The organism is Bradyrhizobium sp. LCT2 (assembly GCF_009931255.1).
In the GTDB taxonomy this organism is placed as follows: domain Bacteria; phylum Pseudomonadota; class Alphaproteobacteria; order Rhizobiales; family Xanthobacteraceae; genus Bradyrhizobium; species Bradyrhizobium diazoefficiens.
The window spans coordinates 1716010-1769914 of record NZ_CP034432.1; the positions used below are offsets into that span (position 1 = coordinate 1716010).

The 53905-nt window shown below is 64.0% G+C and carries 63 protein-coding genes and 2 pseudogenes (2 of these 65 running past the window's edge); 38 read left to right on the forward strand and 27 right to left on the reverse strand.

The window, feature by feature from the left end; all coding sequences use genetic code 11:
- The 3 genes from EI171_RS08685 to EI171_RS08695 all read right to left on the reverse strand — a co-directional run.
- Positions 1-672, reverse strand: partial view of an ABC transporter permease gene (locus EI171_RS08685; protein ID WP_161533103.1) — the 5' portion only. 168 nt of this gene lie to the left of the window's left edge; only the first 672 of its 840 coding nucleotides appear in the window; its start codon is at positions 670-672; its stop codon lies beyond the left edge, outside the window.
- Positions 669-1640 (reverse strand): ABC transporter permease, encoded by a 972-nt coding sequence (locus tag EI171_RS08690; RefSeq protein ID WP_011084029.1) that lies wholly within the window; start codon positions 1638-1640, stop codon positions 669-671. Before EI171_RS08690 ends, EI171_RS08685 begins: the two co-directional genes overlap by 4 nt.
- 199 nt (positions 1641-1839) lie before the next feature.
- A complete protein-coding gene (locus EI171_RS08695; RefSeq protein ID WP_011084030.1) occupies positions 1840-3390 on the reverse strand; it encodes an ABC transporter substrate-binding protein in 1551 nt (516 codons plus the stop codon).
- Between the two features lie 215 nt (positions 3391-3605).
- On the opposite strand from EI171_RS08695, the gene EI171_RS08700 reads away from it, so the two are divergent.
- The 3 genes from EI171_RS08700 (at position 3606) to EI171_RS08710 (ending at position 5796) form a co-directional block, all read left to right on the forward strand.
- Positions 3606-4277, forward strand: coding sequence for a TetR/AcrR family transcriptional regulator (locus EI171_RS08700; RefSeq protein WP_161533104.1), 672 nt, complete (start codon positions 3606-3608; stop codon positions 4275-4277).
- A 254-nt stretch (positions 4278-4531) separates the two neighbouring features.
- A complete protein-coding gene (locus tag EI171_RS08705; RefSeq protein WP_011084032.1) occupies positions 4532-5194 on the forward strand; it encodes a DUF3313 domain-containing protein in 663 nt (220 codons plus the stop codon).
- A gap of 32 nt (positions 5195-5226) precedes the next feature.
- Positions 5227-5796 (forward strand): DUF2147 domain-containing protein, encoded by a 570-nt coding sequence (locus EI171_RS08710; protein WP_161533105.1) that lies wholly within the window; start codon positions 5227-5229, stop codon positions 5794-5796.
- 3 nt (positions 5797-5799) lie between these two features.
- On the opposite strand, the gene EI171_RS08715 is transcribed toward EI171_RS08710, so the two are convergent.
- The gene (locus EI171_RS08715; protein ID WP_161533106.1) at positions 5800-6111 is read right to left on the reverse strand and encodes a hypothetical protein; all 312 of its coding nucleotides are present in this window, start codon (positions 6109-6111) and stop codon (positions 5800-5802) included.
- Positions 6112-6293: 182 nt separating this feature from the next.
- Between EI171_RS08715 and irr the strand changes: the two genes are divergently transcribed.
- Positions 6294-6773: a Fur family transcriptional regulator Irr gene (gene irr / locus EI171_RS08720; protein ID WP_060912765.1), complete on the forward strand. Its 480-nt coding sequence runs from the start codon at positions 6294-6296 to the stop codon at positions 6771-6773.
- Between the two features lie 235 nt (positions 6774-7008).
- Here the strand turns inward: irr and EI171_RS08725 are convergent, their stop codons facing one another.
- Positions 7009-8559 (reverse strand): winged helix-turn-helix domain-containing tetratricopeptide repeat protein, encoded by a 1551-nt coding sequence (locus EI171_RS08725; protein WP_161533107.1) that lies wholly within the window; start codon positions 8557-8559, stop codon positions 7009-7011.
- Positions 8560-8692: 133 nt separating this feature from the next.
- On the opposite strand from EI171_RS08725, the gene mddA reads away from it, so the two are divergent.
- The gene (gene mddA, locus EI171_RS08730) at positions 8693-9481 is read left to right on the forward strand and encodes a methanethiol S-methyltransferase (RefSeq protein WP_028173676.1); all 789 of its coding nucleotides are present in this window, start codon (positions 8693-8695) and stop codon (positions 9479-9481) included.
- 230 nt (positions 9482-9711) lie between these two features.
- Complete coding sequence (locus EI171_RS08735) at positions 9712-10134, forward strand: GFA family protein (protein WP_028173675.1); 423 nt, start codon at positions 9712-9714, stop codon at positions 10132-10134.
- A gap of 50 nt (positions 10135-10184) precedes the next feature.
- Here EI171_RS08735 and phnF read toward each other — a convergent pair whose 3' ends face one another.
- Positions 10185-10916, reverse strand: coding sequence for a phosphonate metabolism transcriptional regulator PhnF (gene phnF, locus EI171_RS08740; RefSeq protein WP_011084038.1), 732 nt, complete (start codon positions 10914-10916; stop codon positions 10185-10187).
- Between the two features lie 107 nt (positions 10917-11023).
- Between phnF and phnG the strand changes: the two genes are divergently transcribed.
- The 11 genes from phnG (at position 11024) to EI171_RS08795 (ending at position 19834) form a co-directional block, all read left to right on the forward strand.
- The gene (gene phnG / locus EI171_RS08745) at positions 11024-11488 is read left to right on the forward strand and encodes a phosphonate C-P lyase system protein PhnG (protein WP_038965299.1); all 465 of its coding nucleotides are present in this window, start codon (positions 11024-11026) and stop codon (positions 11486-11488) included.
- A gap of 4 nt (positions 11489-11492) precedes the next feature.
- Complete coding sequence (gene phnH, locus EI171_RS08750; RefSeq protein ID WP_161533108.1) at positions 11493-12101, forward strand: phosphonate C-P lyase system protein PhnH; 609 nt, start codon at positions 11493-11495, stop codon at positions 12099-12101.
- Positions 12102-12104: 3 nt separating this feature from the next.
- Complete coding sequence (locus EI171_RS08755) at positions 12105-13208, forward strand: carbon-phosphorus lyase complex subunit PhnI (protein ID WP_161533109.1); 1104 nt, start codon at positions 12105-12107, stop codon at positions 13206-13208.
- The gene (locus EI171_RS08760) at positions 13205-14101 is read left to right on the forward strand and encodes an alpha-D-ribose 1-methylphosphonate 5-phosphate C-P-lyase PhnJ (protein WP_161533110.1); all 897 of its coding nucleotides are present in this window, start codon (positions 13205-13207) and stop codon (positions 14099-14101) included. Before EI171_RS08755 ends, EI171_RS08760 begins: the two co-directional genes overlap by 4 nt.
- Complete coding sequence (gene phnK, locus EI171_RS08765) at positions 14094-14891, forward strand: phosphonate C-P lyase system protein PhnK (protein WP_161533111.1); 798 nt, start codon at positions 14094-14096, stop codon at positions 14889-14891. Before EI171_RS08760 ends, phnK begins: the two co-directional genes overlap by 8 nt.
- Positions 14892-14899: 8 nt before the next feature.
- The gene (gene phnL / locus EI171_RS08770; protein ID WP_161533112.1) at positions 14900-15598 is read left to right on the forward strand and encodes a phosphonate C-P lyase system protein PhnL; all 699 of its coding nucleotides are present in this window, start codon (positions 14900-14902) and stop codon (positions 15596-15598) included.
- Positions 15599-15609: 11 nt separating this feature from the next.
- On the forward strand, positions 15610-16767 hold the full coding sequence (locus EI171_RS08775; protein WP_161533113.1) for an alpha-D-ribose 1-methylphosphonate 5-triphosphate diphosphatase: 1158 nt from the start codon (positions 15610-15612) through the stop codon (positions 16765-16767).
- Entirely contained in the window at positions 16764-17360 is a 597-nt protein-coding gene (phnN, locus tag EI171_RS08780; RefSeq protein ID WP_161533114.1) for a phosphonate metabolism protein/1,5-bisphosphokinase (PRPP-forming) PhnN, read from the forward strand. Before EI171_RS08775 ends, phnN begins: the two co-directional genes overlap by 4 nt.
- 26 nt (positions 17361-17386) lie before the next feature.
- A complete protein-coding gene (locus tag EI171_RS08785; RefSeq protein ID WP_161533115.1) occupies positions 17387-17998 on the forward strand; it encodes a pyridoxamine 5'-phosphate oxidase family protein in 612 nt (203 codons plus the stop codon).
- A 627-nt stretch (positions 17999-18625) separates the two neighbouring features.
- Positions 18626-18859, forward strand: a complete 234-nt coding sequence (locus tag EI171_RS08790; protein ID WP_161533116.1) for a hypothetical protein — start codon at positions 18626-18628, stop codon at positions 18857-18859.
- 21 nt (positions 18860-18880) lie between these two features.
- Complete coding sequence (locus tag EI171_RS08795) at positions 18881-19834, forward strand: aliphatic sulfonate ABC transporter substrate-binding protein (RefSeq protein ID WP_161533117.1); 954 nt, start codon at positions 18881-18883, stop codon at positions 19832-19834.
- 7 nt (positions 19835-19841) lie between these two features.
- On the opposite strand, the gene EI171_RS08800 is transcribed toward EI171_RS08795, so the two are convergent.
- From EI171_RS08800 to EI171_RS08810, 3 genes are all read right to left on the reverse strand, one after another.
- Positions 19842-20624, reverse strand: coding sequence for an alpha/beta fold hydrolase (locus tag EI171_RS08800; RefSeq protein ID WP_161533118.1), 783 nt, complete (start codon positions 20622-20624; stop codon positions 19842-19844).
- A gap of 4 nt (positions 20625-20628) precedes the next feature.
- On the reverse strand, positions 20629-21924 hold the full coding sequence (locus EI171_RS08805) for an O-acetylhomoserine aminocarboxypropyltransferase (protein ID WP_011084053.1): 1296 nt from the start codon (positions 21922-21924) through the stop codon (positions 20629-20631).
- 299 nt (positions 21925-22223) lie between these two features.
- On the reverse strand, positions 22224-23033 hold the full coding sequence (locus EI171_RS08810; protein WP_161533119.1) for an IclR family transcriptional regulator: 810 nt from the start codon (positions 23031-23033) through the stop codon (positions 22224-22226).
- Between the two features lie 128 nt (positions 23034-23161).
- Here EI171_RS08810 and EI171_RS08815 point away from each other — a divergent pair, with 128 nt between their 5' ends.
- From EI171_RS08815 to EI171_RS08840, 6 genes are read left to right on the forward strand one after another with little or no spacing between them, the layout of a single operon-like run.
- Positions 23162-24127 (forward strand): tripartite tricarboxylate transporter substrate binding protein, encoded by a 966-nt coding sequence (locus EI171_RS08815; RefSeq protein ID WP_161533120.1) that lies wholly within the window; start codon positions 23162-23164, stop codon positions 24125-24127.
- 3 nt (positions 24128-24130) lie between these two features.
- Positions 24131-24748 (forward strand): flavin reductase family protein, encoded by a 618-nt coding sequence (locus EI171_RS08820; RefSeq protein ID WP_028173662.1) that lies wholly within the window; start codon positions 24131-24133, stop codon positions 24746-24748.
- Between the two features lie 51 nt (positions 24749-24799).
- Complete coding sequence (locus EI171_RS08825) at positions 24800-25660, forward strand: fumarylacetoacetate hydrolase family protein (protein WP_011084057.1); 861 nt, start codon at positions 24800-24802, stop codon at positions 25658-25660.
- 3 nt (positions 25661-25663) lie between these two features.
- On the forward strand, positions 25664-26467 hold the full coding sequence (gene hpaH, locus EI171_RS08830; RefSeq protein WP_161533121.1) for a 2-oxo-hept-4-ene-1,7-dioate hydratase: 804 nt from the start codon (positions 25664-25666) through the stop codon (positions 26465-26467).
- Between the two features lie 25 nt (positions 26468-26492).
- On the forward strand, positions 26493-26876 hold the full coding sequence (locus EI171_RS08835) for a RidA family protein (protein ID WP_011084059.1): 384 nt from the start codon (positions 26493-26495) through the stop codon (positions 26874-26876).
- Positions 26877-26889: 13 nt separating this feature from the next.
- The gene (locus tag EI171_RS08840) at positions 26890-27765 is read left to right on the forward strand and encodes an amidohydrolase (RefSeq protein ID WP_161533122.1); all 876 of its coding nucleotides are present in this window, start codon (positions 26890-26892) and stop codon (positions 27763-27765) included.
- A gap of 30 nt (positions 27766-27795) precedes the next feature.
- Here the strand turns inward: EI171_RS08840 and EI171_RS08845 are convergent, their stop codons facing one another.
- Together EI171_RS08845 and EI171_RS08850 are read right to left on the reverse strand one after the other, a co-directional pair.
- Positions 27796-28524 (reverse strand): LuxR family transcriptional regulator, encoded by a 729-nt coding sequence (locus tag EI171_RS08845; protein WP_161533123.1) that lies wholly within the window; start codon positions 28522-28524, stop codon positions 27796-27798.
- 171 nt (positions 28525-28695) lie between these two features.
- The gene (locus EI171_RS08850) at positions 28696-29703 is read right to left on the reverse strand and encodes an LLM class flavin-dependent oxidoreductase (RefSeq protein ID WP_161533124.1); all 1008 of its coding nucleotides are present in this window, start codon (positions 29701-29703) and stop codon (positions 28696-28698) included.
- Between the two features lie 262 nt (positions 29704-29965).
- Here EI171_RS08850 and EI171_RS44610 point away from each other — a divergent pair, with 262 nt between their 5' ends.
- The 4 genes from EI171_RS44610 to EI171_RS08865 all read left to right on the forward strand — a co-directional run bounded on the left by EI171_RS44610 (position 29966) and on the right by EI171_RS08865 (position 32109).
- Positions 29966-30142, forward strand: a complete 177-nt coding sequence (locus EI171_RS44610) for a hypothetical protein (RefSeq protein ID WP_166466027.1) — start codon at positions 29966-29968, stop codon at positions 30140-30142.
- A gap of 234 nt (positions 30143-30376) precedes the next feature.
- Positions 30377-30880: a Twin-arginine translocation pathway signal gene (locus tag EI171_RS08855; protein ID WP_161533125.1), complete on the forward strand. Its 504-nt coding sequence runs from the start codon at positions 30377-30379 to the stop codon at positions 30878-30880.
- A gap of 35 nt (positions 30881-30915) precedes the next feature.
- The gene (locus EI171_RS08860; RefSeq protein ID WP_161536944.1) at positions 30916-31530 is read left to right on the forward strand and encodes a ferric reductase-like transmembrane domain-containing protein; all 615 of its coding nucleotides are present in this window, start codon (positions 30916-30918) and stop codon (positions 31528-31530) included.
- A 102-nt stretch (positions 31531-31632) separates the two neighbouring features.
- Entirely contained in the window at positions 31633-32109 is a 477-nt protein-coding gene (locus EI171_RS08865; protein ID WP_161533126.1) for a cyclic nucleotide-binding domain-containing protein, read from the forward strand.
- A gap of 1719 nt (positions 32110-33828) precedes the next feature.
- Here the strand turns inward: EI171_RS08865 and EI171_RS08870 are convergent.
- The 8 genes and pseudogenes from EI171_RS08870 to EI171_RS08905 form a co-directional block, all read right to left on the reverse strand.
- On the reverse strand, positions 33829-34131 hold the full coding sequence (locus tag EI171_RS08870; protein ID WP_161533127.1) for a hypothetical protein: 303 nt from the start codon (positions 34129-34131) through the stop codon (positions 33829-33831).
- Positions 34132-34848: 717 nt separating this feature from the next.
- Entirely contained in the window at positions 34849-35490 is a 642-nt protein-coding gene (locus EI171_RS08875) for an HD domain-containing protein (RefSeq protein ID WP_161533128.1), read from the reverse strand.
- A 174-nt stretch (positions 35491-35664) separates the two neighbouring features.
- Positions 35665-36639, reverse strand: a complete 975-nt coding sequence (locus tag EI171_RS08880) for a GlxA family transcriptional regulator (protein WP_028160452.1) — start codon at positions 36637-36639, stop codon at positions 35665-35667.
- 188 nt (positions 36640-36827) lie between these two features.
- Positions 36828-37241: a cupin domain-containing protein gene (locus EI171_RS08885; protein ID WP_161536945.1), complete on the reverse strand. Its 414-nt coding sequence runs from the start codon at positions 37239-37241 to the stop codon at positions 36828-36830.
- Between the two features lie 190 nt (positions 37242-37431).
- Positions 37432-38661 carry an MFS transporter gene (locus EI171_RS08890; RefSeq protein WP_161533129.1) on the reverse strand — a complete coding sequence of 410 codons (1230 nt, stop codon included), beginning with the start codon at positions 38659-38661 and terminating at the stop codon, positions 37432-37434.
- Positions 38658-39326, reverse strand: coding sequence for an HD domain-containing protein (locus tag EI171_RS08895; protein WP_161533130.1), 669 nt, complete (start codon positions 39324-39326; stop codon positions 38658-38660). The genes EI171_RS08890 and EI171_RS08895 overlap by 4 nt, the downstream gene beginning before the upstream one ends.
- A 75-nt stretch (positions 39327-39401) precedes the next feature.
- Positions 39402-40391 carry an NADP-dependent oxidoreductase gene (locus tag EI171_RS08900; RefSeq protein WP_202633119.1) on the reverse strand — a complete coding sequence of 330 codons (990 nt, stop codon included), beginning with the start codon at positions 40389-40391 and terminating at the stop codon, positions 39402-39404.
- A 204-nt stretch (positions 40392-40595) separates the two neighbouring features.
- A pseudogene (locus EI171_RS08905) lies at positions 40596-40952 on the reverse strand (DNA ligase); the annotation flags it as partial.
- A gap of 117 nt (positions 40953-41069) precedes the next feature.
- On the opposite strand from EI171_RS08905, the gene EI171_RS08910 reads away from it, so the two are divergent.
- Both EI171_RS08910 and EI171_RS08915 read left to right on the forward strand, forming a co-directional pair.
- Entirely contained in the window at positions 41070-41255 is a 186-nt protein-coding gene (locus tag EI171_RS08910) for a DUF3606 domain-containing protein (protein ID WP_028133503.1), read from the forward strand.
- A 52-nt stretch (positions 41256-41307) separates the two neighbouring features.
- Positions 41308-41814: a hypothetical protein gene (locus tag EI171_RS08915; RefSeq protein WP_161533131.1), complete on the forward strand. Its 507-nt coding sequence runs from the start codon at positions 41308-41310 to the stop codon at positions 41812-41814.
- 34 nt (positions 41815-41848) lie between these two features.
- Here the strand turns inward: EI171_RS08915 and EI171_RS45415 are convergent, their stop codons facing one another.
- Positions 41849-42061 carry a hypothetical protein gene (locus tag EI171_RS45415; protein WP_246740470.1) on the reverse strand — a complete coding sequence of 71 codons (213 nt, stop codon included), beginning with the start codon at positions 42059-42061 and terminating at the stop codon, positions 41849-41851.
- A gap of 203 nt (positions 42062-42264) precedes the next feature.
- Between EI171_RS45415 and EI171_RS08920 the strand changes: the two genes are divergently transcribed.
- On the forward strand, positions 42265-42396 hold the full coding sequence (locus EI171_RS08920) for a hypothetical protein (protein WP_309248096.1): 132 nt from the start codon (positions 42265-42267) through the stop codon (positions 42394-42396).
- A gap of 25 nt (positions 42397-42421) precedes the next feature.
- Here the strand turns inward: EI171_RS08920 and EI171_RS08925 are convergent, their stop codons facing one another.
- Complete coding sequence (locus tag EI171_RS08925) at positions 42422-43351, reverse strand: 3'-5' exonuclease (RefSeq protein ID WP_161533133.1); 930 nt, start codon at positions 43349-43351, stop codon at positions 42422-42424.
- A 188-nt stretch (positions 43352-43539) separates the two neighbouring features.
- Here EI171_RS08925 and EI171_RS08930 point away from each other — a divergent pair, with 188 nt between their 5' ends.
- From EI171_RS08930 to EI171_RS08940, 4 genes are all read left to right on the forward strand, one after another.
- Complete coding sequence (locus EI171_RS08930; RefSeq protein WP_161533134.1) at positions 43540-44466, forward strand: Ku protein; 927 nt, start codon at positions 43540-43542, stop codon at positions 44464-44466.
- Between the two features lie 40 nt (positions 44467-44506).
- Positions 44507-45163 (forward strand): phosphoribosylanthranilate isomerase, encoded by a 657-nt coding sequence (locus EI171_RS08935; protein WP_063921564.1) that lies wholly within the window; start codon positions 44507-44509, stop codon positions 45161-45163.
- A 108-nt stretch (positions 45164-45271) separates the two neighbouring features.
- A complete protein-coding gene (locus EI171_RS44615) occupies positions 45272-45478 on the forward strand; it encodes a hypothetical protein (protein ID WP_011090735.1) in 207 nt (68 codons plus the stop codon).
- A gap of 100 nt (positions 45479-45578) precedes the next feature.
- Positions 45579-46916 carry an adenylate/guanylate cyclase domain-containing protein gene (locus EI171_RS08940; RefSeq protein WP_161533135.1) on the forward strand — a complete coding sequence of 446 codons (1338 nt, stop codon included), beginning with the start codon at positions 45579-45581 and terminating at the stop codon, positions 46914-46916.
- Between the two features lie 37 nt (positions 46917-46953).
- Here EI171_RS08940 and EI171_RS08945 read toward each other — a convergent pair whose 3' ends face one another.
- From EI171_RS08945 to EI171_RS08955, 3 genes and pseudogenes are all read right to left on the reverse strand, one after another.
- A complete protein-coding gene (locus EI171_RS08945) occupies positions 46954-47241 on the reverse strand; it encodes a DUF1330 domain-containing protein (protein WP_049831911.1) in 288 nt (95 codons plus the stop codon).
- 181 nt (positions 47242-47422) lie between these two features.
- Positions 47423-47680 (reverse strand): annotated as a pseudogene (locus EI171_RS08950) (hypothetical protein); the annotation flags it as partial.
- Positions 47681-47862: 182 nt separating this feature from the next.
- Complete coding sequence (locus tag EI171_RS08955) at positions 47863-48348, reverse strand: lipocalin-like domain-containing protein (RefSeq protein WP_161533136.1); 486 nt, start codon at positions 48346-48348, stop codon at positions 47863-47865.
- A gap of 332 nt (positions 48349-48680) precedes the next feature.
- On the opposite strand from EI171_RS08955, the gene EI171_RS08960 reads away from it, so the two are divergent.
- Positions 48681-49478, forward strand: coding sequence for an MBL fold metallo-hydrolase (locus EI171_RS08960; protein WP_161533137.1), 798 nt, complete (start codon positions 48681-48683; stop codon positions 49476-49478).
- A gap of 201 nt (positions 49479-49679) precedes the next feature.
- Complete coding sequence (locus EI171_RS08965) at positions 49680-50189, forward strand: lipocalin-like domain-containing protein (RefSeq protein ID WP_161533138.1); 510 nt, start codon at positions 49680-49682, stop codon at positions 50187-50189.
- Positions 50190-50265: 76 nt separating this feature from the next.
- Here EI171_RS08965 and EI171_RS08970 read toward each other — a convergent pair whose 3' ends face one another.
- From EI171_RS08970 to EI171_RS08980, 3 genes are read right to left on the reverse strand one after another with little or no spacing between them, the layout of a single operon-like run.
- Positions 50266-50988: an SOS response-associated peptidase gene (locus tag EI171_RS08970; protein WP_161533139.1), complete on the reverse strand. Its 723-nt coding sequence runs from the start codon at positions 50986-50988 to the stop codon at positions 50266-50268.
- A 4-nt stretch (positions 50989-50992) separates the two neighbouring features.
- Positions 50993-51442: a hypothetical protein gene (locus EI171_RS08975; protein ID WP_161533140.1), complete on the reverse strand. Its 450-nt coding sequence runs from the start codon at positions 51440-51442 to the stop codon at positions 50993-50995.
- A gap of 14 nt (positions 51443-51456) precedes the next feature.
- Positions 51457-51822, reverse strand: a complete 366-nt coding sequence (locus EI171_RS08980; RefSeq protein WP_246740471.1) for a hypothetical protein — start codon at positions 51820-51822, stop codon at positions 51457-51459.
- A 564-nt stretch (positions 51823-52386) separates the two neighbouring features.
- Here EI171_RS08980 and EI171_RS08985 point away from each other — a divergent pair.
- Positions 52387-53613, forward strand: coding sequence for a DNA cytosine methyltransferase (locus EI171_RS08985; protein ID WP_161533142.1), 1227 nt, complete (start codon positions 52387-52389; stop codon positions 53611-53613).
- A 156-nt stretch (positions 53614-53769) separates the two neighbouring features.
- A protein-coding gene (locus EI171_RS08990) for a hypothetical protein (protein ID WP_161533143.1) crosses the window boundary here: on the forward strand, positions 53770-53905 show its 5' portion. It continues 2390 nt past the right edge of the window; 136 of the gene's 2526 nt are visible here — the first part of the coding sequence; the start codon lies at positions 53770-53772; the stop codon falls past the right edge of the window.

Below are 53905 nucleotides of genomic sequence, written 5' to 3' on the forward strand. Positions count from 1 at the left end.
CAGATTGGGATCGCCGAGGCCGAGGAAGGCCAGCGAGGATTCCAAGAGGATCGCGGTCGCCACCATCAGCGAGGCCAGCACGATCACCGGCGACAGCGCATTGGGCAGGATCTCGCGCAGGATGATCCAGGTGTTGCTCTGGCCGGTGACCACGGCGGCCTGGACATATTCGCGCGTGCGCAGCGAAAGCACCTCGCCGCGCACGAGCCGGGCGACCGGCGGCCAGCTCACCACCGCGATCGAGGCCACGATCGAATAGATCGAGGGCTGCAGGATCGCGACCAGCACGATCGCCAGCGCGAAGCTCGGAATGGTCTGGAAGAATTCGGTGAAGCGCATCAGGGCGTCGTCGACCTTGCCGCCGAAATAGCCGGCCATGGCGCCGATCGGCACGCCGACGACCAGCGCCACCAGCGTCGAGACGAGGCCGACCAGCAGCGACACGCGTGCGCCAAAGATCATGCCGGCGAACACGTCGCGGCCGAGCGCGTCGGTGCCGAGCGGCACGGCCCCGAGCGTGAACGGCGGCAGGAACGGCCGCTGTACCATGCGCCAGGGCGAGTTCGGGAACAGCATCGGTCCGAACACCGCGATTCCGATCGCAAGCGACAGGATGATGAGGCCGATGACGCCGCTCGGGCTCTTCAGCATCGATTTCCAGAACTGTTTCATGAGGCGAATTCGATGCGCGGATCGACCAGCCGATAGACCAGGTCGGTGATGAGATTGAAGATCAGGACCATGGCGGAGCAGATCACGAACACGCCGAGCAGGAGGTTGTAGTCCCGCTGCAGCAGCGCGTCGTACATCAGGCGCCCGATGCCGGGCCAGGCGAACACGGTCTCGGTGATGACGGCGCCGCCGATCAGCGTGCCGGAATGCACGCCGGCGAGCGTCACGACGGGCAGCAGCGCGTTGCGCAGCACGTGGCGGCGCTGGATCACGGCGTCGGAGAGGCCCTTGGCGCGCGCGGTCTTGACGAAGTCGAGGCGCTTCACCTCCAGCATCGAGGCGCGTGTCATGCGGGTATAAGTCGCCATGAAGAACAGGCCGAGCGTCATCGCCGGCATGATCAGGTGTTTTGCGACGTCGACCGCGTGGGCAAGGCCGGTGAGGTTGGCGCCGACCGTCTCGTAGCCGAAGCTCGGCAGCCAATCGAAGGTGACCGAGAACAGGAGGATACCCATCAGCGCCACCCAGAAGATCGGCATGGCGTAGAAGATCAGGGCGAACACGGTGATGCCGGTGTCGAGAAAGGTTCCGGCAAAGCGCGCCGCGAAGCTGCCGAACAGGACGCCAAGCATCAGCGAGATCGCGAAAGCGGTCAGCGTCAGCAACAGGGTCGCCGGCAGCCGTTCGAGGATCAGCTTCGACACCGGCGCCTGCTGGCGGAAGGAGAAGCCGAGGTCGAGGGTGACGACGCCCTTGACGTAGATGAAGAGCTGCTCGGGCAGCGGCTTGTCGAGGCCGAACTTTTCCCGGAGCTGCTTGACGAAGATCTGGTCGCTGGCGCCGGCCTCGCCCGCCATCACGACCGCGGGATCGCCGGGCGCAAGCCGGATCAGGAAGAAATTGAGGACGACGATCGCGAGCAGGACGATCACGCCCTTCACGACACGCTGAGCGACGAAGGAGAGCATATCTATAACGCAGTGAGATTGAGGTGCGTGTCACCGCGATCACGGTGCACTCCCTCTCCCGCTTGCGGGGGAGGGCAGGGGAGGGGGTGCTTCCGCGGAGGGATTGCCAAGAGGAGAGAACCCTCACCCGCTACGCTCTTCGAGCGTAGCGACCTCTCCCGCAAGCGGGAGAGGTAAGGGGAGTTCGGAGCGCCTGCCATCACTTGTCGAGCCATGCGTCCTTGAAGCCGTCATTGACGCCGATGCCGGTGGTGATCAGGTTCTTGACCTTGCAGCGCATGATGGTCGGGAATTGCAGCTCGAGCATCCAGGCCACCGGCACGTCCTCGACCAGGATCTTCTGCGCCTTCTCGTAGATCTCCTTGCGCTTGGAATCCGGGGTCGCGACGGCGCCATCGGCGAACAGCTTGTCGATCTCCGGGTTGGAGTAGCCCTCGACATTGTTGAACACCTGGCCCTTGGCGATGGCGCTGGAGACGTAGTTGCGCCCGACGCCGAGGGCCGGATCGCCGTACTGGTAGAGATAGGTGAAGGCGATGTCGTAGTCCCAGTCGCCGATCTTCTGGTTGCCGCCGGCAACGTCGGTGGCGATGGTCTCGATGTTCATGCCGACGTCCTGGAGGTTCTGCTTCACGGCTTCACCCCAGCGCTGCCAGGTCTCGCCATAGGCGAGCGGCAACAGGCGGATCTTCTCGCCCTTGTAGCCGGCTTCCTTCAGCAGCGCCTTGGCCTTGGCCGGATCGTACGGATATTTCGGCACGTCGTCGGTGTAGTATTTGATGGTCGAGGCGGACGGGCCGGTCGCGACCTTGCCGAGCCCGTTCCAGATCACGTCCTTGGCGAAATCGCGGTCGATCGCAAACATGATCGCCTGCCGCACCCGCTTGTCCGCGAGCGGGCCCTGGCGGTTGTTCAGCCACAGCCAGGCCAGCGGCGAGAAGAACTCCCAGCCGGCGCCGGTGACGCAGGTGTCCTTCAGCTTGGACAGCCGCGGCACGTCGAAATTCTCGACCGAGCCGCCGGGCAGCACGTCGACCTTGCCGGTCTCGTACGCCACCGAGCGCGCGGCGGCGTCGGGAATGACCTGCCAGTAGATCTCGTCGAGATAGGGTTTGCCCTTTTCGTGGTAGTTCGGGTTCTTGACCAGGCGGATGAACGAGCCCTTCTGCCACTCCTTGAACATGAAGGGGCCGGTGCCGACCGGGGCGTTGTTGTAGGGGTTGGTCTTCCAGTCGGTGCCGTCATAGAGATGCTTCGGCACCATCGGCATCGAGCCGACCTCGAAGATACCGAGGAACGGGCCGAACGGCTGCTTCAGCGTGAACACCACCGTGTAATCGTCGGGCGCCTCGACCTTGTCGACCTGCCCGAGGTTGTTGCGGGCGCGCGCGTGGGTCTGCTTCAGCATCTCGATCGAGAACAGCACGTCGGCGGCGGTGAAGGGCTTGCCGTCATGCCAGGTGACGCCCTTCTTGAGCTTGAAGGTGTAGGTCTTGGCGTCCTCGCTCACGGTCCAGCTCTCTGCGAGTTCCGGCTGCGGCTCGAGCTTGGGGCTGTAGCGCAGCAGGCCCTCGAAGATGTTGCCGGACACCATCTGGACCGGGCCGTTCTGGACCATCGCAAGCATCAGTCCGGGCGGCTCGGGCTGGATCACGGCATTGATCACACCCCCCGTTTTCGGCTCTTGCGCCAGTGCCGAGGCCGTGAGGCCGCAAGCCAGGAGGAGACCAAGCAACACTCGTTTTGGCATGTCTTATCTTTCTCAAGCGAGGCCAGCCGCAGACGCTTCGCACGTCATGGCGCGCAAAGCTACGGCCGGCCCATCCCAGTCCCCATCCGGTATCGAGGCTCACATAGTCCCATTCGGCGCCGCAAGATGAAAGTCTCGACAGTGTTCGCACAAAAAATGTACAGCGCGTCCTGTTTTCACTTGATTCATTATCCTGTCGTGGAGACAAGTCGGCCATGGACAATGCCACGCGCTCCGAACGGTCCCGCAACGCTGCGCTCGAAGCGGCCATCGCCATCATCGCGCGCGACGGGCCGGGCCGGTTGACGCTCGATGCCATCGCCCGCGAGAGCGGCCTCAGCAAGGGCGGCGTGATGCATCAGTTCCGCACCAAGGAGGCGGTGCTAAAGGCGTTGCTCGAGCGGCAGATGGCGCATTTCGAGGAGTTCTCGATCCGCTATATGGCAAAGGTGAGCGGGACCTCGGCAAATCCCAATCTGGCGACCCAGCTCGCCACGATCCGGGAAGCGGCGACCTCGCCGAATTCTGCCGCGCTGGCCCTGGTTGCGGCCATGGTCGAAAATCCCGACCTGATGGCGCTGCCGCGCGAACTCGAAATGAAGAGGATGGCGGCGATCAAGGAAGAAGCCGCCGATCCCGACCTCGCGATGCTGCGCTGGGCCGGGGCGCTCGGGCTGCTGCTGAGCTCGCTATTCGGCATGTCTCCGCTCAGCAAGGACGAGCACCAGCGACTGTTCGCGCGCCTGCTCGACGACGCACAGTGGACCGGCCTCGGACAGCCCGCCACGACACGCACCAAGTCCGCGGCCAAATCCACGGCCAAATCCACGGCGAAGTCCGGAACGCCATCGGCGGCAAAGGCCCCGACCCCGCGCAAGCGCGCCTGATTCACCGTTAACGAATTCCGACCGGCGCCTGCCCAAATCCGCGCCTGCGGCCAAATGTGCCAGCGCGTCATTTCCGTGCTTTACAAACCAACTGGTCGGTTTTATAAACGGAAACACTGAGACGGCCCAAGGCGTCTGAAATGGCCCCGGACGATGCCTTGGGCCGGCAATGGTGAGCGCCGCAGCCGCGTCTGGTCCCAAAACGCGGCTGCGGTCCCCATCGCCTTTGCTGAAAGCCGCTAGAGGAGTCTGGAATGGATCGCTCGATCGCCCTGCGCGGTCTGGGAACGCTGGTGCTTTGCGCGGCCGCGGCCGGCTGCGCCTCGGTCGCGCCCGTGCCCTATTCGGAGATGGCGTCCTCGGCCTACATGGCCCCGGACAAGTCGGACGCCTCCGGCCGCGTGCCCTACCGCTATTCCACGCCGGTCGATTGGCGCGCATATAATAAAGTAATCCTGGATCCCGTCGTGCTCTACCGCGGCAAGGATCATCAGTTCGGCGACATGTCCGACAAGGACAAGGCGACGCTCGCCGCCTACATGCAGAACTCCTTCGCCGAGCGGCTGCGCGGCCGTTTCGCGCTGGTGCGCGAGCGCGGACCGAACACGTTGCGGATCAGGCTGACGCTCACCGGCGCCGTCACCAACACGCCGGTGCTCGGCACGCTCTCGCGCTTCGACCTCGCCGGTGCCGTCTACAACGGCGTGCAGGCCGCGCGCGACGGCGAGGGGACGATGACCGGCTCGGTCGTCTATGGCGTCGAGATCTTCGACGCCGCCACCTCGCGCCTGCTCTCGGCCTACGTCACCAAGCAATACCCGGGCGCCTACGACATCAAGGCCAGCGTCGGCGCGCTCGCGGCGGCCACCGCCGGCCTCGACAAGGGCGCGGACGCGCTGATGGCGCAACTGAACTGACGCGGTAACCCGCGCAACGAAAGGCATCGCAGATGGACTTTTTTCTTCGCTTCGTGCTGCGCGTCGCGATCACGGTCCTGATGATGATCATCGGCGGCCGCGCCGGTGCTGCCGCGCCCACCGATCCCAGCGGCACCTGGCTGGTCGAGGACGGCCGCGCCCGCATCCGGCTCGAACGCTGCGGTCCGTCGCGCGAGCGCATCTGCGGCTTCATCGTCTGGATGAAGGAGCCGGCCGACAAGCGCGGCCAGCCCTATCGCGACAAGGAGAATCCTGATGCGGACAAGCGCGCCCGCGCGCTGCTCGGCCACCAGCTCATCATGGGCTTGCAGGCGACGCCCGAGGGACGGTTTGCCGGCGACATCTACAATGCGGAGGACGGCAAGTTCTATTCGGTCTCGCTGTGGCGCGAATCTCCTGATCGTCTCAAGCTCAAGGGCTGCCTGATCAAGTTCCTGTGCCAGACCCAGACCTGGCAGCAGACCCTCGACGTGCTGCCCGGTCAGCTCGTCGGCCTGACCGGCGATCTCAACGGCCCGCGCGCCGACAAGGAATGGGCGGCCGTGCCGGCTCCGAAGCCGATCCAGGTGAAAACGAAATAGCCTTCAGGGCGTCCGCAGCGCGCGTCGCAACTCGTCGAGCGCGTCTGCGAGCTGTTCGCGGTGCGCGATGTCGTCCTTGGGGAGTGCGGCGACGTTGCCGGCGAGCTCCCGCAGGATGCCGGCGAGCAGCCCGAAATTGATGTGCAGATGCACCGATTTGCGCTCATCGGCGGCGCCCGGATGTTGCAGCACGAGCGCAACGCCGCTGCCGTCGAGCCGCGCCTCGAAGCGCGATGAATGCTCGAAGGTGCCGACATAGAACTTGTCGGGATATTCGAGCGCGACCTCTGCCTTGTCGGGAACCGGCCTGGACATGTGAGCCTCATCGATATCGCTGCATTGTGACCGGGAATAGACCGGGCCGCCTTGCGATAGGTCAGAGGCGACCGCTTCCGGATTTGATCCGGATCAAAGCCAAGCCGCCGCTTCTGCGATCGAATGGCAACTGGCCGGACGCCGCGTTGCGTGCCCTGGTTCTTTCAGCCGTGAGACGATCGATGGACATGCAGGCCACGAATATTCCCGCGGGCGACGACAGCGGACCTGACGTCGTCGTACCGGAGCCGGATGAGGGCGTGCAGCGCTGTCTGCAATTGCTTGTTGATGCGGGCCTCCGGCCAACGCGCCAGCGCCTGGCGCTCGGCCAGTTGCTGTTCCTGCGCGGCCATCGTCATGTGACCGCCGAGGGGCTTTATGAGGAGGCGCTGGCGGCAAACGCATACCTGTCCCTCGCGACCGTCTACAATACGCTGAACCAGTTCACCGAAGCCGGCCTGTTGCGCCGGATCGCGGCCGACGGCATCAAGTCGTTCTTCGATACCGACACATCCGTGCATCCGCACTTCTACCTCGAAGGCGAGGATGTGCTGGTCGACGTCGCCGATGGCCTCGCCTTCACCAGGATTCCCGAGGCGCTTCCCGGCCACGAGATCGCGCGGCTCGACGTCATCGTCCATCTGCGCCGGAAGCGCGTGTAGCGCCGCCGCGCTCTTACCTTCCCCTAGAGGGGCCTCACCGCACGCCTCGTCCTTCGATACGACCGCTTCCAGCGGCCTCCTCAGGATGAGGCTAGGCAGCACCGTGCCCGTTGGAGCTGCTGCCGCGAATTGCGTCCTGATCCTGGGGAGCCCGCCAGGCGGGCGTCTCGAAGGATGGCCGCAGGAACCGCTCTCAAATGCTATTCCCCTGCCGTTCAAGGGAAGGCAAGAGGTGTCACCGCAACCCCGCCCGGCGGAATCCTTCCAGATAGTGCTCGCGATCGGCGTCACTGGCCCATGGCAGTTGCGTCGCGATCCAGTGCAGCGAGATGCCCGGCTGGGTGCGGCGGAGCTCGCCCAGCGCCATCTCGGCAAGTATCCCGTCGCCGGTCATGCCGGCGGAGACGGCGAGCACGCGATAGGCGCCGGTGAGGTCGCCGCGATGGCGGATGGCCTCGCGCGCGAGCGCGATGGCCTCGTCATAGCGCCGCTCGGTGAAGCGCGCATAGCCGGCGATACCGTGATAGATCGCCAGCGACGGGTCGCGCGGTGAGAGCCGGATCGCCCTCTGCGCCGCCTCGAACGAGTCCTTCGATCGCCCGGCATAGGACAGCGCAAGCGCGTAATAACCCTGCGCCAGCGAGAAGTTCGGATTGAGCGCGAGCGCCTGCTCGAACTCGGACAGCGCGTCCGCAAGCCTGCGCGTCGAGAAGTAGACGCTGCCGAGCCCGGCATGCGCCCAGGCGTCCTCATGATCGCAGCGCACCGCGGCCAGCGCGGCGGCTTCCGCTATTGGCGCCACCCTGGCCAGTTCGACCCAGCCGAGATGCGCGCCGAACATGTGGTTCGCCGCCAGCACCGACAGCGCCTGGCCGTAATTCGGATCGATCCCGATCGCGCGCTCGAGCAGCGCCTGTGCGGCCTCGTGATCCTGCCGCGTCACGCGCCAGTAGTGCGACAGCGCGCGCATCAACAGATCCCAGGCGTCGAGGCTCGCGGGCGGCTTGCGATGGCTGCGAAAATTCTCCGCTGCGTGGATCTGCGGCTCGATCGCCGCGACGATCGCGTTGGTGATCTCGTCCTGCACGGCGAAGACGTCGACGAGCTCGCGGTCATAGCGCTCGGCCCAGAGATGGCTGCCTGACGCCGCGTCGTTGAGCTGGGCGGTGATGCGCACCCGGTTGTGCGCCTTGCGCACGCTGCCTTCGACGATGTAGCGGACGCCGAGCTCCTCGGCGATCTGCCTGATGTGGACCGCGCGTCCCTTGTAGATGAAGGACGAGTTGCGGGCGATCACCATGAACCAGCGCTGCTTCGACAGGGCAGTGAGAATGTCCTCGCTGATCCCGTCACCGAAATAGTCCTGCTCGGGATCGCCGCTCATGTTCTCGAAGGCGAGCACCGCGATCGCCGGGCGGTCCGCAACAGTGCGTGCCGGGGCCGCGGCGGGTTCCGCAGGCGCCAGTGTGACTGCCACATCTTCCCGGACCTCGCCAATGAACCGAAAGCCCTTGCGCGGGATCGTCTTGATCAGCCGCTGAGTCGCGCCGTCGTCGCCGAGCGCCTTGCGCGCGGCATTGATCCGGCTGTTCAGGGCGGAATCCGAGACGATCCGGTCACTCCAGATCTGGCTGATCAGGTCATCCTTGCTGACCACTCGGGCCCGCTGCGCCACGAGGTAGAGCAGCAGATCGAACACCTGCGGCTGCAACGGCACGGCGACCCCGGCGCAGGTCAGTTCGCGCAGGTCGCCGTCGAGCACGTTGTTTTCAAAGCAAAATCGCACGTTTCTGTCGTCTCAAGCAAAAATCAAAGTCGTCTCAGGCGAAAATCAACCGTCCGCAAAAGCCATGGAACGTCCGATCCGGCATGGTGCGAAGACCAAACAGTGCCGATGCCTCGGCACAACGGAGCTTTCCATGTCCCAAATTGATCACCAGGTTCATTCGATCGGCCCGGAGGTTACGGGCTCTCGCATTTTCAAGTTCATCGCCTTTCTGTACGGAATTGCGGCGTATCTCGTGTTTTTCGTCACCATTCTCTACGCTATCGGCTTCGTGATGGGGCTGGTGGTGCCGAAGACCATCGACACCGGAACCGACACGTCGACGGCTGAGGCCGTCATCATCAACCTGCTCCTGATGGCGCTGTTCGCCGTCCAGCACAGCGTGATGGCGCGCCAGCGCTTCAAGACATGGTGGACGCAGTTCGTCTCCAAACCGATCGAGCGCAGCACCTATGTGTTGTTCGCGAGTCTGTCATTGCTGCTCCTGTTCTGGCAGTGGCGTCCGCTGCCGACCGTCATATGGGAGGTCGAGGACCCGGATCTCGCCGTGACGCTGGTCACGGTGTCCTTCGCAGGCTGGGTGCTGGTGTTCACCTCGACCTTCATCATCAACCATTTCGAATTGTTCGGATTGCATCAGGTGACCAACCATCTCGTCGGCAAGGAAGCGACGCCGCCGCGTTTCAAGACGCCGCTGCTCTACAAGTTTGTCCGTCATCCGATCTATCTCGGCTTCATCGTCGCGTTCTGGGCGGCTCCGGTCATGACCGCGGGACATCTGCTGTTTGCGGCCGTGACCACGATCTACATCTTCGTCGGCATCGCGCTGGAGGAGCGCGACCTCATTGATCTCTTCGGCGACGAATACCGGCAGTACAAACAACGCGTGTCGATGCTTATTCCCTGGCGCCGGTCAGTTTAGTTTTCGCGCTCTGCGCGCGCGTCCGCCGAAAGGAGGACGCGCGGCGGCGCCGAGGCGCGTATCGGACCTTGCCGGACTCTCGCCTTCAACGTCCCTCGGAGTGATTCCCCCTCACTCCGAGGCTACCAACGCGAGCGAAGCTCGTCGCGACCCCGCATCCGCCTTCGCCGAGATCTCGGTGAACCGGAGCGGGGAGAGGATTTCCAACCTTCATCAACGGAGACGACCCAATGAAACATGTCGGACACTGCTTCTGCGGCGCGGTTACGGTCGAGGTCACGGGTGCGCCGGAGGCGATGGGCTATTGCCATTGCGGCTCCTGCCGGTCCTGGTCCGGCGGGCCGGTGAACGCCTTCAGCCTGTGGAAGCCCGACGCGGTGCGCATCACCGAGGGCGCGCAGCACGTCGAGACCTTCGCCAAGACGCCGCTCAGCCAGCGCAAATATTGCAGGAAGTGCGGCGGCCATCTCATGACCAATCACCCGCCGCTCGGTTTGACCGACGTCTTCACCGCCACCATCCCCACCCTGGCGTTCACGCCCGGCGTCCACGTCAACTACGCCGAGACGGTGCTGCCGATGCGCGACGGCCTGCCCAAGCTGAAGGATTTCCCCGCCGAGTTCGGCGGCAGCGGCGAGATGATGCAGGAGTAGCAGGCGCTGCTCTTCCTCCTCCTCTTGCGGGGGGAAGAGCGGGCTGCATCTCAGCCGTTCTCCACCAGAAACTCCACCCGCTCGGCGGCAAAGCGCGAATGCTTCGTCACCAGCGGCTTGCCGTCGAGACCGTGGTCGGTGGCATCGACCACGAGGATCGGCCGTCCCAGCGGCAGATCGAGCCGTGCAGCGTCGGTCGCGTCGACGATGCCGGCGGTGATCCGGGTCGCGCCGCGGCGATAGTCGCGGACGCCGAAGTGTTCGAGCAGTTTCGTCATCGAGCGCGTTGCCGCAAACACGCTGCCCGCGCCCGGAAACAACTCCGCCGACAGCCACGTCGTGGAGACGCAGATCGGGGTGCGGTCGGCCAGGCGTATCGCCTCGATCCGCACCAGCGGGGCGCCGACCTTCAGGCCCAGCTCGCGCGCCAGCTCGCGCGTCGCGACGTCGTCGGACGCCTCGATCAACTGCCCGCGCGGCTCACGGCCGCCGGCACCGACGATCTCCGAGAAGCGCGTGCGCGAGCGCAGCGGATAGGCGATGCGCTGCGCCTCGACATAGGTGCCGCTGCCACGTTCGGCGCGCACCAGGCCGCGCTCGGCAAGGGCTGCCAGCGCCCGCCGCACGGTGTGGCGATTCACGCGATAGGTCTCGGCGATCTCCATCTCGCCCGGCAGCTTGTCGCCGGCGGCGAAGCGGCCGTCGGCGATGCCGCGCTCGATGCCGTCGGCAACGAGGCGCCATAGCGCGACGCCCGTGGAGGCGGTGTCCTGCATGCTCATATCGCCGGTCAGCCTAGCCCGAAAATCACACGCTTGTCACGAAACAGTCATGGCGCTTCCGTATGAAGTTGTCTACTATCATAGACAACTTGAGTTCGGCAAGTTCGGTGGATCGGGTGACGCAGCACAACAATCAGCAAGCCCAGCGCAAGGCCGCGATGGCCGTGCTGGCGCACGCGGAGGCGGGCGAGATCGCCGCTCGCCTCCGCGCTTTCGCCCTCCCGGCCCATCAGGATCTGCGCGCGCCGGAAAACGGCCTCGTGATGCTGCGCGGCCGGGTCGGCGGCGACGGCGCCCCGTTCAACCTCGGCGAAGCCACGGTGTCGCGTGCCGCCGTGCGGCTCGCGAGCGGCGAGGTCGGCTTCGGCTACACGCTCGGACGCGACGGTGAGAAGGCGCGGCTGATCGCGCTGTGCGATGCGCTGGTGCAGTCGCGGGATTTTTCCGCATCGGTCGAGCGGGACGTTATCGCACCGTTGCGCGAGCAGCTTACGATCCGGCGCAAGCAGGCGGCGGCCGAGACCGCCGCGACGAAGGTTGATTTCTACACCATGGTGCGCGGTGAGGGGTGAGATCATGACCACGATTGCGGAACTGCCGCCGGGGTTCGCCGACAAGGTGCTGTCGGCGCAATCGACCTTTCGCTCTGTCATGGACGCGATGGCGCGGCCGGGTTCGGTCCAGCGCATCGTGCCGATGGCGGGCACACCCGGGCCGATGATGCGCGGCGCCGCCGCGATCGCGCTGACGCTGTTCGACCACGACACGCCGCTCTGGCTCGATGCGCGGATGTCGGAAAGCTCGCACGTCGTGAAATGGCTCAAGTTCCACACCGGCGCGCCGGTCATTCAGGATTCCTCGATCGCGAGCTTTGCCCTGATCAGCGATGGCGCCTTGCTTCCGGCGCTCGGGCGCTTCGCGCTCGGCACCAGCGAATACCCGGACCGGTCGACCACGTTGATCCTCCAGGTCGATAGCCTTGACGCAGGGCGGGGCTTCGAGCTGCGCGGCCCCGGCATCGACGGCGTCGCGACGCTCCGGGCCTCGATCAAGCCCGCCGACCTGTTCGAGCGGCTGCGTGTCAACGAGGCGCTGTTTCCGCGCGGCATCGACGTGGTGCTGGTCGCCGATGACGCCGTGGTCGCGATCCCCCGCACCACGCGGGTCGTGAGCAAGGAAAGCTGAAGCATGTATGTCGCAGTCAAAGGCGGCGAACGCGCCATCGAGAACGCCCATCGCCTGCTCGCCAATGCGCGGCGCGGCGATCAAAGCGTGCCGGAAGTCATGCTCGACCAGATCTCGGAGCAGCTTGGTCTGGCCGTGGACCGCGTTATGAGCGAAGGCTCGCTTTATGACCGTGAGCTCGCAGCGCTCGCGATCAAGCAGGCGCGCGGCGATCTGATCGAGGCGATCTTCCTGGTTCGCGCCTTCCGCGCCACCCTGCCGCGCTTCGGTGCGAGCGAGCCGGTCGACACCGGCGCCATGCGCGTGCAGCGGCGGGTGTCCTCGACCTTCAAGGACATTCCCGGCGGCCAGATCCTCGGGCCGACCTTCGACTATACGCACCGCCTGCTCGATCCCTCGCTCGCGGAGGGATTTGTGCCGGACGCGCCGGCGACGGCCGAAGCCTCGACCGCGCCGACGCCGCGCGTGACCGATATCCTGGGCCGCGATGGGCTGATCGAATCCTCGCCGCAGGCCGAGGCCGGCGCCAGCGTCGGCGATCTCACGCGCGAGCCGCTGAACTTCCCGGCCGACCGCGACCTGCGCCTGCAAAATCTCGCGCGCGGCGACGAAGGCTTCCTGCTGGCGATGGGCTATTCCACCCAGCGCGGCTATGGCCGCAACCATCCCTTCGCCGGCGAGATCCGCTTCGGCGAGGTCGAGGTCGAATTCTCCGCCGAGGACGTCGGCTTCGCCGTGCCGCTCGGCTCGATCGAGCTGACCGAGTGCCAGATGGTCAACCAGTTCAAGGGGTCGGCGACGGAAGCACCCTGCTTCACCCGCGGCTATGGCCTCGCCTTCGGCCAGAGCGAGCGCAAGACCATGTCGATGGCGCTGGTCGATCGCGCGCTTCGTGCCCGCGAGCTCGGCGAAGAGGCGCTCGCGCCGGCGCAGGATGAAGAATTCGTGATGTCGCATTCGGACAATGTCCAGGCGACCGGCTTCGTCGAGCATCTGAAGCTGCCGCATTATGTCGACTTCCAGTCCGAGCTCGGCCTGCTGCGCAAGCTGCGTCAGGAGTTTGCCGAGGCCAATGCGCCCGATGCCATGAAGGAGGCCGCGGAATGAACGCGCCCGCCTACAATTTCGCCTATCTCGACGAACAGACCAAGCGGATGATCCGCCGCGCGATCCTGAAGGCGATCGCGATCCCCGGCTATCAGGTGCCGTTCGCCAGCCGCGAAATGCCGATGCCCTATGGCTGGGGCACCGGCGGCGTGCAGGTGACGGCGGCGATCCTCGGTCCTGAGGACGTGCTGAAGGTGATCGACCAGGGTTCCGACGACACCACCAACGCGATCTCGATCCGAAAATTCTTCGCCAAGACCGCCGGCGTCGCCACCACGACGGCGACGGAGGAGGCGACCGTGATCCAGACCCGTCACCGCATCCCCGAGGCCGCGCTGAACGAGAACCAGGTGCTGGTCTATCAGGTGCCGATCCCGGAACCGCTGCGGTTCCTCGAGCCACGCGAGACCGAGACGCGGCGCATGCATGCGCTCGCCGAATACGGCCTGATGCATGTGAAGCTCTATGAGGACATCGCCCGCTTCGGCCACATCGCGACCGCCTACGCCTATCCGGTCAAGGTCAACGCGCGCTATGTGATGGACCCGTCGCCGACGCCGAAATTCGACAATCCCAAGATGGACAATTGCCCGGCGCTGCAATTGTTCGGTGCCGGCCGCGAGAAGCGCATCTACGCGATCCCGCCCTATACGCAGGTTGTGTCGCTCGATTTCGAGGATCACCCGTTCGAGCCGTATCGCTTCAATGCGCCCTGTGCGCTGTGCGGCGCGGATAACTCCTATCTCGACGAGATCGTCACCGACGACAAGGGCGGCCGCATGTTCGTCTGCTCCGACACCGATTATTGCGAGGGCCGTCAGGCCGCCGGCCATCACGGCAGCCTGAGCGCTGCGCCGTACAAGGAGAGGGCGCGGGAGACATCAAATGGCTGATCACGACATGCTGGACAATGATGAGCCGCTGCTGGTCGCGGAGTCGCTCAGCAAGTCCTACGGCCGCATCGCCGCGTGCCGCGACGTGTCGTTCTCGCTCTATTCCGGCGAGGTGCTGGCGATCGTCGGCGAATCCGGCTCGGGCAAGTCGACGCTGCTGCAACTGCTGTCGGGCCAGCTCGCGGCCAGCGGCGGGCACGTCACCTACCGGATGCGCGACGGCGTCACCCGCGATCTCGCCACGCTCGGCGAAGCCGAGCGGCGCTTCCTGTTCCGCACCGACTGGGGCTTCGTGCACCAGGATCCCGCGCAGGGCCTGCGCATGGCGGTCTCGGCCGGCGCCAATGTCGGCGAGCGGCTGATGGCGGTGGGCTGGAATCACTACGGTCGCATCCGCGACACCGCGTCCGACTGGCTCACGCGCGTCGAGATCGACACGGCTCGAATCGACGACGCGCCGCGGACCTATTCCGGCGGCATGCGCCAGCGTCTCCAGATCGCCCGCAATCTCGTCACCGAGCCACGGCTGGTGTTCATGGACGAGCCCACCGGCGGCCTTGACGTGTCCGTGCAGGCGCGCCTGCTCGATCTGCTCCGCAGCCTCGTTGCCGAGCTCAACCTCGCCGTCGTCATCGTCACCCACGACCTTGCGGTCGCGCGGCTATTGTCGCACCGCGTGATGGTGATGAAGGGCGGCCGCGTGATCGAGACCGGTCTCACCGACCAGGTGCTCGACGATCCCCGTGAGCCTTATACTCAGCTCCTCGTTTCCTCGATTCTGCCGCCATGAGCCCACTGATGACCGCCATGATCGACGTCACTGATGCCAAGAAGACTTTTACGATGCACCTGCAGGGCGGCATCGAGCTGCCTGTCGTCAGCGGCGTGACCTTCCACGTCGACCCCGGCGAATGCGTCGTGCTGTCGGGCCCGTCCGGCGCCGGCAAGTCGTCGATCCTGAAGATGATCTTCGGCAACTACCGCTGCGATTCCGGCCGCATCGGCACCCGCCATCGCGGCGCGCTGATTGATCTGGCCACCGCCGAGCCGCGGCAGGTGCTCAACGTCCGCCGCGCGACCATCGGCTATGTCAGCCAGTTCCTGCGCGCGGTGCCACGGGTCGCCACGATCGACGTCGTCGCCGAGCCGCTGATCGTGAACGGCATGGCCCGAACCGAGGCGCAGCAGAAGGCGGGTGCCCTGCTGCACCGCCTCAACATCCCTGAGCGGCTCTGGCAGCTTCCGCCCGCGACCTTCTCCGGCGGCGAACAGCAGCGCGTCAACATCGCGCGCGGCTTCATCTCCGACCTGCCGATCCTGTTGCTGGACGAGCCGACGGCCTCGCTCGATGCCGCCAACCGCGCCGTCGTGGTCGAGCTGATCGCCGAGAAAAAGCGCCAGGGCGTCGCCATGGTCGCCATTGTCCATGACGACGAAATCCGCCATCTGATTGCCGACCGTATTGTTGACGTGACCAGCTTTGCCGCCGCCGCCTGAAGGAAATTGAAATGAACGCCAAGCCGAAGGACACCGTGATCGCCAACGCCAGGATCGTGCTGGCTGACCGGGTGATCGAGCAGGGCTGGCTGGCTCTTGCGGATGGGCGCGTCGCCGAGATCGGCGAGGGCAGGGCACCCGCGGGTGCGGAGGATGCCGGCGGCGACCTCATCATGCCCGGCCTGATCGAGCTCCACACCGATCATCTCGAGGCGCATTACGTGCCGCGCCCAAAAGTGTTCTGGAATCCGGTCGCCGCCGTCGTCTCCTACGACGGCCAGCTCGCGACCTCGGGCATCACGACCGTGTTCGACTCGCTCCGGGTCTGGCGTGAGGAGGGCGCTGAGGAAGTCGACGGCCGCGCCGGCGTGCTCGCCGCCGCGATCACGACCGCGCGCGATGCTGATTTGTTGCGCGCCGACCACTTCCTGCATCTGCGCTGCGAAATCCCGATGCCGAGCGTGGTCGAGGAGGCCAAGGAGCTGATCGACCGTCCCGACGTGAAGCTGATGTCGCTGATGGACCATACGCCCGGCCAGCGCCAGTTCCGCGACGAGGGCAAGCTGCGCGACTATTACCGCGGCAAGAACGGCGGCAAGACCGATGCCCAGCTCGACGAGCTGTTCGCAAAGCGCTTCGAGTATCAAAAGGCTTATGCGGCGACCAACATGCGCGAGATCGTGGCGCTGGCGCATCAATACAACATTCCGCTGGCGAGCCATGACGACACCACCGAGGAGAATGTCGCGGACGCCGTGCGCGATCGCGTCTCGGTGGCGGAATTCCCGACCACGCTCGAGGCCGCGCGCGGCCTGCATCAGGCCGGCATCGACATCCTGATGGGCGCGCCCAACGTCGTGCGCGGCGGCTCGCACTCCGGCAATATCGCCGCGGTCGATCTTGCCCGCGAGGGCCTGCTCGACATTCTCTCGTCGGACTACATTCCATCGAGCCTTCTGATGGCCGCGCTGCAATTGCCTGAACATGTGCCCGCGATCAGCCTTCCGGCGGCGGTTCGAACCGTAACGAAAGCGCCGGCCGAGGCGGTTGGTCTCTTCGACCGCGGCGAGATTGCGGTTGGCAAGCGCGCCGACCTGATTCGGGTGCACATCGCGGGCAGCGTTCCCGTCGTCCGCAGCGTCTGGCGCGAAGGAGGCCGGGTCGCATGAGCGAGACCGCGACCATGGCGCAAGGCGAGGCGGGTGCGATCGGCCCTGGCCGGCTCGTGCTCGTGGTCGGTCCCAGCGGCGCCGGCAAGGACACCTTGCTGCAGCTGGCGCAGGCGGCCTGCATCGACGATCACGACGTCGTCTTTCCGCGTCGCGTCGTGACGCGTGAGTCCTCCGCGGCTGAGGATAACATTGCCATGAGCCCGGATGAATTCCGGCGCGGGATCGATCACGGCGATTTCGCCGTGCATTGGGACGCGCATGGGCATTCCTACGCGCTACCGCTCGAAATCAACGACGACATCCGCGCCGGCCGCGCCGTCGTCGTCAACGTCTCGCGCACCGTGATTGCCGCGCTGCGTCAGGCCTATGCCAATGTCGTCGTGGTCGCCATCACGGCGCCGCCGGACGTGCTGGCGCAGCGGCTTGCCGCCCGCGCCCGGCACAGCGACGGCAATATCGCGGAACGGCTGTCCCGCAGCGTCGAGGACGCATCGACGCAGGCCGATGTCACCATCCTCAACGCCGGCAGCGCGGATTATCACAGCCGCCAGCTTGTGCGCGTGATCAGGAACGAAGGCTGGCGCGATTAACCGCCGGCGCAAAGGAGAGTGGAAGAATGTCGGTGATCGAAACGGTCGAACAGCTAGAGGCCATCTACGGCGCCACCAACGACGCCTCGACCGTGAAAGTCGCCGACCATGTCACGCCGCTCTATCGCGTCTTCATCGAGAAGGCGCCGTTCGCGGCGCTCGCCACCATCGGGCCCGAGGGCATCGACTGCTCGCCGCGCGGCGATCTGCCCGGCTTCGTTCGCATTCACGACCCCAAGACGCTGATGCTGCCGGATCGCCGCGGCAACAACCGGGTCGATTCCCTGCGCAACATCGTGCGCGACCCGCGCGTGTCCCTGATGTTCCTGGTCCCCGGCTCCGGCAACGCGGTCCGCGCCAATGGCCGTGCGCATCTGTCGATCGATCCCGGGTTGCTGGCGTCCTTCAAGGTCGAAGGCAAGGCGCCGCGCAGCGTCATGGTGATGAATGTGGACGAAATCTATTTCCAGTGTGCCCGCGCCATCGTCCGCTCCGATCTCTGGAACCCCGACAAGTGCATCGACCCGAAGACGCTGCCGACGCCCGGCCAGATCCTCGCCGAGATGAGCCAGAACAAGGTCGGCGGCGAGGAGTACGACCGCGGCTGGGCGGCGCGTGCCGCAGCGACGATGTGGTAGCTCTCTTCCCCTCTCCCGCTGCTTCCGTCTCCCTCGCCCCGTTCTTGCGGCGAGGCAATCGCATATGACTTTTTGGCGGGGGGTCTGACAGCGCGCCTCGTCCTTCGAGACGACCGCTCCGCGGTCTCCTCAGGATGAGGCTAAGCGGCATCTTTGCCGGTCGAAATTGCTGCCGCCACACTCCGCCCTCATCCTGAGGGCCCGCCAAAGGCGGGCGTCTCGAAGGATGGGCCGCAGAGCAACGGCCTTAAATGAGATTGCCCTCGTTCTCTCGGGGGGCATGTGCGCCGCTCGCGCGTGTTGAACTCATCGCGAGATGAATCTGCCTGCCGGCGCTTGCGGCGGGAGAAGCGGCCGAGCGTGTCGCTCGTAAATATGGATAGCCATTTCATTGACCAGTCGCGCCGATCGCTCGATATTTGCAGCATCGAAACTGCTCCTCGAGCCGAAGCCGCAACATGAGAACCGATCACCAGCGTAATCCGGACGACATGCACCCGTGCATGACGCGGCGCTGTTTCTCGGCGGCCACCGGCACCTGTTGTTGTTGCTGACCGCGACCCTCTCAGCACGTCACATCACAAATCTTAAGCCAGGAACGCCGAGAAATCCGGCGAGCGAGCAGTCATGTCCCAAGCCCAATTCGAAGCCCAGTCCAACGCCTACATCATCGAAATCCACGACCGCGCCGCCGGCATCATCACCCGAGACGCGCGCGGCTTCCGCTTCTTTTCCTCCGAGCGCCTGTTCGACAGCCTCGAAGGCCGCCAGTTCCGCTCGGCGCGCGAAGCCGAGCGGGCCGCACGTGCGGTGTTCTCCGAGCGGAGCCGCCGCGCGAATTCGCAACTCTTCGCCAACTGATCCCACCGAAAGGACCGCGATATGATTACTCGACGACACATACTCGCAACGACACTCCTGCTCGCGACAGCCCTGGCTGCACCCGTGCACGCGGAGGACAAGCCGGCGGAAATCCGCATCGGCACCCAGAAGGGCGGCTTCTTCCCGGCGGTGCGCCAGCGCCAGACGCTCGAAAACGCCTTCAAGCCGCTCGGCATCGAGATCAAGTGGATCGACTTCCAGTTCGGTCCACCGCTGCTGGAGGCGATCAATGTCGGCAGCGTCGATTTCGGTTATGTCGGCGACTCCCCGCCGATCTTCGCGCAGGCGGGCGGCGCAAAGATCCGCTACGTCGCCGCGGTGAAATCGGACGGCAACACCCAGGCGATCGTCGTGCCGAAGGACTCGCCGATTCACGCTCTGGCCGATCTCAGGGGCAAGCGCGTCGCCTTCGGCAAGGGATCGAGCGCGCATAATCTGCTAGTCGCGGCGCTCGAGAAGGCCGGCCTGTCCTGGTCCGACATCACGCCTGCGCCGCTCGCGCCGGCCGATGCGACGGCGGCCTTCGTGAAGGGCTCGGTCGACGCCTGGTCGATCTGGGATCCCTATCTCGCGCTCGCCGAGCTGAAGGAGAATGCGCGCGTTATCGCCTTCGACAAGGACGTGCACAAGCCGAACGCCTTCTACATCGCCGGCGCCGATTTCGTGGAGAAGTATCCCTCGCTCGTTGCGAAGCTCAACACGGCCTTCGCGTCCGAAGGCGTATGGGCGGATTCGCACCACGAAGACGTGGCGAAGGCGCAGGCCGAGGCGACCGGCGTCGACATCGACGCGATCCGCCGCTTCGTCGCCCGCTCCAATTATCGCGTGGTGCCGATCGATGCCGAGGTGGTCAAGAGCCAGCAGGCGGTTGCCGACCGCTTCGCAAAGCTCGGCCTGATCCCGAAGCCGGTCAATGTCTCCGACATCGTCTGGAAGTGGACGCCGGGGTCTTGAGCCGGGCTCAGCCTTTCAGCGCGGCCAGCAACTCATCCGGGCGCTCGGCCATGATCATGTGGCCGGCGCCCGGTACCACGACGGTCTTCGCATGCGGGATCGCGGCCGCGAGCGCCTTGCCCGCCTTCGCCGGAGTCATCATGTCGCGCTCGCCGAGGATGAGCGTCGCAGGCACCTTGACGCTCGCGGCAGCGGCGAGCGCATTCGCGTAAGCATTGCAGGCCGACAGATCCCTGAACAGCACGCCCGGCTCGCAGGCCTTCAGCACCGCCTGCGCGCCGCCATGCATCCACAGGCCCGGCGCGAGGCTGCCGCCGAGCTCGGCGTTGAAGCCGAGGCCCCAGATCGACACCATGTCGTTTGCATCCTGCGAGTTGGCTTCGGCCGCCTTCAAGAGATCCGGGCCGACCGTCATGGTCGCGGCGGTGCCGATCAGGCTCAGCGCGGAAATCTTGTCGGGATGCCGCGCGGCGGTCTCCAGCGAGATCAGCGATCCCATGGAGTGCCCGATCAGATGCGCCTTCGCAGCTCCTGCCGCATCGAGCAGCGCCGCCGTCCAGTCGGCCATCTCGGCGATGCTCGAGAGCGAGGGGCCGGCCGAGCGGCCGTGACCGGGAAGGTCCGGTGCCAGCACGGAAAACCCGTGATGGGCGAACCAGCGCGTATGCAGGGCCCAGGTCGAATGGTCGAAGCCGGCGCCGTGGATGAAGACCACCGCGGGCAGGGACCTGTCGAATTCGCGGCCGCCGGTCGCGACAAATACCTCGGCCCCGTTGACGGAAAGCTTCATGGTGTCAGACCTTTTGCGAGATGCGCAGTGCTTGATTGAGGTCGTCGATGATGTCGGAGGCGGTCTCGATGCCGACCGACAGCCGCACCAGCTCCTCGCCGATGCCGGCGGCCTTGAGCTGCTCGGCGTCCATCTGCTGATGCGTGGTCGAGGCGGGGTGGATCACCAGCGTCTTGGCGTCGCCGACATTGGCGAGATGGCTGATCATGCGCAATGACTCGATGAACTTGCGGCCGGCAGGGCGGCCGCCCTTGATGCCGAAGGAGACGATCGAGCCGGCGCCGCGCGGCAGCAGCTGCTTTGCAAGCTGGTAGTCCGTGTGGTCTTCAAGCGAGGGATGCAGGACCCAGTCCACCGCCTTGTTGGACTTCAGCGCCTCCAGCACCGAATGCGTGTTCTGCATATGCCGGTCCATGCGGACGCCCAGCGTCTCCACGCCCTGCAGGAGCTGGAACGCGTTGGTCGGCGACAGGCAGGCGCCGAAATCGCGCAGGCCCTCGGTGCGCGCGCGCATGATGAACGCCGCGGTGCCGAACTGCTCGTCGAAGACGATGCCGTGATAGCCGCCATAGGGCTCGGTCAGCACGCCGAACTTGCCGGAGCCGCGCCAGTCAAAGCGGCCACCGTCGATGATGGCGCCGCCGATCGCGATGCCGTGGCCGCCGATCCATTTGGTCGCCGAGTGCATCACGATGTCGGCGCCAAGCTCGATCGGCCGGCTGAGATAGGGCGTCGCAAAGGTGTTGTCGATCAGCAGCGGAATTTTTGCCTCATGCGCGATCGCCGCGACCTTCGGGATGTCGAGCACCTCGAGCCCGGGATTGCCGATGGTCTCGCCGATCACGAGCTTGGTGTTCGGCTTGATGGCGCTGCGGAACGCATCGAGATCGCGCGGCTTCACAAATGTCGTGGTGATGCCGAAGCGCGGCAGCGTATGCGCCAAAAGGTTGATGGTGCCGCCATAGAGCGAGCTCGACGCCACGATGTGGTCGCCGGCGTTGAGCAGCGTCGCGATGGCGAGATGCAGCGCAGCCATGCCGCTCGCGGTGCAGATCGCGCCGACGCCGCCTTCGAGCGCGGCGAGCCGCTCCTCCAGTACGCCGGTGGTCGGATTGGAGATGCGCGTGTAGATGTGGCCGGCCCGCTCCAGGTTGAACAGCGCGGCGGCGTGATCGGAATCCTGGAACACGTAGGACGTGGTCTGGTAGATCGGCACCGCGCGGGCGCCGGTCGCGGGATCCGGATGCTGGCCCGCATGCAGGCTCAGGGTCTCGAAGGCAGGCGGTTTTGGCGCGGGCATGCGTGGCCTCGTTGCTCGGTCGGCGATGGCGGCCCTTGTGCCACAAAACCGCGTGCCAAGTCAGCCCATTGACAGCGCCGTGGGATGGCGCACAGCGGTGACATGATTGAGGCGAGCTCTGTCCGCATCGCCGGTGGGCTCCTCGCCCCGTTCTTACGGGGAGAGGGTTGGGGTGAGGGGCTCCATCCGAGATCACGGTGACAGTCGGACTCGCGGACAGTCCCCTCACCCGGATTGCATCTTCGATGCAATCCGGCCTCTCCCCGCAAGCGGGGAGAGGCGAACGGCGCCGCCTTCAGTTAGCCGACATTGCCCCGGATCGCCTGCTCGATGATCCGCGCCTCCCGCAGCAGGATCTCCACGACCTCCTGCTCGCGGCGCGGGCCGAGCCTCGTCCGAACGGCGGAGACGGTCATCGCCGCGGCGGGCTGTCCGTCCGGGGTCTTGATCCAGGTCGAGATCGACTTCGTGCCCTGCACGAGGCCGATCTCTCTCATATTGTAACCCCGCTTCCGCGCGACGATGACCTGGCTCATCACGGCTGCGACGTCGGTCTGGTAGGCCTCGAACCGCTTCTCGTTGGCTGCGACGATTTTTCGCGCGTCCTGCGCCGGCATCGCGGCGAGGATGGCGACGCCGGCGCTGGAGACGCCGAGCGGCCGGCGCGCGCCGACCTCGATCGACAGCACCTGGATCGGATAGACGCCGATCCTGCGATCGACGCACAGCGTGTCGTTGCCGGTCCGCACCGTCAGGAACAGCGTGTCGCCGATCTCGGCGGAGGCGCGCCGCAGCGACGGATTTGCCGCGACCAGCAGGCTTGACGGCCGCGGCCGTGCCAGCGCCAGCTCGGGCACCTGGTTGCCGATCGCGTAGCGGCCGGTGCGATCGTGCCGCTCGACGATGCCTTCCTCGATCAGCACGTGGACGATGCGATGCACGGTCGGACGGGTAAGGCCGGTCGCCCGCACGACCTCGGCCAGCGGCACGCCGTCCTCGCGGCCTGCGGCAAGAATGCGCAGCACCGCGAGCGCGCGCCGGATCGCCTGCGCGCCCTGTCGCGGTTCCAGCGCGCTATGGGCGACTTTCGGAGAAGGTCTCTTGTCCATAATATGGACAAGAACGCCACAATTCACTCGACAGGTAAAGCGCGCATCTGGAGATTGCGCGGCGATCGAGCGCCGTGCGCAACGTCAAGGCGTTCGAAGTGAATTGGAAGCGCCGCCGGGAGGTTAACATGAGATTAATCGCGATTGCCATAGCCGCTGTCACGGCGATGCTGGCGGGGCCCGCATCGGCCCAGCAATGGCCGGCGCGCAGCTTCAAGCTGATCGTGCCCTATCCGGCCGGCGGCAATGTCGACAGCGCCGCGCGCATCGTCGCCGACAAGCTCCAGGAAAAGCTCGGTCAGCCCTTCATCATCGAGAACAAGGCCGGCGCCGGCGGCATGATCGCGGGCGAGGCTTTCGCGAAATCGGCGCCCGACGGCTATACGCTGTTCGTCGGCGCCAACGGCCCGGTGTTGTTCGCGACCGAGATCAACAAGCGCGATGCCTATAGCTGGAAGAAGGATTTCCTGCCGATCTCGACCATCTCGATGACGCCGCTGGTGCTCGAGGTGCATCCCTCCGTCCAGGCCAACAATTTCAAGGAATTCATCGACCTCGCCAAGCGCGAGCCCGGTAAGCTGACGATGGCCTCGCCCGGCCCCGGCACCACCAATCATCTGCTTAGCGAATTGATGCAGTCGAATCTCGACCTGCAATGGGTCACCGCGCACTACCGCGGCAACGCGCCGGCCATCAACGATCTGCTCGGCGGCCAGGTGCAGTTCGCGTTCGACCAGCTCACGGTCAGCCTCCAGCACATCAAGGCCGGCCTGTTCCGCGCGCTCGCGGTCACCAGCCCGCACCGCCTGAAGTCGCTGCCTGATGTCCCGACCTTCACTGAGCTCGGCTACAAGGATTTCGACGGCCAGACTTTCACCGGCCTGTTCGCACCGGCGGGCACGCCGGCGCCTGTTGTCGACAAGCTGCACGAGACGCTGGTTGCGATCCTGAAAGACCCGGGCGTGGTGGACAAGTTCGAAAAGCTGGGCGGGGAAGCCGTCGCGATGACGCCGGGCGAGTTCAAGGCCTATCTCGAGCGCGAGGACGCCAAGTGGATTCCGGTCGTGCGCAAGGCCAACATCAAGGCGGACTGAGCAATGCGGATCGATCCCACCGAGCTCGGCGCGGAGCGCATCTACCGGCTGATGACCGGCATCGTGGTGCCGCGCCCGATCGCCTGGGTGACGAGCCTGTCGCGCTCCGGGGTGCTCAACCTCGCGCCCTTCAGCGCCTTCACCTTCGTCTCGCAGAAGCCGCCGATGCTCGCCATCAGCGTCGGCCGCAAGGGCGCGGACTACAAGGACACCGCGCACAACATCCTCGACACCGAGGAATACGTCATCCACATCGCCGATACCCCGCTGATGTCTGCGGTGCACGACAGCTCGATCGAGCACCCGCCTGAAGTCAGCGAGGTCGCGGAGCTCGGCCTGGAGACGCTTAGCTGCGAGCGCATCAAGGTGCCGCGGCTCGCGGCCGCACCTGTCGCGATGGAGTGCCGCTTCCGGCAGTGCCTCGAATTCGGCGACGCGCGCAGCCGGCTGATCGTCGGCGAGGTCGTGATGTTCCACATTCGCGACGGCCTCGTGGAAAACGGCAAGGTCGAGACCCGGGCGCTCGATCCGATCGCGCGCATCGGCGGGCCGCGCTACGCCCGCCTCGGCGAGATCGTGACGCTGAACACCGTCTTTCAAACTCCCAAATCGACCGACTGAGCGCGCGGCCCATCGCGGCCCTTGTGCCCAAGACCATTGGAGAAAACCACAATGCGACTCCTGAGCTATCTCTTGGACGGCGAGGCGCGCTACGGCGCGGCCGTCGCGGGCGGCGTGGTCGATCTGACCCGGCGGATCGGCCGCGACTTCTCCGACGTGAAGGCGCTGATCGCGGCCAATGCGCTGGCGGACGCGCAGGAAGTGATCGCCGATCAGCAACCGGACTACGCGCTCGATGATCTCGTCCTGCTGCCGCCGGTGCTGGCGCCGGAAAAGCTCTGGTGCATCGGCGTCAACTACGCCGAGCGCAACGCCGAATATAAAGACAATTCGGATCTGCCCAAATATCCGAGCCTGTTCGTGCGCAGCATGTCGTCGATGACAGGCTCCGGCCAGCCGCTGGAGAAGCCCAAAGTCTCGGATCAGCTCGACTATGAAGGCGAGCTCGTGATTGTGATCGGGCAGGAAGGCCGCCACATCCCACGCGAGAAGGCGTGGTCGCACATCTTCGGCATGACGCTGTGCAACGAAGGCACGATCCGCGACTGGCTGCGCCACGGCAAGTTCAACGTCACCCAAGGCAAGAATTTCGACCGCTCCGGCAGCATCGGCCCGTGGATCGTCACGGCGGACGAGCTCGACCCGCGCGGACCTCATGACATCACCACGCGCGTCAACGGGGAGGTGCGGCAGCAGGACACCACCGAGCGGCTGATGTTTCCGTTCGACTTCCTGATCTCCTATCTCTCGACCTTCGCCACCCTGAAGCCCGGCGACATGATCGTGACGGGTACGCCGACCGGGGCGGGCGCGCGCTTCGATCCGCCGCGCTGGCTGAAAGTCGGCGACGTCGTCGAGGTCGAGTCGAGCCGCATCGGCGTGCTGCGCAACACCGTGGCTGCGGAGCAATAGACCATGCTGGATGCCGCCACGATCGAACGTCTTGCCGCGCGCCTGGACGAGGCCGAGCGCACCAAGGCGCTGATCCCGATGTTCTCGAAAGAATATCCCGGCCTCACGATCGAGGACGCCTACGCCATCCAGCGCGCCTGGACGAAACTCCAGCTCGGGCGAGGGCGCGTCATCAAGGGCCACAAGATCGGCCTGACCTCGAAGGCGATGCAGAACGCGGTCGGCATCTCCGAGCCCGACTACGGCGTGCTGTTCGCCGACATGTTCTATGCCGACGCCACGCCCATTCCGTTCGACCGCTTCCACGCGCCACGAATCGAGGTCGAGCTCGCCTTCGTGCTGAAGGCGCCGCTGCGCGGGCCCGACTGCACCATCTTCGACGTGCTCAACGCCGCCGACTACGTGACGCCGGCGCTGGAGATCTTGGAGACGCGCATGCACCGCGTCGATCCTGAAACGGGCAAGACGCGAAAGGTCATGGACACGATCTCGGACAACGCCGCGAACGCCGCGCTGGTGCTCGGTGGCCGGCCGTTCCGCCCGATGGATGCGGATCTGCGCTGGATCGGCGCGCTGCTGTTCCGCAACGGCGAGGTCGAGGAGACCGGGCTTGCCGCCGGCGTGCTCAATCATCCCGCCAACGGCATCGCCTGGCTCGCCAACCGGCTCGCGCCGCATGACGAATATCTCAGGGCCGGCGAGGTGGTGCTGGCGGGATCGTTCACGCGGCCGGTGGACATCCGCCGCGGCGACACGTTCCACGCCGACTACGGCGCGTTCGGCTCGGTGTCGTGCCAGTTCGTCTGAACCAACACACAAGAGGGAGCGCACCATGACACGGCGCAAGAGCATCCACATCGGCGGCTTCAAGCACGCCAATCCGATTCCGAACGCTTGCCGCATCGGCAATCTCGTGATGTCGGGCGTCATCCTTGGCCGCGATGCGGCCGGCGCGATGCCCGTGAGTCTCGACGCGCAATGCGCCAACATGTTCGCGCACATGAAGGCGACGGTGGAGGCCGCCGGCGGCACCACCGACGACATCATCAAGATGACGGTGTGGCTGAAGGACCGCTCGCAGCGCGGGCCCGTCAATGTCGAGTGGCTCAAGATGTTTCCGGACGAGCATTCGCGCCCGGCGCGCCACGCGCTGCCGATGGACAATATGGACGGCGGCGCGCTGGTGCAGTGCGACTTCACCGCCGTGATCGACTGAAGGAGATTTGCGCATGCCGACTTATCTGCCGTTCGACCCCAACCCGCGCCGCCCGGTCAAGGCGCCGCCACTGAGGACCATCGACAGCCAGTTCCACGTGCTGGGGCCCATCGAGAAATATCCGGAGCGCCCCGGCGCGGCCTATCGAATGCCGACCGCGACCTGGGAAGCGGCGCTGCGTATGCACAAGGCGCTCGGCATCGAGCGCGGCATCATCGTGCAGACCACGACCTATGGCGCAGATCATGCCGTCGTGCTCGACGCCCTCGCGGCGATGGGTCCGAACTACCGCGGCTGTGCCAACGCGCTGGTGTTTGCCGAGGCGAACGATTCCTATCTCGCAAAGCTGCATGACGCCGGCGTCCGCGGCGCGCGCTTCAGCTTCCGCCAGGAACTCGGCGCCGTGCTGTCGGATGCCGATTTCGCCCGCGCCATCGCCCGCATCCGCGAGCTCGGCTGGTACGTCAAGATCCAGCCGGAGAAGGACGGTATCGTCTCCAGCGTCGCGAAGTACGAGAATCTCGACGTTCCCGTGCTGATCGACCACATGGCGCGCCCCGATCCGCAAGCCGGCAAGGACGATCCGAACCTGCGCAAGATGCTGGAGCTGCTCAAGAAGGGCAATTTCTGGGTGATGCTGTCGCTCGGCGAGAAGACCTCGAAGGCCGGCCCGCCCTACGACGACGTGATCCCGATCGCGCGCGCCTATATCGAGGCAGCAAGCGACCGCTGCGTCTGGGCCAGCGACTGGCCGCATCCGGTCTCCGTCAAGCAGCCGCCCAACGATGCCGACCTGCTCGAGCTGATGTACCGCTACGCGGCGGACCAGGCGGAGTTGGAAAAGATCCTGGTGCACAATCCGGCAAAGCTGTTCGGCTTTGCCGACTGATCGACTCCGGTCGCGATCGGGCCTGGCACCTCAGGGCGAGATGATCCGGTCGCGCATGGCGATCATCACGGCCTGCGTGCGGGTGGCTGCGCCGAGCTTCTTGCAGCAGCTCTTGATGTGCGCCTTCACTGTGCGTCCCGTGATGGCCAGGGCGTCGGCGATCTCATCGCTGGATCGTCCGACGGCCGCCAGCGTCAGCACCTCGCGCTCGCGCAAGGACAGTGCGTGCTGCGGAGCCGCGGGCAGGCCGCGCAGCTTCAGCACCCGGTCGAAGGCGTAAAGCGCCATGAGGTGGAGCGCCGGGAGATCGCGCTCCGGCAGATCGATCTCGGCGCCGCCGAACCACACCTGGCCGGTGCGGCCCGTCGGCGAGATGACCGGGATCACCACGCCATCCACCATGCCGAAGTCGCGGGCGCGTCGCACGAGCTCGACGGCGCGCGGCTCCCGTTCCGGATCGTACGGCGCTTCCCTGAACCAGCGGAACGGCTGAAGTGTTGTCCTGCAATAACGCAGCGCGGGATCGTGCCACACATACTGCGCCTCGGAATACATATCGAGAAAGCCGGCCGGCAACCGTTCGGCGAGAACCGCCTCGCGCGGCGATTCGGTCGACAGCGGGGCGACATAGGAGCTGCAGAAATAGTCGAAGCCGTGCTGGCCGAGCGTGCGGCTCATCGCATCCAGAATGCTCGCGACATCAGGAAGCTGCCGCACCGTCTCGACGAAATCGAATGCTCGACTGCGGACCACGTCCATCGGCGGCCTACGATCAGTCCTTGAGGGATCGGCGCTACGCTACCCTTCCAGGCACCGAGTGTAGGACGTCAATGCTGTAACTGCAACCTGCGCGAAACTCGCCAGCTTCATGAACGCGATCCGCGAGGCGTGAGGATCGGCCATACCTGGCTCGGCCGTGTGATGCCTTGATCACCGGGCCGGTTGCGCCGCCAGCCGGCCGCGCACCTCGGCCGCGATCTCGAACGAGCGCAGCCGGGCGGCGTGGTCGTAGATCTGGCCGGTGGTCATCAATTCGTCCGCGCCGGTCTCGGCGATCAGCGCCTTCAGCTTCTCTTCGACCAGGGTGGGCGAGCCGACCGCGGAGCAGGACAGCGACTGGCCGACCATGGCCTTCTCCGCCGGCGACCACAGCGCGTCCATGTCGTCGACCGGCGGCGGCAGCGGGCCGGGCGTGCCGCGGCGCAGATTGATGAACTGCTGCTGCAGCGAGGAGAACATGCGCTGCGCCTCGGCGTCGCTCTCCGCCGCGAACACGTTGACACCGACCATCGCATAGGGCCTGTCGAGCTGCGCCGAGGGCTCGAAACGCGCGCGATACTCGCGCAGCGCCGGCATCATCATCTGTGGCGCGAAATGCGAGGCGAAGGCGAAGGGCAGGCCGAGCATCGCCGCGAGCTGCGCGCCAAACGTGCTCGAGCCGAGGATCCACAGCGGCACCTTGGTCCCCACGCCGGGCACGGCGCGGATCGTCTGGTTCGGTTGCACATCGCCGAGCAACGCCTGCAATTCCAGCACGTCATGCGGAAAATTCTCGGACGTGGTGGCGAGGTCACGCCGCAGCGCCCTTGCTGTGAACTGGTCGGTGCCCGGCGCCCGCCCGAGCCCGAGATCGATCCGTCCCGGATAGAGCGACTCCAGCGTGCCGAACTGCTCGGCGATGACCAGCGGCGAATGGTTCGGCAGCATGACGCCGCCGGAGCCGACACGGATCGTCTTCGTCCCGCCCGCGACATGCCCGATCACCACGGACGTCGCCGCGCTCGCAATCCCCGTCATGTTGTGATGCTCGGCCAGCCAGAACCGCTTGTAGCCCCAGGCCTCGGCGTGCTGGGCAAGATCAAGCGAATTGCGAAACGCCTGCGCGGCGTCGCCACCCTGGCGGATGGGAGCGAGGTCGAGCACGGAGAAGGGGATCATGCGTGGGGGTCCGGGTGGAGGGCGATATGCGCCGGGGCTCCATATGTAGTACCTGCCAGCCCGAATGTTAGCGTTGCAGTGTCGATCGGACACCGGCGCAACGATGCCATTCGGAATTGTCGCGGGTGACCGGCGAACTGCCAGATAGCGTTTTTGACCCAGCGGACTCCCAGCGCAGGTTTGATTTACGTCAACATTCAAAACCTGGCTTCATTTTCACTTCCGACATTGGTTGCTTCGATTTCCTTCCTGGAGAGGTACGATGGCCAATCCGACCAAGCTCTCGGTTGAGAAAGCGCTCGAAAAGATACGTCAGCGCGACGAGCCGAAATCAGAGAATTCACGCCTTGATGAAAAAACCGACGCTCTCAATGAAGAGATAAAACGTATGAGAGCACAAAGGCTCCGCCTTGAACGACAAAAGGGCAAGCGTGGCTGAATAGCGCGTAGGATGGGTAGAGCACTTGCGAAACCCCATCATGTTTCGTCGTCGAACAAAGCCTCGATGGGTTTCGCTTCGCTCAACCCATCCCACGAGGCTGTCTGAGCGGCCTGCGCCTCCGTTCACAACACTGTTATTGCGACCTATGGCGCCCTTTGTCGCAACTGGGCGTCTCGTGCGTGTTGTTGTATGCTTGGCAGAGCGACTGAACGGTCGCCAGGAGGAATCGACATGACCATGGTCGTACTCAACCGCCGCAACCTCCTCGCCGCCGGTGGCTCCGTTCTCGCAACCGGAGTTTTGGCGGCCGGCGTTCCCGGGCTCCTGCTGCCGGCCCGCGCGGACGGACTCGCGCCGACCGAGACGATGTCGGGCGGGGCGAACAACTACCGCAAGGGCGCGGCGATCGTGGACCGCATCGGCAAGGGCGGCTTCTGGATGAGCGGCACCGTCCGCCGCGCCGGTGACGGCGCTCCGCTGGCCGGGCGGCGCATCCAGATCTGGGCGCACACGGTCGAAGGACAGGAGCACGAGCCGCAGAGCCATGGCGCCACGCTCACCGACAAGGACGGCAAGTTCCGGCTCGAGATGCCTCAGATCATTCCGATCTTCGGCCAGCCGCACGGTCACCTCGCCTATGACAGCGGTGAATTCATGACCGTCTTCCTGCGGCCGGTGATGCGGAGCGCAAAGGAAACCAGCCTCGAGGCGCACTTCGTTCTGCAGCCGGCCTGAGCGAATTGCGAACGACGGGGTGGAAATTGGCCCGGGTGATCCTGATCTGGGGCGCCTTGGCTTCGGCCATTGGCGTGCCGATCGCTGCTGCCGCAGGAAGCGAGCAGCTCGCATGGCGCGGTCCGGTCTATATCCTTGCCGGATTCGCCGGGATCTTTGCCCTCGGTCTCGTGCTGGTTCAGCCTCTGCTGATCGGCGGATATTTGCCGGGGTTCTCGGCCTATCGCGGACGTCGCGCGCATCACTGGATCGGCGGCGCGCTGGCCGCGGCGATCGTGATCCATGTCGCCGGCCTCTGGATCACCAGTCCCCCCGACATGATCGACGCCCTGACTTTCTCGTCGCCGACGCCGTTCTCGCCTTTTGGCGTGATCGCCATGTGGGCCATCTTCATCGTCGCGCTCCTGGCTCTACTGCGCCGGCGCTTGGGACTGCGGCCGCGAACGTGGCGTTTCGTTCATATGCCTCTCGCGATCGTCATCGTCGCAGGCAGCGCGGTCCATTGCCTGCTGATCGAGGGAACGATGGAGACGATCTCGAAGGCGGCGCTTTGCGCGCTCGTCCTCGCGGCAACCGTGAAAGCCATGGTTGACCTTCAGGTTTGGCGAAAGCGAAGGACGCTGCGCGGCGAGAGCATTGCGCGGCAGTGAGCCGGATGGAATTGATCGCGATCTGCAGGCCGCTTTGTTTCAACACGTTCGGCGTCGTCTGCTCTGCTTGCCGCAGAAGGCAACGAAGCTTATCCTCGCGCGATGGTTGCCCGTGCCCCCGATCTGAAAGCGTTCCTGCTCGCGACGCCGTTCTTCGGCGGTCTTTCGGACACAGGTCTCGACCTCCTGATGTCGATGCTGGTCGAGTGCCGCTTCGAAGCCGGCGCGACTGTCGTGGCGGAAGGCGAGCCGGGACGCTCGATGTTCATCGTCAGATCCGGCCGGCTGGCGGTGAGCAAACGGGCGACTTCGGGAAGCGTCATCCCGATTTCCATTCTGGAGCGAGGGGATTTCTTCGGCGAGATGACGCTGATCGAAATGCAAAACCGCTCCGCCACTGTGGTCGCGGAGGGCTCGACGGTGCTGTACGAGCTGACGGCTCAAAAACTCTACGCCTGCTACAAGGCCGATATCCACGCCTACGTGATCGTCCTGCAGAACATCAACCGCGAGCTTTGCCGCCGGCTGCGCCGTGCGGATGATCGCTTTGCTGGGCATCAGGTGGGTGAAGACAGCTGATCATGCGTAGGATGGGTAGAGCGAAGCGAAACCCATCATGTTTCGACACCGAGCAAGACGCCGATGGGTTTCGCTTCGCTCTACCAAGGCTGGTGCGGCTAGAGCAGCGCCATTGAGTGCAGCGAGTTTCTGTGAAAGCCGAAGGCAACCAAGCCGGACAGAAGCAGCACAGTCCCAGTCACGATCAGGCAACACGCAAACACTATCGGAGCCTCGGGTTCGTTATGAATGACAAAGACGATAATAGATAAAACTTTACCGACAATCGAAAGGAAGAATTAACCTTACTTGCGCGGACCAACAGGTAAGAACCTCGGCATCAGGTCTGCGGAGTGTCGTCGGGCTTGTGTCTCCGTGCTCGCCAATTTGCCCGTCGGGCAAAACACCTGCCTCCCGCAAAAATCCGTCAACCCTCCCTTGCAAAAATATTCCACTTTACCGAAATTCGGAATTGCGGCATTGTCTCGCCATCCCGGTCCTCGGAGAGGGGCGATCGTACGTCGTAACGAACGTGGATCGGGGTGCGGTGGACGCGGCTGCGTCGGGCACGCGAAGGGGGGACCAGGGCGAGATGAACCTCGTGAGGTCCTGCTGCGTGCAGACGGACGGCGCCAACGCCTTCGCGATGCCCTTTGGGCGGAGCAGGGTGAAGCTGCGTACGGCAAAAGCGCGTGGTCCTGACCGTCGTTGCTACGGTCAAGCCTTGCGGAGATGAATCGGGGCTCGACCGGGTCTCGGGCATCGCCAATTCGCAAGGTGACGGAGGCCAGAAGGAACTCGGCTCCGGGGAGAGCGCGCATACGCCGTCAACCCATCGCGCAGGGAAGGCCGGGTGTTTTCCGGCCCACCTGTTGTCCCGCCTGCGCATTTGCGTGTGCAAATTCTTCGCGCAGCGGATCGTGGGTGCCAGCCGGCACCCGGCCTTCCCTGCGCCCTCTTCGCTTAAAGAGGGTCAAGGTGAGAACAAAACTCGGGCACTGCATGCCGCGAGAATGCCGATCTGTGCGTGATTTGACCCAGAGAATGGTGCTGCCAGACAGGATTGAACTGAGGCGGCAATCCTGGTTGATATTGATTTTATTGTACTTTTCGACCCGGCGATCTGTTTTTGTGTGGCACTCTTGCGGGGCGCCACGAGATGATGCTTACCACATTCCGTATGAGGTCGCCACGGAGGAAATGCTGTTAGCCGCAGAGGGCTGACCCGTCTGCTTCTTCGATAGTTGTTGCACTCTTATGGGACCGTCAAATGTCGGGCTGGCGGAGATAGTGGGACTCTCCTCCCCTATGCCGCGAAGCCGCCGAAACTGCCGAAAAATAAGGATTCCTAGAAAGGCCGGTCGGAATTTGTGACCACCGCCGTGTACCACCTGTTCGGCCGATTCGGGCATCAATCTCGGTCGGTTTCGAGGTTGCTCAGGGCGCCGCCGAACTCGGATGGAATGTCTGCTCGACCGGCGCCGGCAACTGGCTATGCACCAGCTATTGGATCGCTCAACGCAATTCAGCGAATCCATGGCAGGGCAGCCGATCAAAGTTCGGCGAAACCCTCCATCGACAACCATTTCCGATCCAAGCATGTAGCTCGACGCATCGCTGGCGAGGAACAGCACGGCGTTTTTTCGGCGATTGCATGAAAATCTGAAAATGAGACCTGCCGTCAAATATTTCAGCCAGCACCAGACGCTCCAGATGGGGCATCCCGGCGCGCATCGCCCTCTAGTGCAGCAAATCGCTGGTTGCCACACGGTTGATAGTGGCGAGGCGCTGCTCGGCGCTTGCACTGAAATCTATGTCAGCCACCAGATCGAGTAGACGCTGATAGGCATGGTCGGCGACCGCGACCGGTAGTGGCTCTTCGTCGAAGGTATCAACATAGTTGTCGACGACGGTATTAAGCAGCCGACACAAACCCTGTTGGTCAGGCTGGTCCTTGCACGCTTCGTAGAGTCTTTGCTGAAATTCGCGGAAGGTTTGCAACCCGTGGTGCTGTTGCGAAAGCCACGTATGTAACGTGTTCATGAGAGCCTCTTCAATGGGAGGAAGAAGCTGCGAATTTATACGGCCCGGGAAGAACATCCACAAATGCGGTTTTCGCAAATCCCTAATGCGGCATTTGCAGATGCGGTCGCGGCTCCGTGACCCGGAACAAGGCGGCTCCAGTGTCAGGCCAGCTTCGGTGCGCTGGGCAAGCGGCGCGCTGCGGCCCCGGCGTTCCGCCTCCTCTCCGGCCTCCCGGCGAAGCTTGGCGGCGCTATCAACGCCAAAGGGGGACCAAATTCCCGCCACCCACCAGTTCCCAGTGATAACGCTCCATGGCTGGAGGGCGAAATGGCGATCAAGCTACATTTGCAACCAACAGCTCGAAGATCAGATCATGCGCTACCGCCCGATGGAGCGCGAGGTGACCGATCCGCTCGCCGCTCGGTCTCCTTCACGACATCGTCTCAGAACCAGAGGCGGCGCTGCAAGCACCTAAGTAGCCGGATGCAAGGCTCGGAGCCGATGTGAGGGCTCCGCAAGCTTGAGCCACTTCCCCTGGTTGGCAAGCGACGGAAAGACTCCGCTTCGTCCTGCCGGTTTCATCTGCGCGAATAATATAGGCGAAACCGGCCGCTTGGTGACAACGGTGCTGTTGGGAACCTGCACGTTTTCCAGCACTCCAAGCAAAGCAGACCCCAAGGTCCCGCCAGGACTCTGCATCCTCATGCAGCCTCTCTGGTTCGCGGCAACGAGGGGTCAGTTCGGCCAAGCTGAGCCAAGGATGATCGAGCAGAAGTTCTGACGGACATAGTTCATGTCCTTCAGCGCGAGGACGTCGGCCTTCACGTTTCCGAACGTCGTCAGCGGTTTCTTGATAATTCCGTTGGCGAAGTGACCGATGATGTTCTCCTTGAAATTCGTCTCTCGCGGATGATGAACGCAGACATGGTCGCGCTGTTCGTGCGTGAAGTCGTGATAGGCGATACCGAGCACGTCCATCTCCACACCGGCGGTCACCAGCGCGATGGTCGGACGCATGTGCTCGGGGATTCCGGGCGTGGTGTGGAGCGCGATGGCAGTCCAGACGTCCTCGATGTCACGCTCGGGCACGCCGTAGCTTTTCATGAATTTGCGGGCGGCATTGGCGCCGTCGACCTCGAAGCGTAGATCGGGGCTCGAATATTTCTCGGTGAGCCCCATGTCGTGGAACATGGCGCCGAGGTAAAGCAGCTCCGGGTCGAATTTCAGCCCGCGGCGCTCGCCCGTGAGCGCGCCCCACAGGAAGACACGGCGACTATGATTGTAGAGCAGGTCGTCTTCGGTATCGCGCACGAGCTGCGTGGCTGCGCGCGCGATGGCGCTGTCAGGCACGCGAATGCCGGCGATGATTTCGGACATGGAGCGATCTCCTCGGTTGGATAACGGGCTGGTGGGGATTAGGCAACAGAGCTCTGCTCCGGACAACAAGCGGGATGCTACGGATCAGGACAGCCGTACGTCATTTCCTGACAAAGCGCCGCTTGGAGCTTCAGGGCAGTTGAGCCCGCAGTTTCGTCTTCGATAGCTCGCGAACTATTCCGGTTCTGCTCGCCGGAAGCTGGCGCGATATTGGACAGGGGTCACGCCGAGACGGGTGCTGAAGACAATCCTCATCCGATCCGCAGATCCGAAGCCGCAATCGAAGGCAATGGCCTTCAGCGGCCGATCGCTTGCTTCCAGCATCATGCGCGCGGTATCAACGCGGGCGCGCTCGATGAATTCGTGCGGTGTGGTCCCGGTCACCTGTCCGAAATGCCGAGCCAGATTCCGGGGGCTCATGCCGGCCACAGCCGCAAGCGACTCCAACGTGTGGCGATCCCCAATATTGGCCATGACATGGTCCTGGATGCGTGCGATTGGCGAGTCCGGATCGGCAGGTGCCGTGAGATAGGGGCTGAACTGCGATTGTCCGCCCTGGCGCTGGGCAACAACGACCAGCCGCTTGGCGACCTTGAGCGCCGTTTCGGCGCCGTGCCGCTGCCCGACGAGCGCCAAGCCCAAATCTATCCCCGCAGTTACACCAGCCGCGGTGATCAGCCGTCCATCCCGCACATAGATCAAGTCCGGTTCGACTTTCGCCTTCGGAAACCTGGCCGCCAGTGCCTGTGCATCCTGCCAATGGGTCGTGACTCGCCGATCGTCGAGGAGGCCGGCATAGCCGAGCACAAAAGCCCCTGTGCAGATCGATCCATAGACGCTGGAGCGCCACGGCAGCTCCTTGACCCACCGAAGCAGGCACGGTTCGGGCTCCGTTTCCGATGGCGTCGGAGTGCCAGCCACCAGAACGATGTCGAAGCCACCAGCCGCCTCATCGAAGGTCAGGTCGGCGACCATGCGTATGCCGTTCGACGCGCGCAGCGGATTGCGGTGAGCAGCAACCAATACCGTTTCATAGCGGTCCGCGCTGTCGAGAAACGCGTTCGCCTCACTGAACACATCCATCGGCCCAGCCACGTCTAGCGCCTGGACCCCCTCACAGACGACGATTGCGACAGCTTGTACCGGCACCTCTTTGTCTCTCCAGTCTAGCGCCCCATTATGCAACTAGTTCCGGAGACTGCAAAAGGCTCGGCGCGACCAGCGAAGCAACAACGAAACGTCTACCGGTTGACTCGGCACAGCCGCCTACTAGTAGCCGCTGCAGTTCCTCGATGAGCATCACGGCCAGGGGCGCGCTCGTCGCGCAATTTTCGTGATCACGGCCCCTTGTCTGGCCTCGTCAAGGGCCCGTCCTTGGAATCGACGACGAAGACTGCCAGTAATCTGGCGGGCTCCTTGTCGCTGGCGTTCTCGCTGATGGTGTGATGTGAGCCGGGCATTTCGTAAAACCCTTCGCCTACGTGATAGACCTTGGCGGGGTCATCGCCGACTTGGCTGCGGATGGCCCCGGATAACACATAGGCGTAGATAAATGCCGAGGCTGCGTGGTGATGAGCCAGCGATTCGCCTCCGGGCGGATAGGTCACCGTCACAGCAACTATTTTCTTTCCTTCGACATTCGGCAGTGCGTGCTCGAACGCGACTTTCACCTGCTCCCGCTCCTGCGCGATCGCGGGTGAAGCTCCCGAGGCGATCGCTAACGCTATCAGCGGCACGAAGGCCGTTCGCATTGCTCTCCTGACTACTTTTGCTGTCATATCTTGAGGGTCTGACAGCGCACCAATCCGATAGGAAAATCCACCGATCGACATTATCGCACTCCTCTTCTAACGAGCTCGCGCAAACTAGTTGGAACCAAGATGCAGGGCCGAGCTGATGAGCGATGGTGACGCTTCCGATGTGAAGCCATCGCCGTCGCCATCAGTTTCGCCCTGATCTGCTGCCGCCGCTGAGCAGCACCGATAACAGCGCGGCCAGACCGAATCCCGCAGCCGCCCAGCCGAGCCGCTCCATCGCGCCATTGGCAATGACGACAGCTCCCGCTGCGGCACCCATCGCGCTGCCCAGGTAGATCGCCGAGGAATTCATCGAGAGACTGATCGGCGCGAGTGCCGGAGCCAACCCCACCAGCCGCGCTTGCTGCGCCGTTATGAGCCCCCAGCTGGCCAAACCCCAAATCAGGATGGCTGGCAGCAGGACCGGCATTGCCCGCGCCGGCCCGAGTGCCGCGCTGAGCGAGAACGCAAGGTAGGCCACCAGGGCAAGCCAACCAGCAACGATCGCGATCATGCGCGCGCCCCAACGGTCCGCCGCGCTGCCGCTGAGCTGGGTGCCGACCGCGCCGGCCAGGCCAAAGCCCAGCAGGACCGGCGCCAGGGCCTGCGAGCCAAGGCCAGCGACGCTGGCTATGAAGACACTGAGATAAGTGTAGACCGTAAAGGTGCCGGCGACGGTCAGCACGTTGGTCACAAGCACGCCCAGGATATCGCGACGCTTGGCCAGCGCCAGACGCGCACCCAGGCCGGCCGTGACGCCAGGCCGTTGGCACGGCAGCCGGGTGAGAATCCCGAACAGTGAGAACACCGCCAGCCCCGCCACACCGAAGAAGGTGGCGCGCCAGCCGAAACCCTGCCCCACCAACACGCCCAACGGCACGCCGCCGATGATGGCCAGGGTCAACCCGGTGGTGATAGCGGACAGGGCGCGGCCACGCCGCCCCGGACCGCCCAGTGCGGCGGCATATCCACTGGCCGCCGGCATGAAGCTTGCTGCGGACAGGGCCAACAGCAGCCGCGCGGCCAACAGTGCGGCGTAGCCTGGCGCCAGCGCGGCGAGCAGGTTGCCCAAGGCGAAGCCGCCCATGGCGACGACCAGCAGGCGACGCCGCTCCAGCCCGGCGGTCAACACGGCCATGACCGGCGCGCCGATGGCATAAGCGAGGGAGAAGGCGGTGACCAGATGACCGGCGGCGGGCAAACCGACGTTCAGGTCTCGCGCCAGGGCCGGGAGCAGCCCGGCGATCATGAACCCCTCGCTGCCGATGGCAAAAGCGCCGAGCGTCAGCCAAATGAGAGGGGCCAGCGAACCGGTGGCGGTAGCTTGCGCGCGATCGGGCTTCAGTTCCTGGAGCACAGGACAGGCCAGTGTCATGTTCTTGAGCCTTGGGATGGCGAATCCGGAAAGGGCGAAGCAGCGATCAAGTCGCAGGCATTCGGGCTCTTGAAGCCCGGGATGAAACGTTCGCACACGGCGGCGTTGACGGTGCCATACGTCGTTGCGGGCTTGTGCGCAAAGCCGGCGAAATACTCCTGAATGAAGCCTTCTTTGAAGTTCGTGCGCGGGTACTTGGCGACGATTTCCTCGCGCAGCTCCGCGGGAAATTGATCGAATCCCACCCCGATGACATCGAGAAGCACACCGGAGTTGAGAAGCGCCACTTCGGGGCCCATATGCTTCGGGATGCCGGGGGTGGTATGCAGCGCGATTGCTTCCCAGACGGTCTGCACCTGATCTTCAGCGATGTTGTGAGTGTTAAGAAACTGTCGGGCCGCATTTGCGCCATCAACCTCGAAGCGCTCGTCCGGACTCGAGAACTTCTTAATCAGGCCGAGATCGTGAAATGCGGCAGCGACGTAAAGGAGCTCACGGTCGAAGCGCAGATTCCTCTGGCGACCCTGCTCAACCGCGAACAGGTAGACGCGGATCGAGTGATTAAAGAGCAGATCGGTGGAATGTTCGCGCAGGATATCTGTCGCCTCTTTCGCGAGTAAGGAATCGGGAATGACGAGAGCATGGGCGAGAGTTGGGGTTGTCATCGTTGCGTCCTTTCAAGAGTTACTGTGGAGCTTGGCCGCGCGTTACGCGCGAGCGCAGCTACGAAACTAAGTTGATCAACTCGCTCCGACGTCGAGCACGATCTTTCCTTTCGGCTGAGGCCGCAGGCGTTCCAGCATCAAATGAGCCTCGCGCGCATCTCCGAGGGGTAAGACTGCCCCCACGTTTGTTCGCAACTTTCCATCATCGATCAAGCGACCGATCTCCATCAGATATTGGCTCGTGACGTTGACCAAAAAGAAGGCGGCTTCAACACCGTAGCGCTTTGCAAGATCCTGATCCGGGCGGGACACTGCCGAAATCAGCTTGCCGCCGCGACGAAGGACCTGGAATGAGCGTTCTTGAGTTTCGCCGCCGACTAGATCAATAACAGCGTCCGCGTCCTTCACTTCTTTCTCAAAGCGCTGGGTTCGGTAATCAATCAAGGTGTTTGCGCCGAGGTCGCGCACGGCGGAAATATCGCCCGTCGATACGGTTGCGACGGTTTGCACACCCGCGCGACGGGCCAGTTGAACCGCATAGGATCCAACGTTGCCGGCCGCCCCGTGAACAACCACCGTTTGACCTGCTTTGAGCTGGGCGTGATCAAACAACGCCTGCCATGCGGTGACGGCAATGACAGGAACGGAGGCGGCTTCAACGTGGGTCAGCGAGCTTGGCTTATTAGAGACCATGCCCGCAGAAGCGAGAGCGTACTCGGCGTAGGCCCCGACAAACTGCGGATTCGTAATACCATAAACCTGATCTCCCACACGCCGTTCGGAGACTCCGGGACCGATCGAGACGATTTCACCGGAGAGATCCGAGCCCAGAGTGAGGGGGAGTGGTTGCGGCAAGGCGCTCTTCCCGGCCCTGATCCAGCCATCCCATGGCCCGACCCCAGCGGCTTCGACTTTGACCAGCACCTCGCCAGGACCGGGCTTGGGTCGTGCCACCGGCTCGAACTTCATGACCTGTGGCGGCCCAAACTCGTGCACGCGCCAGGCCATCATTGTCGAATGAGTTCGCTCTTCACCAACCTGAGAAACGATGCTGCTGGGGGTCATCACATTCTCCTTGCGCTCAGCTCGTCACCATTGCCGACGACCGTTCGTCGGATTGTGCTGAAGTTGCTTTCGCCGGCCGATCCGAAGGCGACGCCTCGCTTATCCGTATATCGCAACCACTCGTGCCCCCGACAACGAACACGATCCTGCGGATCAGGACAGCCGTACGTCGTTTCCTGACAAGGACCGTCGGAGCCCTCACGGCAGTAGAAGGGTCGACCTGCCTTTCAGTTCGTTCTGAAGGACCGAGAAGTCCGTCGTGCCGTCCGCGGCGGGGACCACGATTTCGCCGTCCACGATCGCCGACCCGGCCTTGATGTGCCAGGCGTCGTCGGCGACCTTCTTGAAGCGGTTGGTCCAGTCGTGACCGCGGCGGGTGAAGACCTTCACGGCTTCGTTGGCCAGATGGACCTGGACACGGTAGCCGTCGAACTTGATTTCGTGAATCCATCGCGCTCCGGACGGCACCTTCTCGATCGACGATGCCAAGGCCGGTTCTACGAAGCCGGGGAACGGCGCCTTCACGCCGATCGCCGCCGGTTTACGCCGCTGAAACGCCACGCAACGAACTCCAACGCAACAACCTGCGGACTCAAGCCGGGCCGGCAGGATTCGTTTCCGGAACCCGCGAATCCTTGCGGCGTTGCATCGTCATCAAGTTCGCAAGAGGAGGAGCCGATGGCGGCAGCGAAGAAGAAGACCGCGCGTGGACGCAAGCAGGACCGGGCACGCGTCGCCAAGGGACAGGACTACGAAGTCCGCTACGAAGCGAAGAAGACCGGCCGCTCGGCCTCGGCGGTGAAGAAGGCCGTCAAGAAGGTCGGCAATTCTCGCAAGCGCGTCGAGAAGCGTCTCGGCCGCTAGGTCGCCACAGATCCGGCCGGATAGCCTGACGCAGTTATCGAGAGTGCGAGCGATGACTGGCGAGCCGAAGCCGCCCAGGTCAGCGAAGAAGCGCCGCCGCAAGCTGCGCGAGGAGATCGTCGACTACGTCGTGGCGATCGAGGGATGGGATTGGGGCTACTCGTTTGCGCTCAACAGCGAGCGGCAGCCGATCGACCCCTACGACGAATTCCGCCACTTGCAGGTCAAGGGGCGGCTGTTGCGGCCGTCGGAGCAGAAGACCGAGAGGGCGGAGATCTCGCTGCTCCCTTCGTCCGACCTGGAAGAGGAGCGGCGCGGAGACTTGCGCCCCATCGCATTGGGGGCGCTGCACGTCACGCAGGCCGCGATCTTGGGCAACATCGGAATCCCGCGGGACGCGCTGACGCCGATCCTGCAGATGCTGATCGCCGGCAGATTCAATTACGTCCTGATGCGGGGCAGCCGATTCCGGCATCGCAGCGCCAAGGTGAGCAGTCTGCGGCTCGAGACGGCGCTGACCGAAGACGATGTGGCGCTCGGAGAGGAGTCGGTGGCCTGACCCTGCCGCGAAGGCTTTCTCCGCCGCTCGCGTGTCAGGCCTCGCCGGGCCCGGAGAAGATCGAGGTTGCGGGCGTCGTGCGAGGCAGGGGAAGCGGGCGCTCGGGCGGGGAGGATCGCAACGCCTGGCCGCCCTTCGCATCATACCGCTTCGCCAGGTCGAGGAGGCGTCTCCGGGTGAATGGGTCGGCTCTTTCGGCAATGGTCCGGACCCAGTGCGCGAGACCCCGATAGAATTCCTGCTCCATGGCGCACCCCACCCACGACATCACTCCTCAGATTTGAGTTGCCTGCACTCGGGGAGTCAAGCGGCGCAGGCGCGGAGGTCTGAAAACTATCCAACGTGCCTTGTACCGACGCCTCAGGCGGGCCTAAGCTGCCGGCGGCAGGAAAATTCGACATGACGGTGCTGCACCCGATCCGGAAGGCGTGTCCGGCCTGCGGAAGGCCCATGAAACTCGTCAAGAGCGACGCGGGCCCCGGCAAGGAGCGCTATGTCTGTCCGGTTTGCGACGACGATCCTTTGCACGACCCTGCCGCTCGCAAGTGGGTGGATAGCCCGTTGAAGCCACCTGCGGACTGAGCTCTCCGTCAGCCGGGAACGGTAGTTAGATGCGGCTGGAGAACCGGGTGAATGCGGTCAGCCTCTGCACGGTTGGCTCGACGTCCTGCATGTAGATCTCGGTCCGGAGGAACGCGATCTCGTCGTCGAGGGCGGTCTCGTCGACGTCTATGAACCAAGACTTGGGACGTCCGTCGCTGCCATCATTCCATCGATAGCCGCGGCGCTTCAGCGAGTCCTTGAGCTCGAAGGCGGTTTGCTCCGCCCAGACTCGCATTGTCGGTTTTCGGGCGGTCTCCAGCAGCAGGGCCAGCGCCGGCGAGCCCGTCGTCGGCAGTTCGAAAGCGAGCACCTCCAGTAGGGCATGACAGTCGTCGATCGCCCGGTGCGCCTGGTGGAAGTAGCCCGCGCCGTGCAGCAGATAGCCGAGCTGCGAGCCGGCGAAACCGTGTTTGCGCCAGTCGATCTCGCTCATGCTGCAGCCCCAGGCCATCCGCTCGAAGACCGACCAGTAGCGCTCCGCGAACTTCCTGTCGAAATTACTGTTATGTGCGATCGCGATGAGCGCCCCGTCGACGAATGCGTTCACGGCGGCATCGTCGAATTTGCGTCCCGCAACCATGTCGTTGGTGATGCCGGTGAGCGCCGTCACTTCCGCGGAGATCGGCGCACTGGGCTCGTTGAAAGCGGAGAACGTGTCTCTGATGCCGACGATGCGGCCGTCGGGCGTGTAGTCGAACTTGACCATCCCGAGCTCGATGATTTCGTCGCTGCGGCAATTTAGGCCGGTCGTCTCGGTGTCGAGCAGGATGCCGGTCCTGACCTCTTGCCCCACAGTCGGAATGTAGCTCGGTCGGGCAACCAAGCGCCGCAGGATCCGGTAGTCGGGTGACCGGCTCAATGCCTCGGCCATTGCGGCCAAGTCCGCCGGGTCCGGAGTATGCTCGTTTCTGAGGGGCTGGGTCAGCGCGTCCATGGGTCCACAGTACCGGCCAAAAGCTCCAGGAGGTACCTGGAAAACAAGCGATTCACGACGTTTTCGGACGTGCCCGGGGGCGCTGCGGGCAGATGGCCAATTTTCCTGTTGGCGGGCCCGGAGCATGTCGGAACCGGCAGGCTCCGTTCGTCTTGAATCCAGCACCGTCCCTCCGGAGTACCGCGTTCATGGCCCCCCGCGCCAACTGGAAAGGCTTCCTGCGTCTGTCACTGGTGACCTGTCCAGTGGCCCTCTATCCGGCGACGTCCGAGTCCGAGAAGATCTCCTTCAACCAACTGAACCGCGCGACCGGCCATCGGATCAAGTACCTGAAGGTCGATGCGGACACCGGCGACGAGGTCCCCAACGAGGACATCGTTAAGGGCTACGAACTCGACAAAGGCCAGTACATCGAGGTCTCCAAGGAGGAGCTCGAGGAGATCGCGCTGGAATCCACGCGCACCATCGAGATCGACGAGTTCGTCGACAAGGCCGACATCGACCCGCGCTACCTGATCCGCCCCTACTACGTCCGCCCGGACGGCAAGGTCGGTCACGACGCGTTCGCCGTGATCCGCGAGACCATCCGCGAGATGGACAAGGTCGCGATCGGGCGGGTCGTGCTGACCAACCGCGAGCACATCATCGCGCTCGAGCCGATGGACAAGGGGCTCGTCGGGACGCTGCTGCGCTACCCTTACGAAGTGCGCTCCGAGCAGGAGTATTTCGACGAGATCCAGGACGTCAAAGTGACCAAGGACATGCTCGATCTCGCCAGGCACATCGTGAACCAGAAGGCCGGCCGGTTCGACCCCGAAAAATTCGAGGACCACTATGAGACCGCGCTGATCGAGCTCATCAATCAGAAGCGCGCCGGCAAGCCGATCACGCCGAAGGAAAAGCCTGCCGCGACCAACGTGGTCAACCTGATGGAGGCGCTGCGTCGGAGCGTTGGTCAGGAGGCGGCGCCGGCGAAGGCCGGGAAGCCCGCTAAGAAGCCGCGGAAGGCTGCTGCGGGCCAGAAGGAGATGCTGATGTCGATTGCCGGCAAGAAGCCGGCGAAGGATGCGGCGGCGAAAAAGCCGGCGGCTGGGGCGAGGCGCAAGTCGGCCTGATCTTCCATCTCATCTGCCCAGTCAGAGTCGCTGTCGAACAATGCTGACGCAGATCTACGAAGTCGCGACGCCCGCCGAAGCCGAAGCAATATCCGCAATCGGCGTCGATCATGTCGGCGTGCTTGTCGGGGATGGCGCTTTCCCCCGGGAGCTTCCGGTTTCCGAAGCGGCCGCGGTTATGGAAGCTATCAGGGGGCCGTCCGTACTCTCGGCGCTGTTCCTCTCGCCGGATGTCGCGATGATCGAACGGATGGCCAGGGAGCTCCGCCCGCCTATCGTGCACCTCGGTGCTTCGAATGAGTTGCTTGCCCCCGACCATGTCTCGGCTCTCCGAAGGTCTTTGCCAGGTGTCAGGTTCATGCGTAGCGTACCGGTGACAGGACCCGAGGCGCTGCAGGTGGCGCGCGCCTACGATGGAATTGTCGAATGGATCCTGCTTGATAGTCATCGCGTTGGCGATCCTCAAATCGGTGCGCAGGGCGTCACGCACGATTGGAGCATCAGCCGAACGATCGTCGAGACCGTTCGGACTCCGGTAATACTCGCCGGCGGGCTGGGGCCGGACAATGTCAAAGAGGCTATCCGGTCGGTACAACCTGCCGGCGTGGACTCAAAAACGAAGACCGACAGCGAGGGCACCCACTCGAAAGACCTAGTGAAGGTCCAAGCTTTCAATCGCGCCGCGAAGAACGGCTGATCGCTCTTATCCAAATTGGGCGAGCTGACGGGCGTGGTACTTCCCGAGCCATAGGATCACGGCCCCAGTTTCTGCGGCGGCCCCGGATTCCTACGGTGCCATCGACGCGTGATCGTTTACGATCTGCGATTATATTTCCGCGCGATGGAGACCGAGTACGACCCCGAGCATGAGGCAGTTGCGGCGATGAAGCTCGCCGCTGAAGCCGATGGAGCCGAACGGCAGAGATGGATCAACGCTGCGCTGGCGTGGATTGAACTCACTCGCCTGCGGGTGTCCGGCCGCGAGCGCAGCGGGGCGGAAGAGACGGTCTAGTCACTTGCCAACGATCCCGCCTCGGATGCTCGCGCCCCAGTTGATCTCATCCACGATCTGACCAATACTCAGTTCCCGCAACGTCATAGCGGGGCTGGCCATGGCTGAACTTGCATTGCCCGAGACGCAATATGCGCAGAGCGGCGATTTCAGCATCGCCTACCAGGTCATGGGCAGCGGCCCTGTCGACATCATCCTGGTCCCTGGCATCATCTCGCATATCGATTACCAGCATGAGCTGCCCGGCTACACGCAAATCCTCCGCCGGATGGCCCGGTTCTCGAGGGTCGTCACTTTCGACAAGAGAGGACAAGGCCTGTCCGACAGGCTTGCCGATGTGCCTTCGCTCGAGGACCGCATCGACGACGTCCGGGCGGTGATGGACGCAATCGGATCGCGGCGGGCCGTGTTGGTCGGTTTCTCCGAGGGCGCTTCCATGAGCGTTCTGTTCGCGACGACCTATCCAGATCGCGTCTCCCACCTGGTTCTTTTCGGCGGCCTTGCCCGCATCGCCGACCTGTTTCCGCCGAGCTTTTCCCCTGCAGAGGCCGATGAAAGGCTGGCGAACCTCGTCAAGCGCTGGGGCAGCGGAAGCTTTCTCGCGAACGTATTCGCGAGCGAGGCCTCCAATCCGGACGCGGCCGCGCGCATTGCGAAGTTCGAAAAGCTGGCGTGCAGTCCGGGCGCCATCAGGTCCTACATAATTTCCAATCGCCGGATAGACGTGAATGCCATCCTTCCGTGTGTCCGCGCCCCGACCTTGCTTCTGCATCGGGCGACCGACGCCCAAGTGCCGGTAGCGCTGGGCCGTAAGATGGCGGCGGGAATACCCGGGGCGAAGTACATCGAGTATCCGTCCGGAGATCACGCATTCTGGACCGGGGACACCGAGACCCTGGTCGGCGACATCGAGGAATTCGTGACCGGCCATCGCCAGGCGGGCGACACCGATCTCGAGCGCATTCTCGCGACCGTCATGTTCACCGACATCGTCGACTCCACGCGGCAGGCGGCCGAAATAGGCGACCAGCGGTGGCGGGGCCGCCTCGACGAGCACGACGCGCTTGCGCGTCAGTTCATCGATCGGCATCGAGGCAATCTGGTGAAGACCACCGGGGACGGCGTGCTCGCCACCTTCGACGGGCCCGGTCGTGCGATCCGGTGCGCGCTGTCGTTCAGCAGTGCCGCCCGTCAGATCGGCTTGCCGGTACGCGCTGGTCTGCATACTGGCGAGATCGAGATGCGGGGCAGCGACATTGGGGGCATCGCCGTCCACGCGGCGGCCCGCGTCATGTCGCAATCCGCGCCAGACGAGGTGCTGGTTTCGCGTGTTGTGACCGATCTCGTCGCGGGCGCGGGACTGCGGTTCAGCGAGCGCGGCTCGTACGAATTGAAGGGGCTGCCGGGCAAATGGGATCTGTTCGCGGCCACCGGTTAGCCTCTGCGCCCGCCACCAGCCACCTGTCGTCCACGGATCAGGCGCCGGGAAATGCCCAGATGTTCATGGTGGCTATACCCTCGCGCAGCTTCTTGATCGGAACGTAGTCCGGCGAGTTCCAGAACGCGTGGATCGCCTCCATGTCGGGAAACTCGAACATGACGACCGGGCGCTGATCGTGTTCGCCTTCCAGCACCTCCACCTTCGCTCGTCTGGCTACAAGCTTTCCGCCAAAGCTGGCTATGAACGGCACGACGGCCTGCACGTATTTCTGGTACTGCGCTTCGTCCTTGATGGTGTTTTGGACAATGAAATAGGCGGGCATAATCAACCTCTCGCGGCAATGATGCTGAGAGCAGAAGACGTGCAGCCTAGCATGCTTCTTGGGGCTCGTCCCACTTGTAGTCCCTTGTCGCAGATAACTGGAGACTGCCAGCGGCGAACTCATCCTGGAAGCGCGTGACGGCTGAACCTCTGAAGGTGCAGCTGCGATTGTCGTCAATCGTCGGCAGCGCACTCGGGCAAGTGTCCCCGATCGAGTCCAGCACGTCCCTGATCTCCGCGAGCGCCGCTTCCGGAGAAATGCCGTCCGGTGGCTTCCGCCTTGCGATATCCAACGCGCGCTCGCGCGCATGCGGATCCGCTCGGTCCCGCGCCCAGCCATGCTCCTCGCATTCGTGGATGGCGCCTGACTCCTGCAGCACGCCGATCGCCCACCCGCGAAGAGTCCGGATGGCCGGCCGTCTTTCCTTCGTCATCAGCATCGAGATCACTCCTGCCAAGACGAATCCTTCGGACCGCCGGCTCGTTCCTGGCGGTTAGCACGGGGCAGGGATTCGCGTTCGGCAGGGCTCCGGCTTGTCCACCTGTTCCTGTAGGGGCAAAGCGGACTTACTTTTCGTTGAATCACGCTGCTAAGGGGTGCGCAACTTCGAGCTTGTCCGCCTTAGCGCTCGCGTTCCCATTCCAGTGTTCCCACGACTTTCTTGCCCGGATAGACGGCGCTGATTTGTTCGGCCGTTCTGAGGCTCAGCTTGTCCCCTTCGAGCTTGAAGAATCTGACTTGGTCTTGACCCGTTAGAAGCTCATTCCACGAAATGTCGACCTTGGTCGTAAACCTGTCGCCCTCTATTGTGAACTTTCCGGTGTAGGCAAGAAGACTCTTGAGCAGGGCTGCCGACTCCGCATCGTTGGTCGCCGGCTTGCGATTTGCCGCGGTAATGATGAACGCGACGTGCCCGTCCGGCGTAAAAACTGCCCGCCCTTTCGGATCCTGGCCCATCGGTTCGGTGAGCTCGCCGCCGATAATCTGAATGGTCCAGGCTGTGAGTTTCCAGCTACCTGCGAGTTGCCCTGCTGCATCGTCCGCGAGAAGCAACGCGGGCTGCAGATAGCAATAGGCGGCAAAGGCCAAGGCAAGGAGACGCACCACGTTGTCCTCCTTAAAAGTAGATCGTGCTCAACTTTGGCAGATTAGCCGAACCCCCCAAGACCCGCGATACCCTTCGGGCGAGATGTCCGATGCCCGAAACCGCCTTGTACAGCGCACGTTCTCGTTGATATGCTGATCGTCCAACGAGGAGTAGCGAACGATGTTCGATATTTCGCGCCGCGACCTCACTTGGCGCAGCAGGTGCCTGCGCCGCGTTTGGACTCGATAAGCCGATCACCTTTGTCGACGCGGCTTACGCTCAACAGTCCGTCACTCAACCTTTCCGCAAATACAAGGTCGGCGGCATTGAGGTCTTCTCCCTGATCGATGGCATGCGGGAGGCGCCGCTGCGCGACGGTATGGTCAGGAATGTCAGCGCCGACCAAGTGAAGACCGTGTTGCGTGGTGCCGGTTTTCCCGAGAATCAGGCGCCCGTGCGGTTTATCGTCATGGCGCTCAAGCTGCGCGACCAAGTGGTCCTGATCGACGCGGGTACGGGCGGTCATTCGATTTATGGCGAGGGGAATGGCCGGTTATTCGAGAGCATGGCGGCGGCGGGCCTTGACCCCAAGGCAGTCAAGACGATCCTCATCTCCCATCTCCACGGCGACCACATTTATGGCCTCATGAACAATGAAAGCGATGCGCAGGTCTTCCCGGATGCCGACATCGTAGTGCCCGCTGCGGAATTGAAATGGTGGACGCGCCCAGGGGTCGAGTCACTCGATCTCGGACCGACGCGCAAGGGCCTCGCGCGGCGCATTCAGGCTACCGTGGCGACTTGGAAAAACGTCAGGACATTTGAGGGAGAACCTGAACTCCTGCCTGGCGTGCACGCAATTGAGGTGCCCGGCCATAGCCCGGGAATGGTCGCGCATCTCGTCGCTTCCGGCGGCGAGCAGTTCCTGATCAGCGCCGACGTGGTCAATCTTGCGCCCCACATTGCAACACATCCCGAGTGGCAGCTCTCGATCGATCAGGATCCGCAAATGGCGGTGGAAACGCGAAGGAAGATCTTCGATCGCGCGGTCGCCGACAAGCTCACCATTTCGGGTACTCACTGGTTGATGCCGAACGTCGGCACGCTTGCCAAGGATGGCAACGGCTACTTATTCGCAGCCAAGGGGTGACATCCCCCGTGGCACTAAGCCATGGCTACGCGACGACGACTGCAGCCGGTAGCGGGCGAACCGCTCGGCACGTCAGGATGCTTCTGGCCCTTGGCAAGAAGCAGCCAGCACTTTGAATAGCTGGATGAAGGATTCAACCGGCGTGGCCGTGCATGGTACCGTGCAGGCGTCTGGTCGAGACTATTGCCTAGGGATGGACCGATGACTTTGCGTGCAATTTTCGCCGCGTGCGCGATTGCGGCTTCTGGATTTATCATGATGACAGTCGACGCGATCGGGCAGAAGCAATCGTTGAAAGATCAACTGGTCGGTACGTGGACGCTGCTGTCGTGGGAGCAGAAGAAAAGCGACGGCACCAAGATCGAGCGTTATGGGGCCGCTCCGAAGGGCATCGCTTTCTTCGACGTGGATGGGCACTACATCATCACGGTGATGCGATCGGATCGAGCCAAATACGCGAGTAATGCCCTGTGGCAGGGCACATCCGAGGAGAACAAAGAGACTGCGGACGGCACGATAACCTACTTCGGAACGTATTCGACGAACGAGGCAGATGGCAGCATCGCGATCCAGGTCGAAGGCAGTTCGTTTCCCAACTGGAATGGCACGCAACAGAAGCGCTTCGTCGCGGTTGCGGGAGATCAACTGACGCTGACTGTTCGTCCTCCTGCGGGAGACGTAGTCGACGTGATCTGGAAAAGAGCGAAGTGATCCGACAAGTGGGCAATCGGGCCGTAGACATGCGGCGACGCCCCCGGTCCACCTGTTCCGTGGCATGTGAGGCACCCTAAGCGGCGGCCGCCGGGTCTTCCTTGACGCCGCGGGCGACGATCCGCAGCGCCCCGTCCGGCAGGGGCCGCTGCAGCTTCAGCGCCTCGTCTGCCGGCGCCGTCATCCAGGTCTCGACCTCGTCGGGTGTCGACAGGATCACCGGCATCGCCTTAGGGTGGATGGCGCCGACCTCGGCGTTCGGCTCCGTGGTCAGGAATGCGTAGAGGTCGTTCGTCGTCTCGCCCTCCCTGACCTTCCTGACCGACGTCCAATTGGTCCAGATGCCGGCGAAGCAGGCGAGCGGCCGGGTCTCGTCGAGCGCGAACCAGATGTCGCCGCCCTCGGCTTTGTTGAACTCGCTGAAGCTGTTGAACGGCACCACGCAACGGTTCTCGACGCCTAGCCATCGGGTCCAATGTTTGCTCTTCACGTTCCGGATGTTGGTGGTGCCGCCGTCCGGCTCCATCCGGAGCAATTCCTTGAAGTCCACACTCTTACCTTTGGCTTGCAGTTTCTCCGCGCGCTTCTTGGTGGCGTCCATCAGCGCTTTGGACGACGACGGCATGCCCCAGCGCGCGGTCGCGAGCTCGCGGCCCTCGGCGCCGGTCCGGATGATCGGTGCCTTGTAGTCCGGAAACACGCCGGGCATCGGCGCGAGGTTACCGACGTACCGGTTGACGACCCGGAACAACGCGCTGATGGCGGCCTGGTTGGTGGTGATCGAGTAGAGATTGCACAAGTCTTCAGGTCTCCTGGTCCGGATGGCGTGCCCGCTGCGCCAGCTGCAGCAGGGTAGCGGCGGGCCGGCGTCCCGCCTTCGCACACTTGCTGCAGCGAAGTCGGCTGGCTAGGTCGTGGACGAAAGTGGTCGGCGGATGGCGCAGGGTGGCCATGTCGACGTCGCGGGCGGCTTTGCAGCGGGAGCATTCGATCTGGAGCCAGCTATAGCCGCCGTTGATCGCCTGGTCGATCGTCGGTGACGGGTCGATCGGTTCGCCATCCGACCACATGCGTTCATTCCAGCTTTCGCACAGCAGCTTGTCCGCCGTCCGGATCAGCGCCTCCCCCTTGGCCCTCGCCTCCGCCGACTGCGCAGCCAAGATCGTCGTCATCGCGCGGGCGCGGCCGAGCTCTTTTGCAAGCGCTTTGCGGTCGCCTCCGGAGAGCGGTGTCGGGTGATGCTTGGGAGCCATGCCGTCCCGCCCGGCTAGGGGACGTCGTAAGCCGGCCAGCAGCCGTCTTCCTCATGGCGCCCGGTCCTCAGCGAGCAGGTGTTGTCCAGCAGGCGCTGGCCGACATGCCTCCAAATCGCATCTGGACCGTACAGCCTGACAGCGTCGACCATCTGGATCTCGACGATCCGGCCGCAGCGGCGGCAGCCCACTCTCAGTAAATGCTGGCGAATTTGGCCAAGGCGCAGCGGGTGTCCGGACGCGCCTGGGTCCGCATCGCCGCCGTCGGCACCGGCGTCGTCTAAGAGAGCTTTCCAATATTCAGGCGGCAGATCGTCGCCCGGAGCCAGCCCGCTGAGGGTAGGGGTCTTCCTATCGACGACCGCGGCCAGCTTTTCCATTTGTCGGGGTGTCGGCATGCGCCAGCTCGCGGGGTGGTCGGTCATACTAAACTAGAACATATCAAGAACAGCGGAGTCGAGGGCCGGCGCAAAAAATATCCTCCTTGCGGGGGCATGCTGGCCCGCGCCAATTGGAAAGCTTCTTGCGTCTATCGCTCGCCGCCTGGCCGGTGGCGGTCCCTCGCGAGCTTTTGGGTCGATGTCGATAAACGACGGGAATGGTTCGACTTTCGGCTGATAAAGAAAATGGCCGATTGAACTTGCTAGGCCTTTCAACCCATGCGACGATTCTGCGGCTTTCTTAGGCGCGACTCGGTTTAAAATTTCGTCGCGGGAACAATTAACGCGGATTGGTCGTCCGCCTTCGATATCGACTCCCTGTCACGCGCCTGAAGCCAACTGACAGTAGCTGCCGCGGATTTTCTTGCGGAGGAGCTCGAAGCGCGGCGGGCCGACCCGGGGGCGGGGCAAGTATGAAAACGTCAGATTTACGCGACAAGCCGCAGGCACTTAAGCGTCCTATGGCGTCGACGATGGCCGTTTTTGCCGGAAAGGTCGTCTGAAGTGCCGAGCTATCTCGAATTCTTCGCAGGCGGAGGCATGGTGCGCGCCGGCCTGGGCGGTCGGTGGAAATGCCAATTCGCTAACGACTTCGACCCGCTTAAGGTCAAGGTCTACGCAAATAATTGGGGTGAAGCGGAAATCCTCGAAGACGACATTCACAACGTCGAGCCTGCAGACCTCGGTCGTCGTGCCGATCTAGCCTGGGCCTCGTTTCCTTGTCAGGACCTGTCGACGGCCGGGAACGGCTTAGGCATCGGCCAGGCCGGCGGTGCCACCCGTACGCGGTCAGGCACGTTCTGGGCATTTATCGATCTGATGAAGCGTCTCAAGGCGAATGGACGGCTTCCGCGCATTCTGGTGCTGGAGAACGTTGTGGGCCTCCTGACGATAAATGGGGGCGAGGAGTTCCGGACTGTCATCGCATCGCTCGAGAGGCTCGGCATGCGCGCTGGCGCGGTCGTCGTCGACGCGAGGCATTTCGTTCCGCAGTCACGCTCGCGCGTGTTCATCGTCGCCATCGCCAAGACGTCTGCGGTCGCCGACGAGTTGGTGCGCGACGAGCCACACCCGACGTGGCATCCCGATCCGCTCGTGAAGGCCGTCGCCAAGTTGTCGCCGCACTGCCGCGAGCAGTGGATGTGGTTCAATCTCGGCGCCGCGCCCGAGCTCAAGAAGACGCTGAACAGAATCATCAAGAGCAATCCCGTAGGCGTCGAATGGCACACGCCCGCCGAGACCAAGCGTCTCGTCGGGATGATGTCCGAAGCGCATAGGCAGAAGCTCGCCGAGGCCAAGAAGTCGGGCAAGCGGATGGTCGGCACGCTCTCGCTGCGCATGCGTCCGTCGAACGGAAAGACCATTCAGCGCACCGAGATCTGCTTCCGAGGACTGGCCGGTTGTCTCCGGACGCCGAAGGGCGGTGGCTCGAGACCTCGCGTCATCGTGGTGAAGGGCGGCAGCGTCCGGACGCGGCTTCTCGCGTCGTCCGAGGCGGCGGCTCTCATGGGACTGAAGACCAGCTACGAGCTGCCCGACGTCTACGAATACGCATTCCGGGTCGTCGGCGATGGCGTCGCCGTGCCCGTCGTCTCGTTTCTGCGCGCGAAGCTGTTCAATCCGCTCCTTCGCTCAGTGAAGAAGCAGCGCGCCGCGGGCGCCGGCAAGCCCAAGAAGGCGGCGCGCGGGCCTGACAAGGGTCGGCGTGGGCAACTTGAGCTTCGTATGTGAGATGCGCGCGCCTCCACTCACCAGCTTGGCCGATCGGGAAGACGCGCTGACGCCGCGTTTTTCAGCTTTGGCGAACAGAACGAGCGCAGAGCCAACGCGGATTTCGATGCGATGACCGCAGGGATCCCAGCTACTTATTTGGATTGGGAATGCCTTTTGACACGGCATTTCTTGTCGATCGGCGATGGTGACGCATCGCCGCTGCGCTCGTTCGAGGTGACCGACTTCACGCTGACGGAAGCGGTGGGCGAGGAGTACGCGCGCCGAGACCAGGTCATCGAAGCTTTCCGCT

Excerpts from the sequence above, each read along its gene's own strand:
- EI171_RS08775 (WP_161533113.1), top strand. The coding sequence starts at position 15,610 with ATGAACGCCAAGCCGAAGGACACCGTGATCGCCAACGCCAGGATCGTG.
- EI171_RS08865 (WP_161533126.1), top strand. The coding sequence starts at position 31,633 with ATGGTTGCCCGTGCCCCCGATCTGAAAGCGTTCCTGCTCGCGACGCCG.
- phnK (WP_161533111.1), top strand. The coding sequence starts at position 14,094 with ATGGCTGATCACGACATGCTGGACAATGATGAGCCGCTGCTGGTCGCG.
- EI171_RS08870 (WP_161533127.1), bottom strand. The coding sequence starts at position 34,131 with ATGAACACGTTACATACGTGGCTTTCGCAACAGCACCACGGGTTGCAA.
- EI171_RS08945 (WP_049831911.1), bottom strand. The coding sequence starts at position 47,241 with ATGCCCGCCTATTTCATTGTCCAAAACACCATCAAGGACGAAGCGCAG.
- EI171_RS08895 (WP_161533130.1), bottom strand. The coding sequence starts at position 39,326 with ATGACAACCCCAACTCTCGCCCATGCTCTCGTCATTCCCGATTCCTTA.
- EI171_RS45415 (WP_246740470.1), bottom strand. The coding sequence starts at position 42,061 with ATGGAGCAGGAATTCTATCGGGGTCTCGCGCACTGGGTCCGGACCATT.
- EI171_RS08805 (WP_011084053.1), bottom strand. The coding sequence starts at position 21,924 with ATGCCCGCGCCAAAACCGCCTGCCTTCGAGACCCTGAGCCTGCATGCG.
- EI171_RS08810 (WP_161533119.1), bottom strand. The coding sequence starts at position 23,033 with ATGGACAAGAGACCTTCTCCGAAAGTCGCCCATAGCGCGCTGGAACCG.
- EI171_RS08965 (WP_161533138.1), top strand. The coding sequence starts at position 49,680 with ATGACTTTGCGTGCAATTTTCGCCGCGTGCGCGATTGCGGCTTCTGGA.
- EI171_RS08960 (WP_161533137.1), top strand. The coding sequence starts at position 48,681 with ATGCGGGAGGCGCCGCTGCGCGACGGTATGGTCAGGAATGTCAGCGCC.
- EI171_RS08975 (WP_161533140.1), bottom strand. The coding sequence starts at position 51,442 with ATGGCTCCCAAGCATCACCCGACACCGCTCTCCGGAGGCGACCGCAAA.
- EI171_RS08890 (WP_161533129.1), bottom strand. The coding sequence starts at position 38,661 with ATGACACTGGCCTGTCCTGTGCTCCAGGAACTGAAGCCCGATCGCGCG.
- EI171_RS08910 (WP_028133503.1), top strand. The coding sequence starts at position 41,070 with ATGGCGGCAGCGAAGAAGAAGACCGCGCGTGGACGCAAGCAGGACCGG.
- EI171_RS08940 (WP_161533135.1), top strand. The coding sequence starts at position 45,579 with ATGGCTGAACTTGCATTGCCCGAGACGCAATATGCGCAGAGCGGCGAT.
- phnF (WP_011084038.1), bottom strand. The coding sequence starts at position 10,916 with ATGAGCATGCAGGACACCGCCTCCACGGGCGTCGCGCTATGGCGCCTC.
- EI171_RS08845 (WP_161533123.1), bottom strand. The coding sequence starts at position 28,524 with ATGGACGTGGTCCGCAGTCGAGCATTCGATTTCGTCGAGACGGTGCGG.
- EI171_RS08935 (WP_063921564.1), top strand. The coding sequence starts at position 44,507 with ATGCTGACGCAGATCTACGAAGTCGCGACGCCCGCCGAAGCCGAAGCA.
- EI171_RS08785 (WP_161533115.1), top strand. The coding sequence starts at position 17,387 with ATGTCGGTGATCGAAACGGTCGAACAGCTAGAGGCCATCTACGGCGCC.
- EI171_RS08840 (WP_161533122.1), top strand. The coding sequence starts at position 26,890 with ATGCCGACTTATCTGCCGTTCGACCCCAACCCGCGCCGCCCGGTCAAG.
- phnH (WP_161533108.1), top strand. The coding sequence starts at position 11,493 with ATGACCACGATTGCGGAACTGCCGCCGGGGTTCGCCGACAAGGTGCTG.
- EI171_RS08710 (WP_161533105.1), top strand. The coding sequence starts at position 5,227 with ATGGACTTTTTTCTTCGCTTCGTGCTGCGCGTCGCGATCACGGTCCTG.
- EI171_RS08920 (WP_309248096.1), top strand. The coding sequence starts at position 42,265 with ATGAAACTCGTCAAGAGCGACGCGGGCCCCGGCAAGGAGCGCTATGTC.
- EI171_RS08835 (WP_011084059.1), top strand. The coding sequence starts at position 26,493 with ATGACACGGCGCAAGAGCATCCACATCGGCGGCTTCAAGCACGCCAAT.
- phnN (WP_161533114.1), top strand. The coding sequence starts at position 16,764 with ATGAGCGAGACCGCGACCATGGCGCAAGGCGAGGCGGGTGCGATCGGC.
- EI171_RS08855 (WP_161533125.1), top strand. The coding sequence starts at position 30,377 with ATGACCATGGTCGTACTCAACCGCCGCAACCTCCTCGCCGCCGGTGGC.
- EI171_RS08695 (WP_011084030.1), bottom strand. The coding sequence starts at position 3,390 with ATGCCAAAACGAGTGTTGCTTGGTCTCCTCCTGGCTTGCGGCCTCACG.
- EI171_RS08915 (WP_161533131.1), top strand. The coding sequence starts at position 41,308 with ATGACTGGCGAGCCGAAGCCGCCCAGGTCAGCGAAGAAGCGCCGCCGC.
- EI171_RS08980 (WP_246740471.1), bottom strand. The coding sequence starts at position 51,822 with ATGGAAAAGCTGGCCGCGGTCGTCGATAGGAAGACCCCTACCCTCAGC.
- EI171_RS08850 (WP_161533124.1), bottom strand. The coding sequence starts at position 29,703 with ATGATCCCCTTCTCCGTGCTCGACCTCGCTCCCATCCGCCAGGGTGGC.
- EI171_RS08760 (WP_161533110.1), top strand. The coding sequence starts at position 13,205 with ATGAACGCGCCCGCCTACAATTTCGCCTATCTCGACGAACAGACCAAG.
- EI171_RS08930 (WP_161533134.1), top strand. The coding sequence starts at position 43,540 with ATGGCCCCCCGCGCCAACTGGAAAGGCTTCCTGCGTCTGTCACTGGTG.
- EI171_RS08705 (WP_011084032.1), top strand. The coding sequence starts at position 4,532 with ATGGATCGCTCGATCGCCCTGCGCGGTCTGGGAACGCTGGTGCTTTGC.
- EI171_RS08800 (WP_161533118.1), bottom strand. The coding sequence starts at position 20,624 with ATGAAGCTTTCCGTCAACGGGGCCGAGGTATTTGTCGCGACCGGCGGC.
- EI171_RS08875 (WP_161533128.1), bottom strand. The coding sequence starts at position 35,490 with ATGTCCGAAATCATCGCCGGCATTCGCGTGCCTGACAGCGCCATCGCG.
- EI171_RS08795 (WP_161533117.1), top strand. The coding sequence starts at position 18,881 with ATGATTACTCGACGACACATACTCGCAACGACACTCCTGCTCGCGACA.
- EI171_RS08735 (WP_028173675.1), top strand. The coding sequence starts at position 9,712 with ATGAAACATGTCGGACACTGCTTCTGCGGCGCGGTTACGGTCGAGGTC.
- phnL (WP_161533112.1), top strand. The coding sequence starts at position 14,900 with ATGACCGCCATGATCGACGTCACTGATGCCAAGAAGACTTTTACGATG.
- hpaH (WP_161533121.1), top strand. The coding sequence starts at position 25,664 with ATGCTGGATGCCGCCACGATCGAACGTCTTGCCGCGCGCCTGGACGAG.
- EI171_RS44610 (WP_166466027.1), top strand. The coding sequence starts at position 29,966 with ATGGCCAATCCGACCAAGCTCTCGGTTGAGAAAGCGCTCGAAAAGATA.
- EI171_RS08825 (WP_011084057.1), top strand. The coding sequence starts at position 24,800 with ATGCGACTCCTGAGCTATCTCTTGGACGGCGAGGCGCGCTACGGCGCG.
- irr (WP_060912765.1), top strand. The coding sequence starts at position 6,294 with ATGGACATGCAGGCCACGAATATTCCCGCGGGCGACGACAGCGGACCT.
- mddA (WP_028173676.1), top strand. The coding sequence starts at position 8,693 with ATGTCCCAAATTGATCACCAGGTTCATTCGATCGGCCCGGAGGTTACG.
- EI171_RS08815 (WP_161533120.1), top strand. The coding sequence starts at position 23,162 with ATGAGATTAATCGCGATTGCCATAGCCGCTGTCACGGCGATGCTGGCG.
- EI171_RS08755 (WP_161533109.1), top strand. The coding sequence starts at position 12,105 with ATGTATGTCGCAGTCAAAGGCGGCGAACGCGCCATCGAGAACGCCCAT.
- EI171_RS08885 (WP_161536945.1), bottom strand. The coding sequence starts at position 37,241 with ATGCGAACGGCCTTCGTGCCGCTGATAGCGTTAGCGATCGCCTCGGGA.
- EI171_RS08925 (WP_161533133.1), bottom strand. The coding sequence starts at position 43,351 with ATGGACGCGCTGACCCAGCCCCTCAGAAACGAGCATACTCCGGACCCG.
- EI171_RS08790 (WP_161533116.1), top strand. The coding sequence starts at position 18,626 with ATGTCCCAAGCCCAATTCGAAGCCCAGTCCAACGCCTACATCATCGAA.
- EI171_RS08690 (WP_011084029.1), bottom strand. The coding sequence starts at position 1,640 with ATGCTCTCCTTCGTCGCTCAGCGTGTCGTGAAGGGCGTGATCGTCCTG.
- EI171_RS08715 (WP_161533106.1), bottom strand. The coding sequence starts at position 6,111 with ATGTCCAGGCCGGTTCCCGACAAGGCAGAGGTCGCGCTCGAATATCCC.
- EI171_RS08900 (WP_202633119.1), bottom strand. The coding sequence starts at position 40,391 with ATGACCCCCAGCAGCATCGTTTCTCAGGTTGGTGAAGAGCGAACTCAT.
- EI171_RS08820 (WP_028173662.1), top strand. The coding sequence starts at position 24,131 with ATGCGGATCGATCCCACCGAGCTCGGCGCGGAGCGCATCTACCGGCTG.
- EI171_RS08700 (WP_161533104.1), top strand. The coding sequence starts at position 3,606 with ATGGACAATGCCACGCGCTCCGAACGGTCCCGCAACGCTGCGCTCGAA.